The 55590-nt window shown below is 68.5% G+C and carries 60 protein-coding genes and 1 tRNA gene (1 of these 61 running past the window's edge); 49 read left to right on the top strand and 12 right to left on the bottom strand.

Annotated elements, in window-relative coordinates; genetic code table 11:
- Positions 1-146 precede the first annotated feature (146 nt).
- The 5 genes from AC25YV_RS08435 (at position 147) to AC25YV_RS08415 (ending at position 5515) form a co-directional block, all read left to right on the top strand.
- Positions 147-1301, top strand: coding sequence for a calcium:cation antiporter (locus AC25YV_RS08435; RefSeq protein WP_488123379.1), 1155 nt, complete (start codon positions 147-149; stop codon positions 1299-1301).
- Positions 1302-1380: 79 nt separating this feature from the next.
- Complete coding sequence (locus tag AC25YV_RS08430; RefSeq protein WP_488123378.1) at positions 1381-2160, top strand: DeoR/GlpR family DNA-binding transcription regulator; 780 nt, start codon at positions 1381-1383, stop codon at positions 2158-2160.
- On the top strand, positions 2157-3101 hold the full coding sequence (gene pfkB / locus AC25YV_RS08425) for a 1-phosphofructokinase (protein ID WP_488123377.1): 945 nt from the start codon (positions 2157-2159) through the stop codon (positions 3099-3101). The genes AC25YV_RS08430 and pfkB overlap by 4 nt, the downstream gene beginning before the upstream one ends.
- 24 nt (positions 3102-3125) lie before the next feature.
- Entirely contained in the window at positions 3126-5225 is a 2100-nt protein-coding gene (locus tag AC25YV_RS08420) for a PTS fructose transporter subunit IIABC (protein WP_488123376.1), read from the top strand.
- 20 nt (positions 5226-5245) lie between these two features.
- On the top strand, positions 5246-5515 hold the full coding sequence (locus AC25YV_RS08415; RefSeq protein ID WP_488123440.1) for an HPr family phosphocarrier protein: 270 nt from the start codon (positions 5246-5248) through the stop codon (positions 5513-5515).
- Between the two features lie 91 nt (positions 5516-5606).
- Here the strand turns inward: AC25YV_RS08415 and AC25YV_RS08410 are convergent, their stop codons facing one another.
- Positions 5607-6245 carry an MBL fold metallo-hydrolase gene (locus AC25YV_RS08410; RefSeq protein ID WP_488123375.1) on the bottom strand — a complete coding sequence of 213 codons (639 nt, stop codon included), beginning with the start codon at positions 6243-6245 and terminating at the stop codon, positions 5607-5609.
- A 108-nt stretch (positions 6246-6353) separates the two neighbouring features.
- On the opposite strand from AC25YV_RS08410, the gene AC25YV_RS08405 reads away from it, so the two are divergent.
- A tRNA-Glu gene (locus AC25YV_RS08405) sits at positions 6354-6426 on the top strand.
- Positions 6427-6510: 84 nt separating this feature from the next.
- On the opposite strand, the gene AC25YV_RS08400 is transcribed toward AC25YV_RS08405, so the two are convergent.
- Positions 6511-7623 carry a DUF4349 domain-containing protein gene (locus tag AC25YV_RS08400; RefSeq protein ID WP_488123374.1) on the bottom strand — a complete coding sequence of 371 codons (1113 nt, stop codon included), beginning with the start codon at positions 7621-7623 and terminating at the stop codon, positions 6511-6513.
- The gene (locus tag AC25YV_RS08395) at positions 7620-8216 is read right to left on the bottom strand and encodes an RNA polymerase sigma factor (RefSeq protein WP_488123373.1); all 597 of its coding nucleotides are present in this window, start codon (positions 8214-8216) and stop codon (positions 7620-7622) included. The genes AC25YV_RS08400 and AC25YV_RS08395 overlap by 4 nt, the downstream gene beginning before the upstream one ends.
- 213 nt (positions 8217-8429) lie before the next feature.
- On the opposite strand from AC25YV_RS08395, the gene AC25YV_RS08390 reads away from it, so the two are divergent.
- From AC25YV_RS08390 to AC25YV_RS08360, 7 genes are all read left to right on the top strand, one after another.
- Positions 8430-9515 carry a TerC family protein gene (locus AC25YV_RS08390; protein ID WP_488123372.1) on the top strand — a complete coding sequence of 362 codons (1086 nt, stop codon included), beginning with the start codon at positions 8430-8432 and terminating at the stop codon, positions 9513-9515.
- Between the two features lie 160 nt (positions 9516-9675).
- A complete protein-coding gene (leuC, locus tag AC25YV_RS08385; protein WP_488123371.1) occupies positions 9676-11136 on the top strand; it encodes a 3-isopropylmalate dehydratase large subunit in 1461 nt (486 codons plus the stop codon).
- Between the two features lies 1 nt (position 11137).
- Positions 11138-11734 (top strand): 3-isopropylmalate dehydratase small subunit, encoded by a 597-nt coding sequence (gene leuD / locus AC25YV_RS08380; protein WP_488123370.1) that lies wholly within the window; start codon positions 11138-11140, stop codon positions 11732-11734.
- A 78-nt stretch (positions 11735-11812) separates the two neighbouring features.
- The gene (gene murA / locus AC25YV_RS08375; RefSeq protein WP_488123369.1) at positions 11813-13177 is read left to right on the top strand and encodes a UDP-N-acetylglucosamine 1-carboxyvinyltransferase; all 1365 of its coding nucleotides are present in this window, start codon (positions 11813-11815) and stop codon (positions 13175-13177) included.
- Entirely contained in the window at positions 13143-13946 is an 804-nt protein-coding gene (locus tag AC25YV_RS08370) for a lysophospholipid acyltransferase family protein (RefSeq protein WP_488123368.1), read from the top strand. The genes murA and AC25YV_RS08370 overlap by 35 nt, the downstream gene beginning before the upstream one ends.
- Positions 13947-13974: 28 nt before the next feature.
- The gene (locus tag AC25YV_RS08365) at positions 13975-15072 is read left to right on the top strand and encodes an NAD(P)H-dependent glycerol-3-phosphate dehydrogenase (protein WP_488123367.1); all 1098 of its coding nucleotides are present in this window, start codon (positions 13975-13977) and stop codon (positions 15070-15072) included.
- The gene (locus tag AC25YV_RS08360; protein ID WP_488123366.1) at positions 14972-16060 is read left to right on the top strand and encodes a D-alanine--D-alanine ligase family protein; all 1089 of its coding nucleotides are present in this window, start codon (positions 14972-14974) and stop codon (positions 16058-16060) included. The genes AC25YV_RS08365 and AC25YV_RS08360 overlap by 101 nt, the downstream gene beginning before the upstream one ends.
- On the opposite strand, the gene AC25YV_RS08355 is transcribed toward AC25YV_RS08360, so the two are convergent.
- A complete protein-coding gene (locus AC25YV_RS08355) occupies positions 16057-16548 on the bottom strand; it encodes a DUF3515 family protein (protein ID WP_488123365.1) in 492 nt (163 codons plus the stop codon). The genes AC25YV_RS08360 and AC25YV_RS08355 overlap by 4 nt on opposite strands.
- A 58-nt stretch (positions 16549-16606) precedes the next feature.
- Between AC25YV_RS08355 and thiL the strand changes: the two genes are divergently transcribed.
- Positions 16607-17590: a thiamine-phosphate kinase gene (thiL, locus tag AC25YV_RS08350; RefSeq protein WP_488123364.1), complete on the top strand. Its 984-nt coding sequence runs from the start codon at positions 16607-16609 to the stop codon at positions 17588-17590.
- Here thiL and rsmD read toward each other — a convergent pair.
- On the bottom strand, positions 17576-18145 hold the full coding sequence (gene rsmD, locus AC25YV_RS08345) for a 16S rRNA (guanine(966)-N(2))-methyltransferase RsmD (protein ID WP_488123363.1): 570 nt from the start codon (positions 18143-18145) through the stop codon (positions 17576-17578). The two genes, thiL and rsmD, sit on opposite strands and share 15 nt — an antisense overlap.
- Positions 18146-18194: 49 nt before the next feature.
- Here rsmD and AC25YV_RS08340 point away from each other — a divergent pair, with 49 nt between their 5' ends.
- The 6 genes from AC25YV_RS08340 (at position 18195) to mutM (ending at position 23290) form a co-directional block, all read left to right on the top strand.
- A complete protein-coding gene (locus AC25YV_RS08340) occupies positions 18195-20357 on the top strand; it encodes an ATP-dependent DNA helicase RecG (RefSeq protein WP_488123362.1) in 2163 nt (720 codons plus the stop codon).
- A 34-nt stretch (positions 20358-20391) separates the two neighbouring features.
- Positions 20392-20889, top strand: a complete 498-nt coding sequence (gene coaD, locus AC25YV_RS08335; protein WP_488123361.1) for a pantetheine-phosphate adenylyltransferase — start codon at positions 20392-20394, stop codon at positions 20887-20889.
- A 95-nt stretch (positions 20890-20984) separates the two neighbouring features.
- Positions 20985-21485 (top strand): YceD family protein, encoded by a 501-nt coding sequence (locus AC25YV_RS08330; protein WP_488123439.1) that lies wholly within the window; start codon positions 20985-20987, stop codon positions 21483-21485.
- Positions 21486-21487: 2 nt separating this feature from the next.
- A complete protein-coding gene (gene rpmF / locus AC25YV_RS08325; RefSeq protein ID WP_488123360.1) occupies positions 21488-21697 on the top strand; it encodes a 50S ribosomal protein L32 in 210 nt (69 codons plus the stop codon).
- A gap of 14 nt (positions 21698-21711) precedes the next feature.
- The gene (gene rnc, locus AC25YV_RS08320) at positions 21712-22404 is read left to right on the top strand and encodes a ribonuclease III (RefSeq protein WP_488123359.1); all 693 of its coding nucleotides are present in this window, start codon (positions 21712-21714) and stop codon (positions 22402-22404) included.
- Positions 22397-23290: a bifunctional DNA-formamidopyrimidine glycosylase/DNA-(apurinic or apyrimidinic site) lyase gene (gene mutM / locus AC25YV_RS08315; RefSeq protein WP_488123358.1), complete on the top strand. Its 894-nt coding sequence runs from the start codon at positions 22397-22399 to the stop codon at positions 23288-23290. The genes rnc and mutM overlap by 8 nt, the downstream gene beginning before the upstream one ends.
- A 13-nt stretch (positions 23291-23303) precedes the next feature.
- Here the strand turns inward: mutM and AC25YV_RS08310 are convergent, their stop codons facing one another.
- The 3 genes from AC25YV_RS08310 to AC25YV_RS08300 form a co-directional block, all read right to left on the bottom strand.
- Positions 23304-23825, bottom strand: coding sequence for a GNAT family N-acetyltransferase (locus AC25YV_RS08310; RefSeq protein WP_488123357.1), 522 nt, complete (start codon positions 23823-23825; stop codon positions 23304-23306).
- An 18-nt stretch (positions 23826-23843) separates the two neighbouring features.
- Positions 23844-24932, bottom strand: coding sequence for a GNAT family N-acetyltransferase (locus AC25YV_RS08305; RefSeq protein WP_488123356.1), 1089 nt, complete (start codon positions 24930-24932; stop codon positions 23844-23846).
- Positions 24933-25005: 73 nt separating this feature from the next.
- Positions 25006-25257, bottom strand: coding sequence for a hypothetical protein (locus AC25YV_RS08300; protein ID WP_488123355.1), 252 nt, complete (start codon positions 25255-25257; stop codon positions 25006-25008).
- A gap of 437 nt (positions 25258-25694) precedes the next feature.
- Here AC25YV_RS08300 and smc point away from each other — a divergent pair, with 437 nt between their 5' ends.
- The 5 genes from smc (at position 25695) to ffh (ending at position 33379) form a co-directional block, all read left to right on the top strand.
- Entirely contained in the window at positions 25695-29213 is a 3519-nt protein-coding gene (gene smc / locus AC25YV_RS08295; protein WP_488123354.1) for a chromosome segregation protein SMC, read from the top strand.
- 24 nt (positions 29214-29237) lie between these two features.
- A complete protein-coding gene (gene ftsY / locus AC25YV_RS08290) occupies positions 29238-30110 on the top strand; it encodes a signal recognition particle-docking protein FtsY (RefSeq protein WP_488123353.1) in 873 nt (290 codons plus the stop codon).
- A 73-nt stretch (positions 30111-30183) separates the two neighbouring features.
- Positions 30184-30684, top strand: coding sequence for a DUF2004 domain-containing protein (locus AC25YV_RS08285; protein ID WP_488123352.1), 501 nt, complete (start codon positions 30184-30186; stop codon positions 30682-30684).
- Between the two features lie 80 nt (positions 30685-30764).
- Positions 30765-31736, top strand: coding sequence for a TetR family transcriptional regulator (locus AC25YV_RS08280; protein ID WP_488123351.1), 972 nt, complete (start codon positions 30765-30767; stop codon positions 31734-31736).
- Between the two features lie 86 nt (positions 31737-31822).
- Positions 31823-33379, top strand: a complete 1557-nt coding sequence (gene ffh, locus AC25YV_RS08275) for a signal recognition particle protein (protein ID WP_488123350.1) — start codon at positions 31823-31825, stop codon at positions 33377-33379.
- Between the two features lie 26 nt (positions 33380-33405).
- Here the strand turns inward: ffh and AC25YV_RS08270 are convergent, their stop codons facing one another.
- Positions 33406-34563, bottom strand: a complete 1158-nt coding sequence (locus tag AC25YV_RS08270; RefSeq protein WP_488123349.1) for a glutamate--cysteine ligase — start codon at positions 34561-34563, stop codon at positions 33406-33408.
- A gap of 190 nt (positions 34564-34753) precedes the next feature.
- On the opposite strand from AC25YV_RS08270, the gene rpsP reads away from it, so the two are divergent.
- The 5 genes from rpsP (at position 34754) to AC25YV_RS08245 (ending at position 37828) form a co-directional block, all read left to right on the top strand.
- Positions 34754-35176, top strand: a complete 423-nt coding sequence (rpsP, locus tag AC25YV_RS08265) for a 30S ribosomal protein S16 (RefSeq protein WP_488123348.1) — start codon at positions 34754-34756, stop codon at positions 35174-35176.
- Between the two features lie 4 nt (positions 35177-35180).
- Positions 35181-35411, top strand: a complete 231-nt coding sequence (locus tag AC25YV_RS08260; protein WP_376127620.1) for an RNA-binding protein — start codon at positions 35181-35183, stop codon at positions 35409-35411.
- Positions 35411-36058 (top strand): ribosome maturation factor RimM, encoded by a 648-nt coding sequence (rimM, locus tag AC25YV_RS08255; protein ID WP_488123347.1) that lies wholly within the window; start codon positions 35411-35413, stop codon positions 36056-36058. The genes AC25YV_RS08260 and rimM overlap by 1 nt, the downstream gene beginning before the upstream one ends.
- A gap of 1 nt (position 36059) precedes the next feature.
- A complete protein-coding gene (gene trmD, locus AC25YV_RS08250) occupies positions 36060-36764 on the top strand; it encodes a tRNA (guanosine(37)-N1)-methyltransferase TrmD (RefSeq protein WP_488123346.1) in 705 nt (234 codons plus the stop codon).
- 395 nt (positions 36765-37159) lie between these two features.
- Positions 37160-37828 carry a hypothetical protein gene (locus AC25YV_RS08245; protein ID WP_488123345.1) on the top strand — a complete coding sequence of 223 codons (669 nt, stop codon included), beginning with the start codon at positions 37160-37162 and terminating at the stop codon, positions 37826-37828.
- A gap of 49 nt (positions 37829-37877) precedes the next feature.
- Here the strand turns inward: AC25YV_RS08245 and map are convergent, their stop codons facing one another.
- Positions 37878-38660, bottom strand: coding sequence for a type I methionyl aminopeptidase (gene map, locus AC25YV_RS08240; RefSeq protein WP_488123344.1), 783 nt, complete (start codon positions 38658-38660; stop codon positions 37878-37880).
- Between the two features lie 112 nt (positions 38661-38772).
- On the opposite strand from map, the gene AC25YV_RS08235 reads away from it, so the two are divergent.
- The 9 genes from AC25YV_RS08235 to AC25YV_RS08195 all read left to right on the top strand — a co-directional run bounded on the left by AC25YV_RS08235 (position 38773) and on the right by AC25YV_RS08195 (position 45918).
- Positions 38773-39267: an MFS transporter permease gene (locus tag AC25YV_RS08235; RefSeq protein WP_488123343.1), complete on the top strand. Its 495-nt coding sequence runs from the start codon at positions 38773-38775 to the stop codon at positions 39265-39267.
- A 177-nt stretch (positions 39268-39444) separates the two neighbouring features.
- On the top strand, positions 39445-39792 hold the full coding sequence (gene rplS / locus AC25YV_RS08230; protein ID WP_488123342.1) for a 50S ribosomal protein L19: 348 nt from the start codon (positions 39445-39447) through the stop codon (positions 39790-39792).
- Positions 39793-39956: 164 nt separating this feature from the next.
- A complete protein-coding gene (gene lepB, locus AC25YV_RS08225) occupies positions 39957-40724 on the top strand; it encodes a signal peptidase I (RefSeq protein ID WP_488123341.1) in 768 nt (255 codons plus the stop codon).
- Positions 40721-41380 (top strand): ribonuclease HII, encoded by a 660-nt coding sequence (gene rnhB, locus AC25YV_RS08220; protein ID WP_488123340.1) that lies wholly within the window; start codon positions 40721-40723, stop codon positions 41378-41380. The genes lepB and rnhB overlap by 4 nt, the downstream gene beginning before the upstream one ends.
- Positions 41381-41428: 48 nt before the next feature.
- Complete coding sequence (locus AC25YV_RS08215; protein WP_488123339.1) at positions 41429-41752, top strand: DUF2469 family protein; 324 nt, start codon at positions 41429-41431, stop codon at positions 41750-41752.
- A gap of 96 nt (positions 41753-41848) precedes the next feature.
- On the top strand, positions 41849-42217 hold the full coding sequence (locus AC25YV_RS08210; RefSeq protein ID WP_488123338.1) for a YraN family protein: 369 nt from the start codon (positions 41849-41851) through the stop codon (positions 42215-42217).
- Positions 42214-43740 (top strand): YifB family Mg chelatase-like AAA ATPase, encoded by a 1527-nt coding sequence (locus AC25YV_RS08205; protein WP_488123337.1) that lies wholly within the window; start codon positions 42214-42216, stop codon positions 43738-43740. The genes AC25YV_RS08210 and AC25YV_RS08205 overlap by 4 nt, the downstream gene beginning before the upstream one ends.
- Positions 43737-44933, top strand: a complete 1197-nt coding sequence (gene dprA / locus AC25YV_RS08200) for a DNA-processing protein DprA (RefSeq protein WP_488123336.1) — start codon at positions 43737-43739, stop codon at positions 44931-44933. The genes AC25YV_RS08205 and dprA overlap by 4 nt, the downstream gene beginning before the upstream one ends.
- An 82-nt stretch (positions 44934-45015) precedes the next feature.
- Positions 45016-45918 (top strand): tyrosine recombinase XerC, encoded by a 903-nt coding sequence (locus AC25YV_RS08195; protein WP_488123335.1) that lies wholly within the window; start codon positions 45016-45018, stop codon positions 45916-45918.
- Between the two features lie 5 nt (positions 45919-45923).
- Here AC25YV_RS08195 and AC25YV_RS08190 read toward each other — a convergent pair whose 3' ends face one another.
- Positions 45924-46448 (bottom strand): murein hydrolase activator EnvC family protein, encoded by a 525-nt coding sequence (locus AC25YV_RS08190; RefSeq protein ID WP_488123334.1) that lies wholly within the window; start codon positions 46446-46448, stop codon positions 45924-45926.
- A 298-nt stretch (positions 46449-46746) separates the two neighbouring features.
- Between AC25YV_RS08190 and rpsB the strand changes: the two genes are divergently transcribed.
- From rpsB to AC25YV_RS08145, 9 genes are all read left to right on the top strand, one after another.
- Positions 46747-47727 (top strand): 30S ribosomal protein S2, encoded by a 981-nt coding sequence (gene rpsB / locus AC25YV_RS08185; RefSeq protein ID WP_488123333.1) that lies wholly within the window; start codon positions 46747-46749, stop codon positions 47725-47727.
- Positions 47728-47819: 92 nt separating this feature from the next.
- Positions 47820-48647 (top strand): translation elongation factor Ts, encoded by an 828-nt coding sequence (gene tsf, locus AC25YV_RS08180; RefSeq protein WP_488123332.1) that lies wholly within the window; start codon positions 47820-47822, stop codon positions 48645-48647.
- Between the two features lie 91 nt (positions 48648-48738).
- Positions 48739-49458, top strand: a complete 720-nt coding sequence (gene pyrH / locus AC25YV_RS08175) for a UMP kinase (protein WP_488123331.1) — start codon at positions 48739-48741, stop codon at positions 49456-49458.
- Between the two features lie 49 nt (positions 49459-49507).
- The gene (frr, locus tag AC25YV_RS08170) at positions 49508-50062 is read left to right on the top strand and encodes a ribosome recycling factor (protein WP_488123330.1); all 555 of its coding nucleotides are present in this window, start codon (positions 49508-49510) and stop codon (positions 50060-50062) included.
- A 7-nt stretch (positions 50063-50069) separates the two neighbouring features.
- A complete protein-coding gene (locus AC25YV_RS08165; RefSeq protein WP_488123329.1) occupies positions 50070-51119 on the top strand; it encodes a phosphatidate cytidylyltransferase in 1050 nt (349 codons plus the stop codon).
- Positions 51119-51682, top strand: a complete 564-nt coding sequence (locus tag AC25YV_RS08160) for a DivIVA domain-containing protein (RefSeq protein ID WP_488123328.1) — start codon at positions 51119-51121, stop codon at positions 51680-51682. Before AC25YV_RS08165 ends, AC25YV_RS08160 begins: the two co-directional genes overlap by 1 nt.
- Before the next feature lie 71 nt (positions 51683-51753).
- Complete coding sequence (locus AC25YV_RS08155) at positions 51754-52467, top strand: aggregation-promoting factor C-terminal-like domain-containing protein (protein WP_488123327.1); 714 nt, start codon at positions 51754-51756, stop codon at positions 52465-52467.
- Between the two features lie 10 nt (positions 52468-52477).
- The gene (locus AC25YV_RS08150) at positions 52478-52762 is read left to right on the top strand and encodes a hypothetical protein (protein WP_488123326.1); all 285 of its coding nucleotides are present in this window, start codon (positions 52478-52480) and stop codon (positions 52760-52762) included.
- A 1-nt stretch (position 52763) separates the two neighbouring features.
- Positions 52764-53495, top strand: coding sequence for an alpha/beta hydrolase (locus AC25YV_RS08145; protein ID WP_488123325.1), 732 nt, complete (start codon positions 52764-52766; stop codon positions 53493-53495).
- On the opposite strand, the gene AC25YV_RS08140 is transcribed toward AC25YV_RS08145, so the two are convergent.
- Positions 53492-54559, bottom strand: a complete 1068-nt coding sequence (locus tag AC25YV_RS08140; protein ID WP_488123324.1) for an AI-2E family transporter — start codon at positions 54557-54559, stop codon at positions 53492-53494. The two genes, AC25YV_RS08145 and AC25YV_RS08140, sit on opposite strands and share 4 nt — an antisense overlap.
- A gap of 168 nt (positions 54560-54727) precedes the next feature.
- Here AC25YV_RS08140 and AC25YV_RS08135 point away from each other — a divergent pair, with 168 nt between their 5' ends.
- Positions 54728-55590, top strand: partial view of a DUF8094 domain-containing protein gene (locus AC25YV_RS08135; protein ID WP_488123323.1) — the start only. Its footprint extends 955 nt past the window's final position; only the first 863 of its 1818 coding nucleotides appear in the window; it begins with the start codon at positions 54728-54730; its stop codon lies beyond the right edge, outside the window.

Here is a 55590-nt window from a genome sequence, read left to right as displayed (position 1 = left end):
ACCTCAGGTGTGCGCATGTTCCGATCTTGGTCGATCGGGGCCGCGGCGAGAAGGGGGACAGCGATAGGATTCCTCGCAGAGACCGGACGGGACGACCCGTTCGTCAGGACTTTCGTCGGGACGGCCCGCAGACGAGGCAGTGGACCATGCAGGTCATCTCCCTATTCCGCGCGATCCTCACCCCGCCCGCGGTCATCCCGCTCCTGCTCGGCTGGGCGGCATTCGCGACACTGTGCGCCCTACGCCCGATGCTGCAGGGGCACCTCTCGACGCCCGCCCTGTTCGCGCTCCTCGCGGCGATCATCGCGGTCATCGTCGTGTGCGCGTTCGGGGTCGTCGCGCAGGCGGAGCACCTCGCGCGCAGGCTCGGTGACCCGTACGGCACGCTCGTGCTGACGCTGTCGATCGTCGTCATCGAGGTCATCCTGATCTCGGCGGTCATGCTCGGGCCGGGGGAGCACCGCACGATCGCCCGCGACTCGGTGATGGCGGTGTCGATGATCATCCTCAACCTCGTCGTCGGCGCCGCGCTTCTGGTGGGCGGTATCCGTCATGGCGGGTTGCGTCCGAACAGGACAGGGGTCTCGGCGTATCTCGCGCTGCTCGTCGTGCTGCTCGCGACGGCCTTCGCGCTGCCGGCTCTCATCGGCGTCGATGGCGCGTATACGCCTGGCCAGGCAGTCTTGATCCTGTTGCTCACCGTCGTGCTGTACGTGTTCTTCCTGTGGCGACAGATGGGGGCGCAGCGCGATGACTTCCGCGAAGTGCTCGTGGCCCGTGACCCGGCGGAGCCCCTGGCCGCGCCGGACCTGCCGCGCGCCGATATCCGCGCGATCCTGGCAGCGCACCGCGCCGAGGTTCTCGCGCGAATGCTCGTTCTCGTTCTCACCGTCGCGCCCATCGTGCTGCTGTCGCATGACATGGCCTCGCTGCTTGACGAAGGACTGCATCGCCTGGGGGCGCCCGTCGCGCTTTCGGGCATCCTGATCGCGCTGATCGTCTTCCTTCCCGAGACCATCACGACGATCCGGGCGGCATTCATCGGCGGGATCCAGCGCGTGAGCAACCTCTGTCACGGTGCTCTCGTCTCCACCGTGGGCCTCACGATCCCCGCGGTGCTCACGATCGGGCTCCTGACGGGACAGACCGTCGTCCTCGGGGAGAGCCCCGTCAACCTGGCGCTCCTCGCGATCACGATGCTGCTGTCGGTCACGTCGTTCCTCGGCAGGAGGACGACGGCGCTCCACGGCGGTGCGCACCTCATGGTGTTCGTGCTCTACGCTCTCGCCGTCTTCTCCTAGCCGCAAACCCGATCGCCTTCGGATCTTGTTCTCTGTGGGATTGCGTTGTACCGTGTGGGAACCCCGTCGAGGAGGCCCCGTGTACGCGACCGAACGCCATGCGCTGATCGAGCGGCTCATCGCGCAGGAGGGCCGCGTCCGCGTCGTCGAGCTGGCGCGTCGATTCGACGTCACGACCGAGACGGTAAGACGCGACCTCGGAGTGCTCGAGGACGCCGGGGCGCTGCGGCGCGTGCACGGGGGCGCCGTGCACACCGACCGCGCGAGCACGGCCGAGCCGTCCCTCAGTGACCGGCTGCGGCGCCGTGCGGCCGACAAAGCCGCGATCGCGGAGCGCGCGCTCGGGGCCATTGCGCCCGGCTTTCGAGGCTCGCTCTTCATCGACGCCGGCACCACCACAGCGGCTGTCGCGACGCAGCTCGCCCCGCGTCTGTCCGGTGCCCCGATCGATGTCGTGACGCACGCCCTGCCCATCGCCCACGCGATCGCGGGTGTGCAGAACGTCTCGCTCACTCTGATCGGCGGACGCGTGCGCGGTCCGACGGCGGCTGCCGTGGGGGCCGCGACCGTGCGCACGATCGACAGCCTGCGGCCCGATGTCGCCTTCGTCGGCACGAACGGGGTCTCGCCGACGTTCGGTCTGAGCACGCCGGACTCCGAAGAAGCAGCCGTGAAGGCCGCGATCATCCGCGCCGCGCGCCGGGTCGTCGTCGTCGCGGATTCCGAGAAGTTCGACCGCGACCTGCTCGTGTCGTTCGCGGGCCTGTCCGAGATCGATGTGCTCGTGACCGACGTCGCGCCGCAGGAACCACTTGCGACCGCTCTCGCCGGCGCCGACGTAGAGGTGTGGTGCGCATGATCGTGACCCTGACGCTCAACCCCGCGCTCGATCGCACGATCACCCTGGGTGCCCCCCTGCAGCCGGGCGAGGTGCAGCAGGCGCTGGGCGAGCGAGAGGATGCCGGAGGCAAGGGCATCAACGTCGCTCGAGTGCTCAAAGGTGCCGGCCTAGCGACACTCGCCGTACTCCCGCTCGCCGACGGCGACCCGTTCGGCGCCGTGCTGCGCTCGGCGGGCGTTCCGGTGCGGACGGTGCCGATCGAGGGCGCCGCACGCGCCAATCTGACGATCACCGATCCTTCGGGGCGCACGACCAAGCTCAATCTCGCCGGCGCCGCTCTGAGCGAAGCCGAGGCGCGGGCGATCATCGACGCGACCGTCGAGGCGACTGCGGACGCGCGCTGGCTCGTCCTCGCGGGATCGCTGCCGCCCGGTGTCGGCGATGACTTCTACGTCGACGTCATCCGAGCCGTCCGTGACGCGCTGGGCGAACGAGCACCGCGCATCGCGGTCGATACGTCGGGGGCCGCCCTGCACGCCGCCGTCGCGTCAGGGCATCCTGATCTGATCAAGCCCAACGATGACGAACTCGCCGAGCTGGCATCGGCGCCCCTGTCAGACCGTGACCTCGTTGCGAGCGTCGTCGACGTCGCCCGGGCGATCGTGCCGAGGCGCGCGCGGGCAGCCCTCGTCACCCTCGGCGGGGCCGGGGCCGTGTACATCGACGCCCACGGAGCCTGGGCTGCGGCGGCGCCGCGGATCCATGTGCAGAGCACGGTCGGCGCCGGGGACAGCTCGCTCGCCGGTTTCCTTCTCGCCGAGAGCGCCGACGCGGTCCCTGCGGACGCTCTGGCGAACGCCGTTCGCTATGGCTCGGCAGCCGCCCGCCTGCCAGGAACCCAGGTGCCGACGCCCGGCGACCTGGGCGACGACGACATCCCCATCACACGCATCGCATAAGCAGCATCCATCCAGGAGGTCACCGTGTCCGACACCATCACTGCTGACCTGGTCAGTCTCGATATCGACCTGGGACCAGACAAGGCCGCCGTCATCCGTGCACTGGCGGCCCGTGTGGCCCGCGAGGGCAGAGCCACCGATGCCGACGCGCTCTTCGCCGCCGCGTGGGCTCGCGAAGAGAAGGACGAGACGGGCCTTCCCGGCGGCATCGCGATCCCGCACGCCAAGAGTGCCGCCGTGACGACCCCGTCGCTCGCCTTCGCCCGGTTGAACCCCGGCGTCGACTTCGGTGCGCCGGACGGACCCGCCGACCTCGTCTTCCTCATCGCCGCTCCCGACGGGGCAGCCGAAGCGCACCTCGCGATGCTGTCGAAGCTCGCCCGCAGTCTCATGCAGGAGGACTTCACGGGGAGCCTGCGCGCCGCCACGTCGAACGAGGAGATCGTTCAGATCGTGCGCGCCGCGATCGGCGAGTCGGATTCCGCCTCAGCGCCCGCCGCGAGGCCTCCTGCCGCCGACGCAGGCGCCGCCACCGCCACCGCCACCGGGGCCGGGGCAGGTGCGGCTCCCGTCGATGACGCACTCCTCATCGACGGACACCCCGCGCGCATCGTCGCCGTCACATCGTGCGCCACGGGTATCGCGCACACCTTCATGGCAGCCGACGCGCTCACCGCCGCGGGCAAGAAGGCGGGGGTGGATCTCGTCGTCGAGCCGCAGGGCTCGAGCGGCTACAAAGCGCTCGACCCGAAGATCATCGACAACGCCGACGCCGTCATCTTCGCGAACGACGTCGATGTCCGCGAGGTGCAGCGCTTCGCCGGAAAGCCTGTCGTCCGCTCCGGTGTGAAGCGCGGCATCGAGCAGCCCGCGGAGATGATCGCCGAGGCGGTCGCCGCGGCCAAGGATCCCTCCAGTCCCCGGGTTCCCGCCGCGGCATCCACGTCGACGACGAGCACGTCGAACTCGAATCTGTCGTGGGGGGCGAATCTGCAGCGTGTCCTGCTCACGGGCGTGAGCTACATGATCCCGTTCGTCGCGGGCGGCGGCCTGTTGATCGCGCTCGGCTTCGCGATCGGGGGATTCGAGGTGACGGCGAACGCCGCGACCGTCATCACCGAGAACGCGTTGTGGAACCTTCCGACCGACGACATCACCTCGCCCTTCGGACCACTCGGGCAGTATCTCGGTTCGGTCGCGTTCATGATAGGCAACGTATCGATGGGCTTCCTGGTGTCCGCCCTCGCGGGTTACATCGCCTTCGCGATCGCTGACCGCCCCGGCATCGCGCCCGGCTTCGTCGCGGGTGCCGTCGCGGTTCTCATGAGCGCGGGCTTCATCGGCGGCATCATCGGCGGACTGCTCGCCGGTGCGGTCGCCTGGTGGCTGGGGCGCCTCGACGCGCCTCGCTGGCTGCGCGGGCTGATGCCCGTCGTCATCATTCCGCTGCTGGCATCCATCGTGGCATCCGGTCTCATGATCCTGTTGCTGGGCCGTCCGATCGCCTCGCTCATGGAGCTCATGAACGACGGCCTCACCAATCTCGCCGGCGGCGCGGGCATCATCGTCGTCGGCGTGATCCTCGGGCTCATGATGTGCTTCGACCTGGGCGGGCCGGTGAACAAGGTGGCGTACGCCTTCGCCGTCGCGGGCCTGGGAGCGGGCTCGCAGGACAACCCGACGCCGTACCTCATCATGGCGGCCGTCATGACGGCCGGCATGGTGCCGCCGCTCGCGATGGCCCTCGCCTCGACGGTGCTTGCACGGTCGTCCTTCACTCCGGTCGAGCGCGAGAACGGCGTCGCCGCCTGGCTGCTGGGCGCCTCGTTCATCAGCGAAGGGGCGATCCCGTTCGCCGCTGCCGACCCGTTGCGCGTCATTCCCGCCTCGATGGTGGGCGGCGCCGTGACGGGAGCCCTGTCGATGGCGTTCGGGGTTCAATCGCTCGCGCCGCACGGCGGGGTGTGGGTTCTCTTCGCGATCAGCCCCGTCTGGGGATTCCTGGTCGCGCTTGTTGCCGGTACCGTCGTGAGTGCGCTCCTGGTGGTCGCCCTCAAGAAGTGGGTCGGCCGAAGGAGCCTCGAACAGGCCGAGACCTCGGCTGCCGCGGCTGTGGCCGCGTGAGTTCCGACGAGAGGGAGACCATGGCAGAACGTCAGGCGACCATCGCGAGCAGCTCCGGCCTGCACGCTCGTCCCGCAAAGCTCTTCGTGCAGGCGGTGCAGGAGAAGAAGATCCCCGTCACCATCGCTGTCGAAGGCGGCGCGGATCTTAACGCCGGCAGCATCCTCTCCCTCATGGGTCTTGGCGCCTCGCACGGCACGGTTGTGACGCTGAAGGCCCAGGGCGACGGTGCCGAGCAGGCGCTGGAGGAACTCGTCGCACTGCTCGAAACAGATCTCGACGCGGAGTAGGAGACGCGGAGTAGTCTCTACGACAGTGAACGACGGATGCCGCGGGTCGAAGCCGCCGCGGCATCCGTCGTTGTCGTTCGGGGAGAGCGCTTCACACGTCGGTTGACTCGCCGGGGTTGAGGGTGAGGAAGGTTCCGCCGTTCTGCTCGGTCGCCCACGCGAGTCGCGCGCGGTGCATGTCGCGGCCGACAACCGACAGCGTCATGTCGTGCGTGCCGAACGCGCGGCGGGGTGCGACGGAGAGCACGAAGTCCATCGCGTCGCCGATCTTCAGCCAGGGTGCGCCGAGGGGCGCCGCCAGAAGCTCGACATCGACGCCCTTCGGCACGGCGTACGAGTCACCGGGGTAATAGAAGACGTCATCGACCAGCACGCCGACATTGTCGACGACGGGGATCGACTTGTGGATGACACTGTGCGTACCACCGAAGAACCTCAGGACGAACGGATCGACCGTCACGGTGTCACCCGGTGCGACGACGGTGATCCCGTAACCGGGTGCCGCGTGCGCGACGCCCTCAGGTCCGTAGATCGGCACATCGGGGACGGCGGACCGCACCCGGTCGAGATGGTCGCTCGTCCAGTGGTCGGGGTGCTCATGGGTCAGCACGACGGCCACGACTTTCGACAGGTTGTCGAGGGGGAGCGTGAACGACCCCGGGTCGATGAGGAGCGTGCCCTCGGCCTTGTCGATCCGCAGCGCGGCGTGCTCGAATTTGGTCACTCGCATGCGTCGAGTCAATCGCGCGGGGCCCCGCGCGGCAAGGCCCGAGCCCCCTCCCGCCTCGATTTGGAACAGAGCCGACGCCGTGGCACAATTGAACGGTTGTCGCGAAACGGCCCCATCGTATAGCGGCCTAGTACGCCGCCCTCTCACGGCGGTAACGCGGGTTCGAATCCCGCTGGGGTCACAACATGAAGAAGGGCTCGTCCGAAGGGACGGGCCCTTCTTCATTGACGGCGGCGGGACACCCCCGGCGAGGTGCCGCCCTCGCTCAGTCCGCGGGCGTCTTCGCGCCGGCCCGGCTGCGCCGCACGCGCGTGACCCACCGGACGACGGCCCACACGATCCACCCCGCGACGCCGAGCACGGCGAGCCAGGGGAGGAGGAAGCCAAGCGCGATGACGATGGCGTTGAGCGTCGCAACGAGCCCGTTCCAGCCGGCGGCGAACCCGTCACCGAATCCAGTGGGATCAGCCTCGACAACGGGGGTCACCGGAGACAGCGACACCGTGAGCGTCGACAGCGCGACCTGGTCCTGCAGCAGCTCGAGCTGCTGCTCGATGGATTCCACCTCGGCCTGACGCTCAGCCAGAGCCGACTCGGCGGTGATGAGGTCGGACAGATCGCCGGCTTGCGCCATGAGTTCGGTGAGTCGCTCGACCGAGGCGCGCGCGGCGTCCCGCCGGGCTTCCAGGTCGACCGACTGCTCGGTGACGTCCTGTCTCTGCACGGAGGACGACGTCACGTCGCCGATCTCCGCCAGCTCGTCGAGGAGCCCTGTCAGCTGGTCTGCGGGCACGCGCACCGTCACCCAGGCGCCTTCGACCGGCATCGAGGGGTAGGGCTGCTGCGCGAAACCCGTGGCCGGATCGACGATCAGCGCCCGAGCGGTCGTGCCCACGTTCATGGACTCGACATGGCCGCCGCGGCCGACGGCGGCGTCGCCGATCGACCGCGCGGCGTCGCCGACGTCAGCGGCTATGACCGAGGCCGACGCCGTCGTGATGACGTCGCGGGTGTCCACGGCGTCGCCTCGCAGGTTGGTCTCGGGTGCCAGCTCGATACCGGCGAGCTGCTCACGCGAGAAGCTCGACTCGCCCTCGGCCCACCCTCCGCCATCGGTCGCCGGGGCGATGACCGGCCCGGCGACGTCGGGCCGGCTGGATGCGGTGAACATGTTGCCGACGGCGGGGGAGATCAGGGCGGCGACCACGACGACGGCAGCCGCGGCGGCACCGGCGCCCCCGAGACGACTCCGGCGCCCACGGCGCGCCTGTGCAGCGGCGCGGTCGCGCGCGATGTCGGCGAAGACGGCATCCTCGATCTCGTCGATGCGGGCCTCGCTGAGTTCGGGCAGCGCGGCGTCGATGCGTGACGTGTTCATGTGCTCTCCTTGACGACGGTCCGAAGGCGCGTCCGGATGCGGGAGAGACGATTGCGGACGACCCCGTGCGCGACGCCGAGCTCATCGGCGGCCGCCTGATAGGCGTAGCCCTCGGTGGCGCAGAGCCGGAAGATGTCCTGATCGAGCGGCGCGAGGCCTTCGACCTCGCGCAGGATCCGATCCGCGAGCTCGGTGGCGATCACCTGCTGCTCGACATCGACGGTGGACGGCAGCGTGTCCTCGACCGCGGCCGACGTGCGTTCGCGGTCCCGGCGCTGAATCCGCATGCGATTCGCCGACTGGAACCGGCAGATCGTCGCCAGCCAGGGCAACAGCGAATCGCTCGCGAGCTGCATGTCCGGCAGCTTCCGCCAGGCGACGAGGAAGGTCTCCTGCGTCACGTCCTCGGCATCGGCCGGGTTGCCCAGCAGACCGTGCGCCAGCCAGTAGACCGGGCGGACGTACGTCCGGTACAGCGTGCGGAAGGCGCGCTCGCTCCCGTTCGCGGCCTGCGCCACGAGCGTCGCGTCACTGCGGGATGGGTCGATCGTCGTGCCCGTCGTTAGTCCGCACGCCTGAAGCGCGCGAAGCATCCGTCATCTCTCAGCATGTCAGTGTCACCCGCGGGCAGTTCGTCTCACGTTGCCGTGTGTGGCGGTATCGTTGTCCCCGCGAGAGGGAGTATCCCGTCAATGCGCACCCGTCATCACGGGCCCCTATGAGAGTGGCCCCGGGTGTGCACGCGAGCATCAGCTCGCGGGGAGAGACTTTCGGTCCTCCGCCGCACCCTCCCTCGAAAGGCCCGCATGGACCTCGTCCTCCCGCTCTGGTTCGAAATCGGCTCGCTCGTCGTGCTGACTCTCATCCTCATCGGCGATCTGCTGCTGATCATCAAGCGTCCGCACATCCCCTCGACGAAGGAGTCGAGCCTGTGGGTCGTCTTCTATGTCACCCTCGCGCTCATCTTCGCGCTGTTGATGTGGGTCTTCGCCGGCGGTGAGTACGCAGGGCAGTTCATCGCGGGATGGCTGACCGAGTACAGCCTCTCGATCGACAACCTCTTCGTCTTCGTGCTGATCATGACGCAGTTCTCGGTCCCTCGCCGGTATCAGCAGAAGGTGCTCATGGTGGGCATCATCATCGCGCTCATCCTGCGCGGACTGTTCATCCTCGTCGGCGCCGCCGTCATCGAGAACTTCAGCCCGATCTTCTATGTCTTCGGCGCGTTCCTGATCTGGACGGCGTGGCGGCAGGCCTTCCCCGGCGGCGACCACGACGACGAGGCGAAGCGCGAGAACTTCATCGTGCGCATCCTGCGCCGCACGATCGACATCTCCGACGAATACGACGGCGACAAGGTGCGCACCGTCATCGACGGCAAGAAGGTCTGGACCCCCATGATCATCGTCTTCGCGGCGATCGGCGTGACGGACCTGCTCTTCGCCGTCGATTCGATTCCCGCGATCTTCGGGATCACCCAGAGCGCTTTCATCGTCTTCACGGCGAACATCTTCGCCCTCATGGGCCTTCGCCAGCTGTACTTCCTGCTCGGCGACCTGCTCGATCGCCTGCGGTACCTGCACTACGGCATCGCGTTCATCCTCGCCTTCATCGGCATCAAGCTCATCCTGCACGCGATGCATGTCAACGAGCTTCCCTTCATCAACGGCGGCGAGCACATCGAATGGGCGCCCGAGATCTCGACGTGGGTGTCGCTGGGCGTCATCATCGCGGCGATGGCCGTCGCGACGATCGCGAGCCTGTACGCATCGGCGCGCGACCGTCACGCACCGACCCCGGGTGCCGCAGCCGCGGCCGTCGCCGACGAGAAGGGCACTCCGCCTACCGTCGAGCAGCCCGACGCCGACGGCCGCCGCACCGACGACCGCTGAGGCCGCACCGGCGCCTTCCGGCGCAGGCGCCGGTGCTAAGCTTCAGCGATGCGGATCGCTCGACTTCTCCTTAGCGGCCGCGACGAGTCCTAGTCTCCAGGCCTCCCTCGTCGCGGAGTTCCTCACGGGCTTGATCCCCATCTCAAGGAGCACGACCAGCATGACCACCACTGTTCCGGGTATTCCCGATCGCCCGCGCACCCTGGCCGAGAAGGTCTGGGACGATCACCTCGTCGTCAAAGGCGAGAACGGCGAGCCCGACCTCATCTACATCGACCTGCACCTCGTCCATGAGGTCACCAGCCCCCAGGCCTTCGACGGCCTGCGCGCCGAGAACCGGCCCGTCCGGCGCCTCGACCTGACGATCGCGACCGAAGACCACAACACTCCGACGCTCAACATCGACAAGCCCATCGCCGACCCGACGAGCCGCACGCAGATCGAGACGCTGCGTCGAAACGCCGCCGAGTTCGGCGTGCGTCTGCACTCACTCGGCGATGCGGAGCAGGGCATCGTCCACGTCGTCGGTCCCCAGCTCGGGCTGACGATGCCCGGCGTCACGGTCGTCTGCGGTGACTCGCACACCTCGACCCACGGCGCGTTCGGGGCGATGGCCTTCGGCATCGGCACGAGCGAGGTCGAGCATGTGCTCGCCACCCAGACGCTGTCGCTCAAGCCTTTCAAGACGATGGCGATCACGGTCGAGGGCGAGCTCAAGCCCGGCGTCACGGCGAAGGACATCATCCTCGCGGTCATCGCGAAGATCGGCACCAACGGTGGTCAGGGCTACGTGCTCGAGTTCCGCGGCAGCGCCGTGCGCTCCCTCTCGATGGAGGGGCGCATGACGATGTGCAACATGTCGATCGAGGCCGGCGCCCGAGCGGGCATGGTTGCTCCCGACGAGACGACGTTCGCATACGTCAAAGACAAGCCGCACGCGCCCCAGGGCCAGGATTGGGAGGACGCCGTCGAGTACTGGCGCACCCTGCCCTCGGATGAAGGCGCCGTCTACGACGCCGAGGTGTACCTCGACGCCGGCGAGCTCGAACCCTTCGTGACGTGGGGGACGAACCCCGGTCAGGGCGTGTCCCTCAGCGACGTCGTCCCCTCGCCCGAGGACTTCGCCGACCCCAACGAGCGCGCCGCCGCAGAGCGCGCCCTGGAGTACATGGACCTCGCGGCGGGCACGCCTCTCAAAGAGGTGCCGGTCGACGCCGTGTTCATGGGGTCGTGCACGAACAGCCGCATCGAAGACCTGCGGCAGTTCGCCTCGGTCGTCGAGGGGCGCAAGAAGGCTGACGGCGTGCGGGTCATGGTCGTGCCCGGCTCGGCGCGGGTGCGCCTCCAAGCCGAGGCAGAGGGCCTCGACAAGATCTTCACCGACTTCGGTGCCGAATGGCGGTTCGCCGGCTGCTCGATGTGCCTCGGCATGAACCCCGACCAGCTTTCCCCGGGCGAGCGCTGCGCGTCGACGAGCAACCGCAACTTCGAGGGCCGTCAGGGCAAGGGCGGTCGCACGCACCTCGTCTCGCCGCTCGTCGCGGCGGCGACTGCCGTGCGCGGCACGCTGTCCAGCCCCGCCGACCTCGACGCGCCGGCGCTCATCGGAACGGGGGTCTGACGTGGAGAAGTTCAGCACGCACACCGGCATCGCGGTGCCGTTCAAGCGCTCGTCCGTCGACACCGACCAGATCATTCCGGCCGTGTACCTCAAGCGCGTCACGAAGACCGGCTTCGAGGACGCCCTCTTCGCCAACTGGCGCCGTGACCCCGAGTTCATCCTCAACCAGTCCGTGTACCAGGGTGCGTCGATCCTCGTCGCCGGTCAGGACTTCGGCACGGGATCGAGCCGCGAGCATGCCGTGTGGGCGCTGCGCGACTTCGGGTTCGGCGTCGTGCTCTCGACGCGCTTCGGCGACATCTTCCGCGGCAACGCGGGCAAGCAGGGACTCGTCACGGGCGTCGTCTCCGAAGACGACCTCGAAGCGATCTGGGCGGCGCTCGAGGCGCAGCCCGGCATCCGGATGACGGTCGACCTCAACACCCGTACAGCGTCCGTGGGTGAGATGTCGGTCGCTTTCGACATCGATGATTACACTAGGTGGCGGCTTCTCGAAGGGCTCGATGACATCGGGCTCACGCTGCGCAACGAAGACAAGATCGCGCAGTTCGAGGCCCGCCGCGAGGCATGGCGGCCGCGGACGCTCCCCGTCCCGTAAGCCAGGAGATGCACCCCACAAGGGTGCAGATCCGCACCACATTGCCGTTCCTCGTCAAACACAAGTGAGGTCCCCTGGATGAAGATCCTTCTCAACGACTCCGCCCCGGCGGGCGACAAGGAAGCATCCGGAGAGGTCCTCGCGATCCGAGGCGGGCGACCGCTTTCGGGTCGGGTCGAAGTCAAGGGTGCGAAGAACCTCGTCACGAAGGCGATGGTCGCCGCCCTTCTGGGCGAGACCACGAGCACGCTGCGCGACGTGCCGGACATCAGCGATGTCCAGGTCGTCCGCTCGCTGCTCGAGGTGCACGGAGTCCGCGTCGAGGACGGTGACGAAGAGGGCACGATCCGCCTCGACCCCTCGGGTGCCGTCACGGCGCACTTCGAAGAGATCGACGCCCACGCCGGGGCCTCGCGCATCCCGATCCTGTTCTGCGGGCCGCTGCTGCACCTGCTCGGTGAGGCGCTCATCCCGGACTTGGGCGGATGCCGCATCGGTGACCGGCCGATCAACTTCCACATGGACGCCCTGCGGGCCTTCGGTGCCGTCGTCGACAAGAGCTACGAGGGCATTCGGATCACCGCTCCGGACGGCCTGCACGGAGCGAACATCGTGCTGCCGTACCCGAGCGTCGGTGCGACCGAGCAGGTGCTCCTTACGGCCGTCCGCGCGAAGGGCACCACGGAGCTCCGCAACGCCGCGATCGAGCCCGAGATCATGGACCTGATCGCCGTGCTGCAGAAGATGGGCGCGATCATCTCGTACGAGCCCAACCGCGTCATCTTCATCGAAGGCGTGGACCGTCTCGACGGCTACGACCACCGAGCGATCTTCGATCGCAACGAAGCCGCATCCTGGGCGTGTGCCGCTCTCGCGACCGACGGCGACATCTTCGTCGGCGGAGCGAAGCAGCAGGAGATGCTGACGTTCCTCAACGTCTTCCGCAAGGTGGGCGGCTGGTTCGACGTCCGCGAGGACGGGATCCGCTTCCGCCGCGGCGGTGACCTCAAGCCCGTCGTGGTCGAAACCGACGTGCACCCGGGGTTCATGACGGACTGGCAGCAGCCGCTCGTCGTCGCCCTGACCCAGGCGCACGGCACCTCGACCGTGCACGAGACGGTCTATGAGAACCGGCTCGGCTTCACGGATGCGCTCAACAAGATGGGCGCCGACATCGTGGTGCACCCGAACGGCATCGAGAGTTCTGAACGGCGCGTGCCGCGACGCGCGCTCGAGCAGGCCGCCGTCATCCAGGGGCCCTCAGCCCTGCACGGGGCCGACGTCGAGGTGCCCGACCTGCGTGGCGGGTACAGCTACGTCATCGCTGCTCTCGCGGCCGAAGGCGAGTCGATCGTGCGCAACGTCGGCATCATCCGCCGAGGCTACGAGAAGTTCTTCGCCAAGCTCGATGCACTGGGCGCCGACTTCGACGTCGTGGGATAAGACGGTGGCATCGACACGACTCCGTGCGTCGGCTGAGAAGCGCCGCCCGAGTGTTTTCTGGCCGCTCGCGGGGGTCGTCGTGCCGCTGGCGGGGCTGCTCATGAAGATCGAGATCCGCAACCCCGAGAAGCTCCCGCGCGAGGGCGCGTACGTGCTCGCCCCCAACCACTACTCCGAGCTGGATCCCGTGGCGGTCGCGGTCGCGGTCTGGAAGATGGGCCGCGCGCCGCGTTTCATGGCGAAGGAGAGCCTGTTCCGCGTGCCCGTCCTCGGGGCGGCGTTGCGCGCCACAGGTATGATCCCGGTGGCCCGTCAGGCCTCCGCCGCGACGGCGCGCCAGACCCTCGCGGCATCCGAGCAGCTCGTCGAGCACGGTCGCGGTGTCGTCGTGTACCCCGAGGGCTCGCTCACCCGCGACCCCGACATGTGGCCCATGCGCGGCAAGACCGGCGCAGTGCGTCTCGCCCTCGAGGGCGGCATCCCGCTCATCCCCATGGCCCAGTGGGGCGTGCAGCAGATCATGCCGCGCTACGGCAAGCCGCGCTTGTGGCCGCTGCGCCGCCGCGTGCTGGTCTCGGTCGGCGACCCCATCGACCTGTCGGCGTTCGACGGCCGCGCGCACCAGCCCGCAGCGCTCGTCGAGGCCACGGACATCCTGATGGGCGAGATCGCCCGGCTACTGGCCGAGCTGCGCGATGAGCCCGCTCCCGCAGAGCGATGGAATCCGTCCGCTCACGGTCAGAGGGAGACGGGCCGCCTTGAGCCGTAGACAAGGTGCAGCACGACCCCGCGTCGCCGTGATCGGCGCCGGAAGCTGGGGCACGACCTTCGGAAAGATCCTCGCCGACGGCGGAGCGGACGTCACGATGTGGGCACGTCGCCCCGAACTGGCGCACGAGATCCAGGAGGGCAAGCGCAACAGCGAGTACCTCCCCGGCGTCAACCTGCCCCGGTCGATGTCGGCGACCCACCACCTCTCCGAAGCGCTCGACGGTGCCGAACAGGTCTACCTCTCGATCCCCAGCCAGGCGCTGCGGCAGAACCTCAAAGCCGTGCGACCGCTCGTCGCGCAGTCCGAGGCACCGATCGTCTCGCTCATGAAGGGCGTCGAACGACGCTCGGGCCTGCGCATGAGTCAGGTCATCGAGCAGGAGCTGCACATCGACGCGTACCGGATCGCGGTCGCGTCCGGCCCCAATCTCGCGCTCGAGATCGCGCGCGAGCAGCCGACGGCCGCGGTCATCTCGTCGACGAGCCAGGACACCGCCGAGGCCGTCGCCCGGTGCGCGCGCAACCCGTATTTCCGCACGTTCGTGAACACCGATGTGATCGGGACCGAGTTCGGAGGCGTGCTCAAGAACCTGATCGCCGTCGCGATCGGCATCGTCGACGGCGTCGGCTACGGCGAGAACACCAAGGCCGCCATCATCACGCGGGGACTCGTCGAGATGACCGACTTCGCCGTCGCCTTCGGCGCGCAGGCTGACACGCTGCAGGGACTCGCGGGCCTCGGAGACCTCATCGCGACATGCCAGTCACCGCTCAGCCGCAACAACACGGCGGGGCGACTGCTGGGGCAGGGCTACCGCTTCGACGACGTCGTCAAGCAGATGAACCAGACGGCCGAAGGGCTCGCATCGGTCGCGCCCATCCTGCAGCTGGCCCGTGAAGTGGGCGTTGAGATGCCCATCGTCGAGCAGGTCAAACGCGTGCTCGACGGCACCATGAACCCCCGCGACATCGCGCCGCACCTGACGACGGACGACGACACACCCCAAGGGGAGAGGACCAAGAATGGACAGGCCGGCGGTGGCGGTGCTCTTTGGCGGTCGCTCCAGCGAGCATTCGATCAGTTCCGCGACGGCGGGGGGCGTCCTACGCGCGATCGACCGTGAACGCTTCCGCGTCGTGCCGATCGGCATCACGCGTGACGGGGCGTTCGTGCTCGAAGACGACGACCCCGACAAGTTCGCCCTCGACGCCGAGCACCTTCCCGAGGTCGTCGACAACGGCACGCGCATCCTGTGGCCGGATTCGACACGGACGCGCGAACTGAAGGTCACCGACGCCTCGGGCACGAGGTCGCTCGGCGACATCGACGTCGTCTTCCCGATCCTGCACGGCCGGTTCGGCGAGGACGGCGCCATGCAGGGCATGCTCGAGATGCTCGGTCTGCCCTACGTGGGAGCCGGCGTCCTGATGTCAGCGATCGGCATGGACAAGCGCGCCACGAAGTCCGCTCTCAAGGCGTCAGGCGTGCCGGTCGTGCCCTGGGTATCGGTGACCCGCGCCGACCTCGCCCGCGCGCGCGACCGGTGGGAACGCCGCATCCGTTCACTCGGCCTGCCCGTCTTCGTCAAGCCCGCGCGGGCCGGTTCGAGCGTGGGCGTGTCGAAGGTGTCCGATTGGGACGAGCTCGACGCTGCGCTCGAGGTCGCCTTCGCCGAGGATCGGACCGTGCTCGTCGAGCAGGCCGTGTCCGGTCGCGAGATCGAGTGCGGCGTGCTGCCGGGGCGCGACGGCGCCGAGCCACGCGTCAGCGTGCCCGGCGAGATCGTCATCACGGGTCGGGACTTCTACGACTTCGAAGCGAAGTACCTCGGTGCGGCGGGCGTGGAGCTCGTGTGCCCCGCTGTGATGAACCCGGGGGAGCAGGCCGAGATGCAGCGGATCGCCGCGCAGGCGTTCGAAGCCCTCGGCGGCGAAGGGCTTGCGCGCGTGGACTTCTTCTTCACCGGCACCGAGTTCTTCGTCAACGAGGTCAACACGATGCCCGGCTTCACGCCGATCTCGATGTTCCCGCGCTGCTGGATCGAATCCGGGATGACGTATCCCGAACTCATCGGCGAGCTCATCGACGCGGCGCTCGCACCGAGCGCCTAACCCTCGGCGCCCGGCAGGGCGTCACTCGTGTCGATGCACGCGCGTTCGGCCGGGATGGCCGCCGAGATGATGGGGCCGAGTCGATCCAGCACAGCGTTGGAGGACACGACCTCGTTGTCGATGAAGACCTCGACCGCGGGGGTGCGGCCGTAGGTCGTCACGAGATAGCTGGGGGCCCGTGATTCGTCGACGACCCAGTCGATGCCCCCGAGCGTGATGCAGCGGGCCTCTGTCGGACCGGGTGGGGTGACGCCGCAGGACAGGATCACCGACGTGTCGGCCGAGCCCCACGCGCCCGTCGCCTGCGCGTCGGTCCAGCGTCGCTGCTCACCGTCGATCGAGCCCGGCAGACGCACGGAGATCTCGGCGCAGAGCGGATCGTTCGCATCGGGCGCGGGCTGCAGGGCGACGGTCGTCGAGCACCCCGCTAGGACGGCGACGAGAGCCGTCGTGAGGAAGAGGGGGGAGAGGACGCGGGATGCACGCACCCCTTTAGGCTAACCGTCCCCGAGACGCGCCGGCGCCGGGCGACGCTAGCGTGGACGGGTGACCACTGCCGCGAACGACCCTCGTATCGGAGACCTCAGCGAGGGCGCCATCCTGCGCCGAATCCTGGATCGACTGAGCCCCTCTGAGGCGCTCGTCGGGCCCGGCGACGACGCCGCCGTGCTGGCGATGCCCGACGGGCGCGTCGTGGCGAGCGTAGACACCCTCGTGCACGGACCGGACTTCCGTCTCGCCTGGTCGAGCGCTTTCGACCTCGGGTGGAAATCTGCCGCGGTCAATCTGTCGGACATCGCGGCGATGGGGGCGCGGCCGACGGCGCTGCTGGTCGCTCTCGCGATGCCCGACGACACCCGCGCGTCCTTCGTCGACGGACTCGCCGAGGGGCTGCGGGCGGCCTGCGACGCGCTCGCGCCCGGGTGCGCCGTCGAAGGCGGTGACCTGACGGTGTCGGACACCCTGACGGTGGCCGTGACGGCCCTCGGATCGCTCGGCGGCCGCGCGCCCCTCCTGCGCTCGGGGGCGCGTGTCGGTGACACGGTCGCCGTCGCGGGCGAGCTCGGACTTGCTGGGCGGGGTCTGCATCTGCTGTTCTCGCGGTTCCGGGATGCCGCCGGTCAGCCGGTCCCCGTCGACCCGACGGTGCTGACGGCCGACGAAGCGCGCGATCTCGCCGCGCAGCTGCGTCCGTCGCCGCCTGTCGCCCTGGGCGCCGTGGCCGCCGAAGCCGGAGCGACGGCGCTGATGGACGTGTCGGACGGTCTCGTGCTCGATGCGACCCGCATGGCGGAGGCCTCGGGCGTCACGATCGACCTCGACGGCGCGCTCGATGAGGCAGAGCTGAGCGGCGGTGAAGACCATGCGCTCCTCGCCGCGTTCCCCGGCGACCTCGCGGTCCCCGAGGGGTTCCGGGCGATCGGTCGCGTCACCGCGGCAGGCGACTCGCCCGTGCTCGTGGGCGGGCGCCCGTATGCCGGCCGCGGAGGCTGGGACCCGTATCAGGACTGGGACTCACACGTCGGCTGATGTGCCGGACCACCACAGGGTCGTGTCGCCGTAGCGCTTGTCCCGGATCGCCTCCAGGCCGTTCGGGAGCTCCGGCGCGCCCGAGCGTGTCGCGCGTTCGACGATGACGGTCGCGCCCGGGGCGAGAAGGAGCACGAGAAGGTCGAGCACGACGGAGAGCTCATCGGCCGGAAGGTCGTACGGCGGATCGATGAAGACGAGGTCGAACGGCCCCCGCGCCGAGCGCAGGTAGCTGACCACGGCGGTGCGGTGCACGCGCACGGTGCCGTCCACACCGTCGACGGCGGCGACGCGGTCCGCGTTCTTCTGCACCACGGTCGCCGCGCGCGGGCTCTTCTCGACGAGGTCGACCGACCTCGCCCCCCGGCTGAGCGCTTCGAGGCCGAGAGCGCCCGACCCCGCATAGAGGTCGAGCACGCGTGCGCCCTCCACCTCGTCGGCTGACTCGAGGGCGCTGAAGAGGGATTCGCGCACACGATCGCTCGTCGGCCGTGTTCCGGCATCCGGCACGGTCAGAGCGAAGGAACCTGCACGGCCCGCGATGATCCTGGTCACAAGCAACAGCCTACGAGGCGACGTCCGAGCGCCTGCATAGACTCGATGCATGCCCGGCCTGACGCTCGAATCCCGTCTCGACGGCGTCGTGGGCGGCAAGACGGCGACGGCGCTCGCGAAGGCCTTCGACATGCGCACGGTGGGCGACCTGCTGTCGCACTACCCGCGCCGCTATGCGCGCCGCGGCGAACTCACACCGATCGACTCGCTGCCGCTGGGTGAACCCGTCACGATCGTCGCCGAGGTCGTGCGGGTCAACGAGCGACGCATGCAGAACCGCAAGGGCACGCTACTCGAAGTGGTGATCAGTGACGGTCAGGGGCAGCTGAGCCTGACGTTCTTCAATCAAGCCTGGCGCGCGAAAGACCTTCAGCCCGGCCGTCGCGGAATCTTCGCCGGCAAGGTGGGGGAGTACCGGCGTACGACGCAGCTGACGCACCCCGACTACGAGCTCTTCGACGACGAAGACGCGGCGCGCCAGAACGCGCAGGCCTACGCGACGATCCCGATCCCGATCTACCCCGCGACGAGCACGCTGGCCAGCTGGCAATTCACCAAGATCGTCGAACTCGTTCTCGACGGCCTCGGTGAAGTGCCGGATCCGCTGCCCGACGAACTGCGCATCCGCCACGGCCTCGTGACGGTGCGTGAGGCGATCGAATGGATCCACCGTCCGGCCGATGAAGTGCAGTACGCCGCCGCGCGCCAGACGCTGCGCATGCACGAGGCGTTCGTGCTGCAGGCTGCCCTGCTGCAGCAGCGCAACCTCGTGCGCGCTCTGTCGGCGACGCGGCGTGAGGGCGGTTCGCTGCTCGAGCGCTTCGACGCCGCGCTGCCGTTCGAGCGCACGCCCGACCAGATCACGGTCGGTGACCAGATCGAGCGTGACCTCGTCGGCGGCTGGCCCATGAACCGGCTCGTCCAGGGCGAAGTGGGATCGGGCAAGACGCTCGTCGCGCTGCGCGCGATGCTGCAGGTCGCCGAGAGCGGCGGGCAGTCTGCGCTCATCGCTCCGACCGAGGTGCTCGCGGGCCAGCATCTTCGCTCGATCGCCCGGATGCTCGGACCCGACCTCGCCCCGGAACTCATGCCGACCCTCCTCACGGGCCAGCTCACCGCTGCCGAGCGGCGCAAGGCGGCCCTGCGCACGGCATCGGGGCAAGCGCGGATCGTCGTGGGCACGCACGCGCTCTTGAGCGATTCGACGACGTTCGCCGACCTCGGGCTCGTCGTCGTCGACGAGCAGCACCGCTTCGGCGTCGAGCAGCGCGAGGCCCTGCGTGCGAAGGGCTCAGCGCCACACGCGCTCGTGCTGACGGCGACGCCCATCCCGCGCACGGTCGCGATGACGGTGTTCGGCGACCTCGACGTCTCGACGATCCGCACGATGCCCGCCGGTCGCGCGGGGATCGAGTCATTCGTCGCGCCGCTGGCCGAACGCCCCGCGTGGTTCGGTCGAGTGTGGGACCGCATCGCCGAAGAGGTCGCGCTCGGGCGCCAGGCGTTCGTCGTGTGCGCCGCGATCGACGCTGAGGCGCTCACGAAAGACGAGAAGACCGACCCCCTCGTCGAACCGCTCGACGCCGAGACTGCGCGGACGCGCTGGGGGGTGGTGCAGGTCCGCGACCTGTTGTCGCGGCATCCGTCCTTCGCCGGTATCCGGGTCGAGATCCTGCACGGCAAGATGCCGTCCGAGACGAAGGACGCCGTGATGCAGGCGTTCGCGCGCGGCGAGGTCGACGTGCTCGTGGCCACGACCGTCGTCGAGGTCGGTGTCGACGTGCCCAACGCTTCGACGATGGCGATCCTCGAGGCCGATCGGTTCGGTGTCTCTCAGCTGCACCAGTTGCGAGGGCGGGTCGGCCGAGGCGGGGTGCCGGGGCTCTGTCTGCTCGTGACCGAGGCGCCGGCGGGCAGCGCCGCTCGGCGTCGTGTCGAAGCCGTCGCGGCGACGCTCGACGGATTCGAGCTCGCCGAGGTCGACCTCGAACTCCGCGGTGAGGGCGACGTGCTCGGCGATGCGCAGTCCGGTGCGCGTTCCTCGCTGCGCCTTCTGCGGGTCGTGAAAGACGCGGATCTCATCGCAGAGGCTCGGATCGCCGCCGAACGCGTCTTGGCCGAAGACCCTGCCCTGGAGCGTCATCCTGGACTCGAAGCGGCCATCGAACGCCGCGTCGGGCACGAAGAGCGAGCGGCCCTGGCCCGCACGTGAGGCGGCCGGTCGCACCCGGCGATACGCTGGACGAGTGAATCCCAGGATCGCCGTCGTCCCCGGCTCGTTCGACCCCCCGACGCTCGGGCATCTCGATGTCATCCGGCGTGCGGCTTCTCTGTATGACCAGCTGCACGTGCTCGTCGTTCACAACCCCGACAAAGAGGCGATGCTGCCCATCGCGCAGCGACTGGCCCTGCTCGAGCAGTCGATCAGCGAAGCAGGGATCGCATCCGAGGTCGTCGTGGCGTCGTGGAGCATGGGTCTTCTCGTCGACTACGCCGTCGACGTCGACGCCGGCGTGCTCGTCAAGGGCATCCGCTCGCAGGTCGATGTCGCCTACGAGACGCCGATGGCGATCGTGAACCGCCACCTCGCGCATGTCGAGACGGTGTTCCTGCTGCCCGATCCGTCGCACGCGCTCGTCTCGAGCTCACTCGTGCGCCAGGTCGCTGCGCTGGGCGGCGATGTGTCGCCGTACGTCCCCGCTCCTGTGGCGCGGTTCCTCGACACGGGCGCGCGCGGCCTCTGAGGCGCGCAGCGCGGGTAGGATCGACGACCGTGAGTAGGTACAGACCCGGCGCTTTCGCCATCCCGGTACGAGACATCGTCCGCCGAGCCGGCGAGATGCGCGAGCACGTGCTCGACGTCACCGCTCCTGAGAAGTGGGGCGAGGGTCTCGTCGCCGTCGAGGCGGGCGAACCCATCACGATCGACGTCCGACTGGAATCGGTGCACGAAGGCATCCTGGTCTCGGCGACGATCGACACCGAGTACCGCGGCGTGTGCGGACGGTGCCTCACCGACATCGTCGCGCCTGTCGAAGTCGAGTTTCAGGATCTTTTCGCGTATCCTGGGGATGAAACATCTGACTTCGAGCTTCAAGACGACCACGTGGATCTTGAAACTCCGGTCAGGGATGCGATCGTCCTGTCGCTTCCGTTTCAGCCGGTGTGTCAGCCGGATTGCCCCGGCCTCGATCCGGCCACGGGTGAGCGGATGGCCCGAGACACCGACGAAGAGCAGCGCGAACCCCTCGATCCACGCTGGGCCGCGCTCCAGGACTTCACCACAGACCCCGACACCGACGCCCCGCGTGCGGGTGCCGAGAACACAGAAGAGAGCTAGTCATGGCAGGTAACCCCCCGAAGCGGAAGGTCTCCCGCTCCAACACTCGTTCGCGTCGCGCGCAGTGGAAGGCCGAGGTCCCCACGCTCGTCAAGACGATCGAGAACGGCAAGGTCGTCTACAGCCGGCCGCACCAGGCGAAGGTCGTCACCGACTCGCAGGGCACCGAGCTGTTCATGGAGTACAAGGGCCGCAAGGTCTCTGACGTCTGATCGCGGCTGACGCCGTGACGACTGTCACGTCGGGCTCTGCCCGTCTCACCGACAAGCTCGGGGTCGACATCGACCCCGAGCTTCTGTCGCTTGCCCTCACGCATCGCTCGTGGGCGTATGAGAACGGCCAGGGTCCGCACAACGAACGTCTCGAGTTCCTCGGGGACGCCGTGCTCGGCCAGGCCGTCACGGTTCGCCTGTACATGCGGCATCCCGATCTCGACGAGGGCGCGCTCGCCAAGCGTCGCGCTGCCGTTGTATCGACCATCGCCCTCGCCGAGGTCGCACGCACGATCGGCCTCGGCGACTATGTGAAGCTCGGTCGCGGCGAGATGCTGACGGGCGGGCGCGACAAGGACTCGATCCTCGCCGACACGACCGAGGCGATCATCGGCGCCGCCTATCTCTCGGCGGGTCCGGATGCGGCGACCGACCTCGTGCTGCGGCTCGTCGGCCCTCTGCTCGAAGACCCTGAGCGCTACGGCGCGGCGATGGACCCCAAGACGGCGCTGCAGGAACTCGCGGCACGTCTGGGCACCGCGGCGCCCACGTACGAGGTCACGTCGACGGGTCCCGACCACGACCGGCGCTTCACGGCCACCGTGAACGTCGCAGGAGTCACACACGACGGCGTGGGAACGAGTAAGAAGCACGCTGAGATGGCTGCCGCACTCACCGCGTGGCGCGAGCTCAGCGGCCGTGCCTGAGCTGCCCGAAGTCGAAGTGGTGCGTGCGGGCCTGGCGCCCGCGGTCTCGGGTTCCACCGTTGCCGCCGTGACGGTGCTCGACGAACGGGCGCTGACCCGGCACTCGGGCGACCGCGCGCACTTCGAGCAGGCCCTGACGGGGCGCAGGATCGGCACGGCGGCGCGCCGGGGCAAGTTCCTGTGGCTTCCGCTGGACGCGTCGTCCGAAGCGCTCGTGGGACACCTGGGCATGAGCGGCCAGCTGCTGCTGCGCGCCGCGGGTGCCCCGACGGAGCGACACGAACGCGTACGTCTCGACATCACGCACCCCGAGCACGGCGACCTCGCCGTCGTGTTCGCCGATCAGCGCACCTTCGGCTCGCTCGCCCTGGATGAGCTCGTCGCGACGGCGGACGGAGCGCCCGGCGGGTTCGGCACACCCGACGCCCTCGTGCCGACGCAGGTCGCGCACATCGCGCGCGATCCACTGGATCCCGCGTTCGACGACGTCGGGTTCCGGCGCAGCCTCGCACGCAAGAACTCGGCCATCAAGCGCGTTCTGCTGGACCAGACGGTGGTGAGCGGCATCGGCAACATCTACGCCGACGAAGCGCTCTGGGGCGCGCGCATCCACCCCGAGTCGCCGGCATCCGCTCTTTCGTCCCGCGCCGTCACCTCATTGCTGGCGCACGTGCGCGCGGTCCTCGACAAGGCCCTCGCCGAAGGCGGCACGAGCTTCGACGCCCAGTACGTCAACGTCAACGGCGAGGCGGGCTACTTCGCGCACTCTCTGCACGCTTACGGCCGCACGGGCCAGCCCTGCCATCGCTGCGGTGGACCGATCGTGCGCGTGTCGTTCATGAACCGCTCGTCGCATCTCTGTCCGCGCTGTCAGCGCCGACGATGACCGGCTCCCCGGCTCAGGCCGGGGAAGGGCGGTCGATCGCGAACGCGAGATGCGGCATGTCCACGCCGCGGTACTGTTTCACGAAGCGACCCCGAACCGTCATGCCCAGGCGGATCGCGACGTTCATGGACGCGATATTCGTGTCGCGCACCTGCGCGTAGAGACGTCCGACGCCGAGGGTGTCGAACGCATCATCGCGGCACGCGGAGGCTGCCTCGGTCGCGTAGCCGCGGTGCCAGTGCGACCGGTTGAACAGGTACCCGACTTCGACGACGTCCTGATCCAGGATGAGCTGACGCGTGAGCCCGCACTGGCCGATCATCTCGCCTGTTTCCCGCAGCTCCACCGCCCACAGCCCGAACCCGTCCACTCGGTAGCGCTCCAGTGTGCGATCGAGCCACCCCCGAACCTGATCGTTCGAGAACGGTCCCTCGTAGGCCGTCATCGTCTCGGCATCCTGAAGGATCGCACGCAGCGCCGGCAGATCGGCCGCCGACATCTCGCGCAGCGACAAGCGCGGTGTCTGGAGAACCATTCGGCCAGTGTGCCAGCATCACGACACGAGCACCTTCTTCCACGCACCGCCGTACGCGATGGGCACGAAACCGAGCGTCTCGTTGATGTCGAGCATCGGCCGATTCTCTTCTGCGTTGTATGTGATGACGCGAGGAGACCGCGGTGCGAGCTCGTGCCAGCGCATGAGGCCCGCGCACTTGACGAGCATGCCCAGCCGATGGCCGCGGTGCTCCCGCAGGACGAGCGTGTCCTCCTGGTGCGAGGCCTCCGTGCGATCGACACCGACTTCGAGCTCGTTGAAGGCGCACAGCTCGCCCGTCGTGATGTGCTGCGCCGCGGTCACGAGCAGCAGGCGTCCGGTATCGGCGTACGTGCGGTCGTGACGACTCAGGCGAGCGGCATCCCACGTCTCTTCGTCGATCTCCATCCCCGCTGCCGGCGCGTCGGTCGACATGCGGGACTTCATCCACGCGTAGCCCCCGCGATACTCGTCGGGCGTGGGCGGGGACCACTGCACGACGCGGTAGTCCGTGGCCACCGCGGCCGCCTCGCGCCACAGCCTCTCGACGTCGTCGAACGGCCGCGTCAGGTCGAAGGCGCTGCTGCGCTCGACCTGCTCGAGCGTGTACCCGTGTCGCAGGTAGAAGCGCGCCGCGTGGTCACGGGGAATCGACCCGACCCCCGTCGGGGCATCGAGGTGCGGTGCATCGGCGGACGGGTGCGTCGCCCAGGACTGCAGCACGGTGCGCCCGTGCTCGCGGGCGACGCGTTCGACGAGGTCGTAGGCCGCCGAGCCGATGCCGTGGGCCCACACGTCGCGCAGCAGCTCGATGAGCCAGTACGCGGTGCGTGATCCCGATTCCTGCGGAATGTCTACGCCGACCCGGCCGACGAAGACGCCGTCGACGATGACGGCCCACAGCAGGCGGATCTCGTGGGGATCGGCCTGGTAGTGGGGGAGCAGCTCAGCGGCGGTCATGCTCTCGTCGCTGTGTCCCGAGATCTCTTCGTACACGCGGTTGCGGACACGGACGAGCTCGATGAAGTCGGCGGCGTCCGGGTCGCCGATGCGGTCGGGGCAGGTGATGGGGCGCAGCTCGAGGCCCGCGAGGGTTGTTCCGGTCATGGTGACTCCATGGTGAGCAGAGGGGTGGGTAAGGGGGCGGTGAGGTGGTGCGACGCCGTGGCGCCGCACCACCTCACGCACGCGGGGAAAGCAGTTGCTGTCGCAGAAAGGCGGATTCGCGTGCGGCGCGGCTGCGCTCGTTCGTCAGAGTGCGGGCGTGCAGGTCGCGGTCCTGCTGGCGCCCTGCATGGCGCGTGCTGTGCAGCAGCAGCCAGAGACCGATGCGCAACGCGAGCCGGTCGGCGAGGCGCACCGGCCGTGCAACCGGAGTGAGAGTGGGCACGAGGACGGGCGCGGTGCGCACATCGACGAGGTACTTGGACATGATCGACTTTCGAGTCGGAAGGATAGGAGATGGATCGGAACGATCCGGGATGCGCGGGTGACGCGCGGCGGCACAGAAAGCCGCGACGAGCCGAAGCCCGATGTGCGGGCGGGCGCCCGCCCGAAGGCAGAGCGATCCCCTGGGCGGTTCAGCCGAAGGTGGGGAAGGCGGCGCAGAAGGAGGCGGTCGCCGGTGCAGAGGCGACTGCTCCTGTGAGCACACGGGCAGCGGGGACCTTGCCGGCTGCGATCATGCGAATCATCATGGCGACCTCCTTTCGACTTCTCACGCGGTCGATCACGCTAGCGCAGGGATACAATGCACGCAAGCATTCTCGGCGTGTCGAGGCGAGATGTCTCTCGGATGCGGCTCGCCGCCCGCGGTATCCGGGGCCTTTCGACTACTTTTGACGCAATGTCCATCCCGGAGCCGCGCGCATGCACCTGAAGAGCGTCACGATCAAGGGCTTCAAGTCCTTCGCGCAGCCGACGACTTTCGCCTTCGAGCCGGGTGTCACGTGCATCGTCGGTCCGAACGGCAGTGGCAAATCCAACGTCGTCGACGCTCTCGCGTGGGTCATGGGCGAGCAGGGCGCCAAGACCCTGCGCGGCGGCAAGATGGAGGACGTCATCTTCGCCGGCACCGCGACTCGCGGACCCCTCGGTCGGGCCGAGGTGCAGCTGACGATCGACAACAGTGATGGTGCCCTGCCGATCGAGTACGCCGAAGTGAGCATCAGTCGCACGCTGTTCCGCAATGGGGCGAGTGAGTACGCCATCAACGGTGACGCGTGTCGGCTGCTCGACGTGCAGGAGTTGCTGAGCGACTCTGGTCTCGGCCGCGAGATGCACGTGATCGTCGGGCAGGGTCGGCTCGACAACGTGCTGCAGGCCACCCCCGAAGACCGCCGAGGCTTCATCGAAGAGGCCGCGGGGATCCTCAAGCATCGGCGTCGCAAAGAGAAGACGCTGCGAAAGCTTGCGGCCATGGAAGCCAATCTGACGCGCCTCAGCGACCTGGCGGGCGAACTGCGCCGGCAGCTGAAGCCGCTCGGGCGACAGGCCGAGATCGCCCGCGAAGCGGCCACGATCGCTGCTGTCGTGCGTGACGCGAAGGCGCGCCTCTTCGCCGACGACCTCGCGACACTGCGGACGCAGCTGGCCGACCATGCGCGCAACGAGCAGGAGCGTCACGCCGAGCGGCTCGTGCTTCAGGACCAGCTCGACAATGTGCGCGCCCGCATCCGCGAGCTCGAGTCCGATCAGCGCTCCGAGGCGGTCGACGTGGCTCGGCGGGTCGCCTTCGACCTCGAAAGAGTGCAGGAGCGTGTCCGAGGTCTGTACACGCTCGCGGGTCAGCGGCTTGCGCTGCTCGGCGACGCCGAGGATGAGCGCATCGAACTCACGACGGTCTCGCAAGAGATGATCGACGACGCTCGTGCCGAGATCGACGACATCGGCGCAGGCCTCGGACAGGCGCAGGATGCCGCGGCCGCCGCCTCGCGCGACGTGATCCGCGCACGGGCCGAGCTCGATGCCCTCGACGTCGACATCGCGGCGCAGAGCGCCCTCGTCTCCGAGCACGACATGCGCTTGACGGCACTGCGCGGCACAGCCGAGGCAGCGGCGTCCGCGCTGACCGCGGTCCGCGCGGCCGTCGAACGCCAGCAGAAGGCGCTCGATGCCGCCCTGATCCGCCGTGCCGAGGCAGAGCAGGAGCTCGCCGGTGTGCAGCCCGATCTGGCGCCCGAAGGCACCGCCGTCGAGCACGCCGCTGCATACGAGCGGGCCCAGCGCGATGCGACGGACGCCGAGGCAGAAGTCGCGGGACTGCGCGATCGCCTGCACGCCACCGAGCGCGAAGTCGAAGCCCTCACGGCGCAGACGACGGCGCTCGGGCGGGCGCTCGAGATCAAGAGTGCGTCGGCGACCGTGCTCGCCGATGCACGCGCCGGGCTGCGCGGGCTCGTCGGCGACGCGATCCAGGTGCAGTCCGGCTTCGAGGCGGCCATCGCCGCAGTGCTCGGGCCGGTCGCCGAGGGAGTCCTGGTCGACGACGCAGACACCGCGTTCCAGCTCGCCGACGAGCTGCGCGGCGCCGATCTGGGCGTCGTCGACATCGTCATCGCCGACGCCTCCGCGCCGGTCGCCGACGTGCCCCGCGCACCCGGGCTCACCCCGGCACGCGATGTCGTGAGCGGGCCCGAGGGACTGCTCGGCATCCTGTCGTTCGTGATGATCGCCGATGACCTCGCTGCCGCCCGCGATGCCGCGATCGACCCGGCCGTGCCGGTGACGATCGTGACCCGTTCGGGGGAGCTCTGCACGCGGCACTCGCTGCGCGCCGGGGCCGGTGCTTCGCGGTCGCGCATCGAGCTCGGAGCCGAGCGGGACGCTGCGGCCGAGCGCCGCGACGAATTGACGGTCGTGGCCCATTCGCTGCGCGAAGCGCTCGGCGACGCGACACACCGCCTCGACGTCGCGCGACAGCATACGCGGACAGCACTCACGACGCTGCGCGAGCACGACGCGGCATTGGCTGCTCACGCCGAACAGGTCAACCGTGCGACCGTGCGGTACGAGTCCGCCGTCGCGGAGTGCGAACGGCTCGCGGCGGGACTCGCCCAGGCGCAGGCGGCTGTCGCCGAGGCCGAGGATTCCGCCCGGATCACCGATGACCGGCTGACGGCGGCGCTCGAGGCCCCCCGGCCGATCCTCGACGCCTCCGCGCGCGACGGCATGCTCGCCGCGCTCGAAGCGGCGCGCGACGGCGAGATGCGCGCACGACTCGACGTCGAAACGCTGCGCGAGCGCATCCGCGCGAGCGAAGCCCGCGTCGCCCAGCTCGTGCGTCAGCGCGAGCGCGAACGCGCGGCCGCCGCCGAGGCAGCGAGGCGGGCGGTCATCCGCCGCGCGCAGCGCGATGTCGCCGAGCGCGTCGTCGCGCAGCTGCCTGCCGTCCTCGATTCGGTCGATCGCTCGATGGCGCAGGCGCGTGTCGAGCTCGCCGCCGCGGAGTCTGCCCGGACCGCCCTCACGGCTGAGCTCGTGCAGCTGCGCGAGCGCGAGTCAGGCTTGCGCGAACGCCTCGCGGGCCTCACCGAGAGTGTGCACAGCCTGGAGCTCCAGATCCACGAGAAGCGCCTGCACGTGACGGGCGTGGTCGAGCGCGTTGCCTCTGAACTCGGCCTGGACGAAGATATTCTTCTTTCCGAATATGGTCCTGATCAGCCCGTGCCGGTCGACGGTGGGGCAGAGGTCCCGGCCGGGGAGGACGCCCAGACGGTTCCGTACGATCGGGCGCAGCAGCGCAAGCGCCTGCAGGACGCCGAGCGGAAGCTCGGACAACTCGGGCGGGTGAATCCGCTCGCCCTCGAGGAGTTCGCGGCCCTCGAACAGCGACACCTGTTCCTCACCGAACAGCTCGCCGATCTCTCGCAGACCCGCAAAGACCTGCTGACGATCATCGACGAGCTGGACGAACGGATGCAGACGATCTTCCTCGCGGCCTTCGAAGACACCCGCGTCGCATTCGGCGAAGTGTTCCCGATCCTCTTCCCCGGCGGCACGGGCAGCATCTCGCTGACCAACCCGGACGACCCGCTGACTACGGGCATCGAGGTGTCGGTGCGACCTGTCGGAAAGAAGATCGAGAGGCTGTCGCTGCTCTCGGGCGGGGAGCGCTCGCTCGCGGCGGTCGCGTTGCTGACGGCGATCTTCAAGGCGCGCCCGAGCCCGTTCTACATCCTCGACGAGGTCGAAGCCGCCCTCGATGACGCCAACCTCGGGCGTCTGCTCGGCGTCTTCGAGCAGCTGCGGGAATCGAGTCAGCTCATCGTCATCACCCACCAGAAGCGCACGATGGAGATCGCCGACGCTCTTTACGGGGTCTCCATGCGGCAGGACGGCGTCTCGGCGGTCGTCGGGCAACGGATCCAGGAGCGCGCGGCGTCGTAGGGCTGGGCCTCGTAGAGTTGAGGCATGGCACAGAGCTCCTGGTCGCTCGGTCGAGCGCTGCGCGGCATGTTCGTCAAGCCCACGATCGACGAGAACACGTGGGAAGACCTCGAAACAGCGTTGCTGACGGCTGACTTCGGCCCCGACATCACTGAGACGATCGTCGACGAACTGCGCGAGAAGGTCGAACGTTTCCGCACGACGGATCCCGCCGACCTGCAGCGCATGCTGCGCGAGACGTTGGAAGAGCACTTCTCCAAGTTCGACACGACGCTGCGGCTCACCGAGCGCCCCGCGGTCGTGCTCGTCGTCGGCGTCAACGGTGTGGGAAAGACCACGACGATCGGCAAGTTCGCGAAGTTCCTGCAGCGGTACGGACGCTCCGTCGTCGTCGGCGCGGCGGACACGTTCCGCGCGGCGGCCGTCGACCAGCTCGCCACCTGGGCTGAGCGGGGCGGCGCCGCGATCGTTCGACCCGAGCAGGAGGGGCAGGACCCGGCATCCGTCGCCTTTCAGACGATCGAGTACGCCAAGCGCACCGGCACCGAGATCGTGCTGGTCGACACGGCCGGCCGCCTGCACACCAAGGGCGGGCTCATGGACGAGCTCTCGAAGATCCGACGGGTCATCGAGAAGCAGGCGCCGATCAGCGAAGTGCTTCTCGTGCTGGATGCCACCACGGGCCAGAACGGCGTCATGCAGGCGCAGGCGTTCCTCGAGCACGCCGGGGTCACGGGCCTCGTGCTGACAAAGCTCGATGGGTCGGCCAAGGGAGGATTCGTGCTGGCCGTGCAAGAGAAGACGGGGATCCCCGTCAAGTTGCTCGGTCAGGGCGAGAACATCGGCGACCTCACGGGCTTCACCCCGCACGTCTTCGCCGCGTCGCTCGTGGAGTGACCTGCGGCATCCGACATGCTCGACTCGCCGTGCAGGACTATCGCGCCGCGCATCGTGCTGGTTTCATGGAGAGATGGCGATCGAACACGACTATTTCGGGCTTCTCGAATCAGGGCCTGACGGTTCGATCTTCTGGTCGGAGACCGTCGAACTCGGCGATCAGGCCGTGACGATCGATCTCACCGCCCCCGACCAGGCCGACGTCTCACCGGCGGCGCTCGATGTGGCTGCAGGGCTCATCTCGGGGCTGGAGACGATCGACCTCAGCGCTCGCAACGCGATGGTGGCAGAGCTCGACGACCGCACGAGCGAAGTGATCGAGTACATCCTGCAGCAGCAGCAAGAGCTCGGCGACGATCTCGAAGACATGCTCGTCGACATTTCCGGCGACGTGCAGATCGATGTGATCCGTTCGCTGCAGTTCATGAGCATGACGATCCTCGCCGACGAGCACGGGGGAGCGGACCCGTTCGCGGTGCTCGAGTACGCGCTGGACCCGGACGCGACCGACGACGTGCTCCTGGTCAACCTCGGAACCGACGGCGATGTGCTCTCGGTCACCAGCGCTGACTGACGTCTCCCACCACGGCCGCTCCAGCGGTCTTGATGTGCGGAGATACGACACCACCCCTTCGCGGGCCGTAGCCTGAACGCATGGCAGCGGGTTCTGGCAGACCGAAGGCTTCGTCGCGAGACACTCTCGCCGAGGCGGCGTGCGAGCTCTTCCTCGAGCAGGGGTTCGAGGCGACGTCGATCGTCGAGATCGCGACGCGCGCCGGTGTCAGCCGGTCGAGCTTCTTCAACTACTTCTCCTCGAAGTCCGACGTCCTGTGGGCGGGGCTCGACGAATGGATCGGCGAGCTCGAGAGGACGCTCGAGACGTGCTCGCGCGATGAGCTCGCGGCTGCCGTGCTTTCGCTCGCCGACGGATTCACGCCCGACGCGTTCGCGCTGGCGGTCACGAACGCGTCGGCGATGGGGCTCGACGACGAGCTCCCGCGCGAAGCCGCGCTGCGCAGCGCGCGGATCGCGCGAGCCGTCGCGACGCACCTGCACTCTCACGGCGCCGACAGGGTGACCGCCGAGGTCGCCGGTGCCGCGTGGGGAGGGGCCGTGCTCGCGGCCCTCGAGACCTGGGCGCTCGATGGCGCGGGACGCACGTCGCTCGCACGATTCCTCGCGCTCGCGAGCGACGTCGCGGCGCGCACGATGCCGCCGGCTCCGGGGGGTTCCGTGCAGCAGCTTCGGCTCGTCGTGCACGCGACCGACTTCGACGAGGCGCTGGCGTTCTACCGCGACGTCGCGGGGATGCCGCAGCTCGAGGCCTATGAGGCCGACGGCGGCGCACGGGTCGCGATCCTCGGGGCCGGGCGCGCCACGCTCGAACTCGCGAACTCGGCGCAGGTCGCCTTCATCGACCGCGTCGAAGCCGACGACGGCACGAGCGATCGTCTGCGCGTCGCCCTCGAAGTCGAGGACGCCGCCGCGATGACCGACCGGCTGGCCGCAGCGGGCGCGGCGGTGGAGGCCCCCGCCCGCGACACGCCGTGGCGTTCCCGAAACGCACGCGTCCGTGGCCCGGCCGATCTGCAGCTCACGCTCTTCCAAGAGCTCGGGCCGGCCTGAGGGCGCAAATCACGGCACGCCGAAGACGCGCGCGCTGAGATCGCCTGGCACTCGCTCGGGCGCTGAACCCGTAGAATCGGGGCATCATGGCGACTTTCGGCACACTCTCCGACCGGCTGACCGAGACCTTCCGGAATCTCCGGAAGAAGGGACAGCTCACACCGGCTGACGTCGACGGCACCGTCCGCGAGATCCGGCGCGCGCTCCTCGACGCCGACGTGGCACTCGTCGTCGTCAAGGAGTTCACGGGCAAGGTGCGCGAGCGCGCCCTCGGCGACGAAGTCAATCGGGCGCTCAACCCCGCACAGCAGGTCGTGCAGATCGTCAACGAAGAGCTCGTGGCGATCCTCGGCGGTGAGCAGCGTCGACTGCAGTTCGCCAAGAACCCGCCGACGGTCATCATGCTCGCCGGTCTGCAGGGCTCGGGTAAGACGACGTTCGCGGGCAAGCTCGCGCACCGTCTCGAGAAGGACGGCCACACCCCGCTTCTCGTCGCCGCCGACCTGCAGCGCCCCAACGCCGTCAACCAGCTTCAGGTCGTCGCTGAGCGCGCAGGCGCCGCGATCTACGCGCCCGAGCCGGGCAACGGCGTCGGCGACCCCGTGAAGGTCGCCAAGGACGGTGTCGAGGTCGCACGTCGCCAGCAGCACGACGTCGTCATCATCGACACGGCCGGTCGCCTCGGTGTGGACGCCGAGCTCATGAAGCAGGCCGCCAACATCCGCAAGGCGACCGACCCCGACGAAGTCCTGTTCGTCATCGACGCCATGATCGGCCAGGACGCCGTCAACACCGCCAAGGCCTTCCAGGACGGCGTCGATTTCACCGGTGTCGTGCTGTCCAAGCTCGACGGCGACGCACGCGGTGGTGCCGCGCTGTCGGTCGCATCGGTCACCGGCCGCCCCATCATCTATGCCTCGACGGGCGAAGGACTCGACGACCTCGAAGCCTTCCACCCTGATCGCATGGCGAGCCGCATCCTCGACCTCGGCGACATCCTTACCCTCATCGAGCAGGCCCAGCATGCCTTCGATGAGGAGGAGGCCATGAAGGTGGCCGAGAAGCTCGCGACAGAGAGCTTCACGCTCGAGGACTTCCTCGAGCAGATGCAGCAGATCAAGAAGATGGGCTCGATGAAGAAGATGCTCGGGATGCTCCCGGGTATGGGCCAGATGAAGCAGCAGATCGAGGACTTCGACGAGCGGGAGATCGACCGCACCGAGGCCATCATCCGCTCCATGACGCCCGGTGAGCGTCGCAACCCGAAGGTGCTCAACGGATCACGTCGTCTGCGTATCGCTCGGGGTTCCGGTGTCACGGTGACCGAGGTCAACCAGCTCGTTCAGCGGTTCGACCAGGCCGCCAAGATGATGAAGACCGTCGCGCGCGGCGGCGTGCCGAACATCCCCGGAATGGGCCCCGTTCCCGGTGGTGCCCGCCCGGGCGCCTCGGCGAAGCGCGGCAAGAAGCAGAAGTCGAAGGGCTCGCGTTCGGGCAACCCGGCCAAGCGCGCTGCCGAGAACGCCGGCATCCAGGCGGAGACGTCTGCGCCGACCGGCTCGGGTTTCGGCCTGGGCGGCGCCAAGGGCGCTCCGAGTGTCGAGGATCTGGCCGAGCTGCAGAAGATGCTCGGACGCGGCTGACGACCAGCATTCTGGCGCTGGCCACCTCAGCGTCGCGACAGGTGCTCCCGCAGTGTGGGGCCGGTCCGGAACTCGCGGATGAGGTGCTGTACGACGGCGCGCAGGTCGCCGTCTGAGGCGTCGGCGACGAGTCTTTGACGTGTCGCGCTGGATCCTTCGGTGAGGATCGACTCGATGCCGGCGAATTCGCGCGCGCACTTCAGCTCGACCGCGACGTCGTCGAGGCGTTCGAGCGTCTCGCGGATGTGGTCCGTGACAGGGCGCTGCGTGCCCTCGCGATCGATGATCACCTCGGCGTCCAGGCCGTAGCGCGCGGCGCGCCACTTGTTCTCGCGCGTGAACCACGGCGGCAGCGTCGTGAGCTCACGGCCCTCGTCGAGCTCGCGCGAGAAATGCTCGACGAGCGTCTGCACGAGTGCTGCGAGGGCGGCCAGCTCGGGCAGGGTCGACATCCCGTCGCACGCGCGCACCTCGATGGTTCCCCACCGCGGTGCCGGGCGGATGTCCCAGCGCACTTCGGTCGGGTCAGCGATGACGTCGGTGGCGATCATGCCGCGCAGATACTCCTCGAACTCGGCCCAATCCTGGAGCGGCCACGGCAGTCCGGCGGTCGGCAGCTGCTGGAAGACGAGGCTGCGGTTGGAGGCGTATCCCGTGCGTTCGCCCGCCCAGTACGGACTCGACGCGGACAGTGCCTGGAGGTGCGGCAGATAGGCCGACAGGGCATTGATGATGGGGAACACCTTGGTGACGTCTTCGACTCCCACGTGGATGTGGATGCCCCAGATCATCATGTTGCGTCCCCACCACTGCGTGCGCTCGATGAGCGACTGGTACCGGGTCTTCTCGGTCACCTCCTGGTCGTACCACTGCGCGAACGGGTGGCTCCCCGCGCACAGCAGCTCGATGTCCAGCGGATCGGTGACCGCGCGGATCGCGGCGATCGCATCGGCGATGTCGTCGACGGCGGCGGCGACGGTGTTGCCGATGCCGCTCGTGACCTCGACGGTGTTCGTCAGCAGCTCGCCCGTCACGGTGTGACGCTCGTGCTCCGTCGAGTCGCCGAGAGCTTCGAGAACGGCGGGGGCGCGCGGCACGAGATCGCCCGTCTCCCGGTCGGCGAGCATGATTTCCCATTCGAGCCCGACCGAAGAGCGGGCGGATGTCGCGAAAGCCACCGTCATCCGCTCAGTTTCGCACGCGCCGACACGCGACTCCGAGGTTTCGCGGCATCCCGTATCATCTGGCAGAATAGAGGGCTGGACGCCCCACTCGACCCTCTATCCGGTGTGGCGATCCCCTTCCGAGCTCCCGCCGGGTGTGCACCCCACGCTCCAGGCGACGTTCATCCGCTTCCACACATTCAGGAGAATCGTGGCTGTCAAGATCCGTCTCAAGCGTTTCGGCAAGATTCGTGCCCCGTACTACCGCATCGTCGTCGCAGACTCGCGCACCAAGCGCGATGGCCGCGTCATCGAAGAAATCGGCAAGTACCACCCGACCGAGGAGCCCTCGGTCATCGAGGTCGACTCGGAGCGCGCCCAGCACTGGCTGAGTGTCGGCGCCCAGCCGACCGAGCAGGTGCGTGCCCTCCTCAAGCTCACGGGCGACTGGGGCAAGTTCAAGGGTGACCCCAACGCCGTCTCGACCGTGCGCGTGGCCCCCGAGAAGGTGCCGTTCGAGGTCGACGCATCCAAGAAGTCCGTCGTCAAGCCCAAGGCTGAGAAGAAGGCCGACGAGCCCGCCGCTGAGGCTGAGGCTGCCGCGCCCGCCGCCGACGCGACCGACGCAGAGTAAGACATTGCTCGCCGCCGCGCTCGAACACGTTGTCAAGGGCATCGTCGATCATCCCGACGATGTCCGCATCCAGTCGTCCACGTCGCCCCGTGGTGACGTCCTCGAGGTGCGCGTGCACCCGGACGACCGGGGCCGCGTGATCGGGCGCGGCGGCCGCACAGCCAAGGCGCTGCGCACGCTCATCTCCTCGCTCGCGGACGGACGCCGCGTGCGAGTCGACGTCGCGGACGATTGATGACTGACGAACCCACGCCGAATCCGGCGCACGACACACCCTCGCCCAGTCCCGCTTCACCCCTCGGACGCACGCAGCTCCGGGTCGGACGCCTCGTGAAGGCTCACGGGCTGAAGGGCGCGCTCAAGGTCGAGCTCTACACCGACGACCCCGACGGCCGGTTCTCACCGGGGTCGACCTTCACTCTGCAGGTGCCGGATTCGTCCCCCTGGCACGGCAAGCAGCTCACGGTGCGCGAGTTCCGGTGGATGAACTCCCACGCCGTCGCGTTCTTCGAGGGCGTCGAGGACCGTTCGGGAGCCGAAGAGCTCATCCGCGCGATCCTCTGGGTGGATCAGGACGCCGACGCGGTCTCGGCCGAAGACGACGCCTGGTACCACCATCAGCTCATCGGTCTCGACGTCGTGCGTGACGGCGCCGTCGTCGGCCGCGTCGTGCGCGTGGACCACATGCCCGCGCAGGATCTTCTCGTGATCAACCTCCGGGATGGTCACGAAGTGCTCGTGCCGTTCGTCTCGGCGATCGTGCCCGACGTGGACATCGAGGCCGGCCGCATCACGGTCACCCCGCCCGCGGGACTCTTCGAAGAGCTCACGACGGAGGAGCCCGCGACCCCCGCCGCCGAGGACGAGTCCGCGGAGGACTGACGTGCGCATCGACGTCGTCTCGATCTTCCCGTCGTTCTTCGACGTGCTGGAGGTCTCGCTTCTCGGCCGAGCCCGTGGCAACGGACTGCTCGACATCCGCGTGCACGATCTGCGCGATCACACGCACGATCGTCATCGCACGGTCGATGACACGCCATACGGCGGCGGTGCCGGCATGGTCATGAAGCCCGAGCCGTGGGGCGAAGCGCTCGATTCGATCGTCTCGGATGCCGCATCCCCACCCGTGTTCGTCTTCCCCTCGCCCGCGGGGGAGCGATTCACCCAGGCCACCGCCCGCGAGCTGTCCACCGCGCCGCACCTCGTGTTCGGCTGCGGACGCTACGAGGGCATCGACGAGCGTGTGTTCTCGTACGCCGCGACGCTCGGCGACGTGCGGCTCGTGAGCCTCGGGGACTATGTCCTCAACGGGGGAGAGGTCGCCGCGATGGCGATGATCGAGGCGATCGGCCGGCTCATCCCCGGCGTCGTCGGAAACCCCGAGAGTCTCGTCGAGGAATCCCATGAGGACGGCCTGCTCGAGTACCCGTCGTACACGAAGCCCGCGTCCTGGCGCGGGTACGACGTGCCCGAGCTGCTTCTGAGCGGTCACCACGGCAAAGTCGCCGCGTGGCGCCGGGAGCAGCAGATCGAGCGCACGCGTGAACGCCGGCCCGACCTTCTGCCGGACGAGTCGCTCTCCCCGTGAGAACGGTCTGGCCGACAGTGACGGTGACAGTCCGTGTCCTAGGACTCAACCCATCGGGGAGCTGCCGTCAGGTCATATACCTAGCCGAGCCGTAGGTTCGAGACTCCTCGCAGAGGTCGTCGATCCTCCTCCTCCTCTTCCTCCTGATTCTGGTCCGTGTCGTGGTCGGGATTATTGGGCCTGGCACGCATCGTTGCCTCCTTGTAGAACGCCGTGGATCTCAGCGCGGATTTCCTGAATCGATGGCGATAGGCCCACGAGCCAACGCGCCATCGCCGCCCGTTCGAATGCCCGTGCCCGTCTCTTTTCCCTGGTCATCCGAGGATACGCTCGGGACGATTCGCACACTAGCGGTGTCGTAGACAGCTCAGGCTGTGGCGGGCTAGCTTTCTCACATGCAGCAGTGGGTGCTGGCGCAGGAGACACCCCTCGGCGAGCGGTTGCTCGTGGCGGCTATCGGCCCGCTTATCACAGTTCTCATCGGCGGCCTCCTCGTCTGGGCGATCACGTCGATGGTCACGCGTCGCCGCGAAGCCGCGGACAAGGCACAGCAACACGCCCGAGAGGATGCGCTGCGCCGCCACGAAGAGCTCCGTGCCGATATGGTCCGGGACCAGGAAAGAGCGCGCGCGGACGACGAGTTGCGGCAGGAGCTGATCTCTGCGATGACCGACGCCGCGGGCACGTTGTACCTCAGTGCGCAGAATTACTGGCGCGCCAAGAGGTATGACCACGACACAGCGGCTGCTCGATCAGCACTGGACGCGCAGTACCTCAAGAGTCGGGCGACGGGGGAGATACTGGAGAATCGCCTCGAAGGCTACTTCGCCGACGATCAGCCGCGGCAATTATGGCACCGAGTCATGGACTTGCTCACCGTCAGGTTCTTCCAGCTGCATGACCGGGACACCGAAGCGCTCTACAGGGCTAATCAGGGTGACGCGCATTCCGGGCTCAGCGCGGAGGATCTCCGACACACCAAGCTGCTCCTCACCAGCTACCACCGAGCGCTCAAGGACTCGGTTCGCGCCGTGCTTGAGACCCCTCTCCGGGACCGCTCGTAAGCAGGCGACGGTTGAGACGCCCTCGACGCAGCACCTCCGGGAAGAACGACTAGTCGACGCCGAGGAACGAGCGGTCGGTCAGGATGACGGGACCGTCCTCGGTGATGGCGATCGTGTGCTCAGAGTGGGCGCCGCGCGAGCCGTCGGCGGACCGCAGCGTCCAGCCATCCGGGTCGGTGACGAGCTCATCGGTCGTCTGCAGGAACCACGGTTCGAGAGCCAGCACCAGGCCCGCGCGCAGCGGATAGCCCCGCGAGGGCTTGCCGTCGTTCGGCACGTGCGGATCGCCGTGCATCTCGCGGCCGACGCCGTGGCCGCCGAAATCGGTGTTGATCGAGTAGCCGTCGGCGTGCGCGATCTCGGCGATCGCGTGCGAGATATCGCCCACCCGGTGTCCTACGGTGGCGGTGGCGATGGCCGCGCTCAAGGCTCGTTCGGTCGTGTCGATGAGGGCGAGGTCTTCGTCGCGGGGTGTGCCCACGACGAACGACACGGCGCTGTCTGCCACCCAGCCGTCGATCGACACGGCGAAGTCCAGGGACACGAGGTCGCCGTCGCGCAGCGCATAGTCGTGGGGGAGTCCGTGCAGCACAGCGTCGTTGACCGATGTGCAGATCACCTTGCCGAACGGGCTGGCCCCGAAGGAGGGGTGATAGTCGATGTAGCACGAGGTGGCACCGGCTCGGCGGATGAGCTCGTGGGCGCGACGATCGATCGCGAGGAGGTTCGTGCCCACCTTGGTCTCGTCGCGCAGCGTTGCGAGGGTCTCGGCGACAAATCGTCCTGCCGGGCGCATCGCTTCGATCTCGGCGGGGGTGCGCAGTTCGATCATGGGAGTCCTCTCATCGACTTCGTCCATTCTGGCGGACCCGACGCGGGGAATCTGCTGTGTCCTTCTCTGCGCGCCCTGCTGCCCTCCGCCGGGGCGGCGTAGCATCAGAGCCATGTGGTTGCGACGTGCATTCTTCGGCTGGCTCATCCCGGCCGCATTCGTGCTGCCGTTGTGGCTGCTCATCGGCTGGAGCGTCTTCAACGCGGGCGCCTGGGGGTTCCTCTGGGTGCTCTTCCTCGCGATCCCGGGCGTGTTCATCTGGCAGCTCGTGCTCACCCTGCTCATTCGCGCGCGTGGCACTGTCCGTGCGCATCGCGCCGTGTCCTGGGCCGACGTCGCCGGCCTGACGGTATGGCACCTGCTCGTCATCGCGCTCGGCTTCTTCGACCCCACCTGGTGGGCCCCGACGGTCGTCACCGCCATCATCGCGGGCCTTGCACTCTTCTGGCTCGAACTGGCTCAGCTGTGGAATCAGGCGAAGCCCTCGACCTTCCTGCTGCGCACGAGCAGCGGGGTCGGTTACATCGCGCCGGCGGCGCCCCGTTCCGAGCCCGTGGCAGAGGACGTCATCGTCATCACCGAGAAGCCCGGGTCACCTCTGGGCTGATCCGCGGCCCCATTTTGGTGGCATCCGTCATCCGTGGCAGAATGGCTGTTTGTGTCCTGACCCGACTCTGCCTCAGGGGAGTCTGCCCTTCGGATCCATGCCGATGGCTTCGGACACACGACATCCTTTCCATTCCTTCCCGCGATCGACCTGTGGCGGTCGCAGAGAGAAACGATCATGCAGATCCTCGATTCGGTCGACGCAGCATCGCTGCGTTCCGACATTCCCGCTTTCGGCCCCGGTGACACCGTCAAGGTGCACGTCAACATCACGGAGGGCACCCGCTCGCGTATCCAGGTCTTCCAGGGGGTCGTCATCGGCCGCCAGGGTGACGGCGTCCGCGAGACCTTCACGGTCCGCAAGATCAGCTTCCAGGTCGGCGTGGAGCGCACCTTCCCGGTGCACAGCCCCGTGATCGACCACATTGAGATCGTGAGCCGCGGCGACGTGCGTCGCGCGAAGCTCTACTACCTGCGCAACCTCCGTGGCAAGAAGGCCAAGATCAAGGAGAAGCGCGAGAACTGACCTCGTGTTGCGATGCCCCGGACCACGTGTCCGGGGCATCGTCGTACCATGCCCGGGACAGCTCGGCAGAATCGGCTGTGCCCGGGCGTCCTGTCGCCTCCGAATGTGCGAACCTTGGAGGACGGTTCCGCCGCCGCCCGGCGTTCTCCCCGCGAAGGATCTCCATGACCACCGAGCAGACGGCGTCGGCTGAACCAGCTCGGTCTTCGGACACCTCTGATGACAGCAGCGGTCGTCGCAGCTGGCTCATCTTCCTGCGCGACGTCATCGTGATCGTGCTGGTCGCGGTGCTCGTGTCCTTCCTCGTCAAGACCTTCGTCGTGCGGTCCTTCTACATCCCGTCCGGCTCGATGGAGGACACCCTCGTCGTCAACGACCGGATCTTCGTCGACGAGCTCACACCGCGGTTCACGGGCTACGAGCGGGGCGACATCGTCGTGTTCCGCGATCCCGGAGGCTGGCTGCCACCCAGCACGCGACCCGAGCGCGCGCCGTTCATCGAGGCGATCGACGGGGTCCTCGGCTTCGTGGGACTCACCGCGCCCGACAGCGACGACCATCTCGTGAAGCGCATCATCGGACTGCCGGGCGATCACGTCGTCTGCTGCAATGCGCTCGGCCAGCTCACCGTCAATGGGGTGCCGATCGACGAGACGCCGTACACGAAGCTGCCCGGAGGCAGCCCTGCGTCGGCCGACACGTTCGATGTCGTCGTGCCCGAAGGCAGCCTGTGGGTCTTGGGCGACAACCGCAACCGGTCGAAGGACTCGCGCTACAACACGAACCAGCCGGGGAAGGGATTCGTCCCCGTCGACAACGTCGTGGGCCGCGCATTCGTCATCACGTGGCCCTTCGACCGCTTCTCACTTCTCGACTTCCACCATGAGGTGTTCTCGGGCGTACCCGACCCGGAGGGGGCCGACGCGCCATGACGGTGACGGCGCCGCGTCTCACGCTCGAGCGACGGCTGCTCAAGGAGCACGCGATCGTCATCGCGTGCGACGAGGTGGGCCGCGGCGCGCTGGCGGGTCCTGTCGCGGTCGGCGCGGCGGTCATCGACGCGCGGCGCTCGCGCCAAAGGGTGCCTGAGGGTCTGCGCGACTCCAAGCTCGTACCCGAGCTGCGCCGCCCTGCGGTGGCAGCTCGCGCGGTGCAGTGGGTGTCCGCCAGCGCGGTCGGGTGGGCCAGTTCCGCCGAGATCGACGAGGTCGGCATCATGCGGGCGTTGGGTCTCGCGACGATCCGCGCCCTCGCTGACCTGCGCGCCCACGGGATCGTGCCCGAAGATGCGATCGTCCTGCTGGACGGCAACCACGACTACATCACGCCGGCGGGGGCTGTGGGCCTGCAGGTGCGACCTGTCGTCAAGGCGGACCGCGACTGCGCCAGCGCGGCGGCGGCATCCGTCATCGCGAAGGTCGCTCGTGACACCCTGATGACCCGACTGCACGACGATCTGCCGCAGTATGACTGGGGGCGTAACAAGGGTTACGCGAGCCCGACGCATCGCGAAGCCATCCGCGCGCATGGCATCAGCGCGCATCACCGCGCCTCGTGGGCGATCACCGACGCGCCGACGCTGTTCTGACGGACGGATGCCGTCCCCTCAGCGCGGCCCGTCTAAGCTGGAGGCACCATGGATGACGACGTTTTCGAGGACTACGATCGCGAGCTCGAGCTCGCGCTCTACAAGGAGTATCGCGACGTCGTATCGCAGTTCCAGTATGTGATCGAAACCGAGCGCCGGTTCTATCTGGCCAACGACGTCAATGTCGTGCGCCGCGACACCGAGCACGACTTCTATTTCGAGATCTCGATGAGCGATGTGTGGGTGTGGGATATCTACCGAGCCGATCGGTTCGTGAAGAGCGTGCGGGTGCTGACGTTCAAAGACGTCAACATCGAAGAGCTCACACGGCGGGACTTCCAGCTTCCCGACGAGCTGTCCCTCGACAGCTGACCGAAAAGGCTCCTCCCGAAGAGGGATTCCCGGTCGTCGATCCACGGATGCCGCCCGCGTGATCCGCGGTGATGTCGCAGCGCCGATGCTGGGGCGATGGCAGCCAAAGACGAATTCGGACGCGCGGGCGAGACGCGCGCGGCAGAGCACCTCGAGAAGCTCGGGTACGCGATCGTCGATCGCAACTGGCGGTGTCGCGCAGGAGAACTCGATCTCGTCGCCGTGACTTCTCGCGACCTCCTGATCGTCGAGGTCAAGACGCGGCGCAGCGAGGAGTTCGGGCATCCCTTCGAGGCGATCGACGCCCGAAAGCGTTCCCGCCTGTGGCGACTCGCGATGGCGTGGATCGCCGAGCATCGCGAGGCGGTTCAGGGCCGGCGGCTGCGCTTCGCCGCCGTCGGGATCGTGGGAGACGACCCCGCGTGCGGCCGGATCGAGCTCATCGACGATCTCGAGGTGACGTGAGCGTCGCACGCACGTGGTCGGTCGCGTTGACAGGCCTCGATGGCCATCTCATCGAGGTCGAGGCCGACCTCACGAACCAGACCCCTGACTTCCGGATCATCGGGCTCGGCGACAAGGCGCTGGGAGAAGCCGTGCTGCGTGTGCGCAATGCGACCGCCAACAGCGGCCTTGAGCTGCCTCGCCGCCGACTCACCGTGAACCTCTCACCCGCAGCGCTGCCCAAACAGGGTTCGGGCTTCGACGTGGCGATCGCCGTCGCCGCGCTCGCGACAGAGGGCGGGCTTGATCCGGCCTCGGTGGCCTCCACGGTGCACGTCGGCGAGCTCGGCCTCGACGGGCGTCTGCGTCCCGTGCCCGGAGTCCTTCCGGCGGTGGTCGCGGCAGCCCGCGCGGGCATGCGTCGCGTCGTCGTGCCGCACGCGAATCTCTCCGAGGCACGGCTCGTCGACGACATCGACGTACACGGTGCTGTGAACCTCGCGTCCGTCGCCGCGCGCCACGGAGCCGACATCGAGGTGCACGACGAGAGTCCCGTCGCGCTGGGGGTATCGCCGGCACCCGCGTCGCAGCCGCTCGATCTCGCCGACGTCGTCGGCCAGGCAGATGCGGTCGAGGCGATCGTCGTCGCGGCAGCCGGCGGGCACCACATGCTCATGTCCGGACCGCCTGGCGCGGGAAAGACGATGCTGGCGCGACGGCTGGCGGGCATCCTTCCCGACCTCGGCGATCGCGACGCGCTCGCGTGTGCGTCGATCCTCTCGCTCTCGGGCCGACCCATCGCCAAGCTCTCCCGCACGCCCCCGTTCGAAGCGCCGCACCACAGCGCCAGCATCGCCGCGCTCGTCGGCGGCGGGTCGCGGGTCGTGCGCCCGGGAGCGATCGCCCGCGCGAGCGGCGGCATTCTCTTTCTCGACGAGGCGGGCGAGTTCCCGGCCTCGGCGCTCGACGCGCTGCGCCAGCCTCTGGAGCAAGGCGCGATCGAGATCCACCGCGCGGGGGTGACGGCCGCATTTCCGGCCCGCTTCCAGTTGATCCTCGCCACGAACCCGTGCCCGTGCGGTCAATACGGCGTGCGGGGTGGGGCGTGCATCTGCACGCCGATGGCGATCAGGCGCTACCTCGGGCGTCTGTCGGGTCCGTTGCTGGACCGCATCGACATCGAGCTGCACCTCGAGCGCGTCGCGGTCGCGACCCGCGAGACACGCAGTCCCCGGCTGACCACAGCTCGGGCGCGCGAGCGTGTCGCAGAGGCGCGGGAGCGGGCGGCTCATCGTCTGCGGGACACGCCCTGGCGCGTCAATGTCGATGTGGCGGGCACGTGGCTGCGTGACGGTCCGCACGCGCCCGCCTCGACGGTGCGTCGACCGCTCGATGCGGCGCTGCACCGCGGGGCGATCACACTGCGCGGCTACGACCGGGTGCTGCGCGTCGCGTGGAGCCTCGCCGACCTTGCCGGACGCTCGCAGCCCGGACTCGACGACGTCGGCAGGGCGCTCTACCTCAAGAAGGGACTCACGCTGTGACGTGGATCGATCTCACACCCGATAACGCCCGCGCGGCCCTCGGCTCGCTCGCGCGGCCCCACGACGACGACGCATCGCTGGTCGAGCGGTACGCGCGCGCCATCTGGTCATGCCTCGTCGAGCCGGGTGATGGTGCGGCCGGACGCCTCGTCGGGGCCGAGGGGGCCTCGGGCGCGCTGTCGCACGCGATAGGACGCGCTGACGCCGGACTCAACGGCGCCGATCTCGCACGGTGGACGCCGCGGCTCGTGCCCGCGACGATCGCGGCGGCGTTGCGCAACGCGACGGCTGCCGACATCGCCCTGGTGATGCCGTCCGACCCGGATTGGCCGACCGCTCTCGCTGACCTCGGCGAGCACGCTCCGCTCGCGCTCTGGGCGCGCGGCGATCCGCGTCTGCTCTCGCTCGGGGCGCCCGTCGTCGCGATCGTCGGCGCGCGCGCCGCGAGCGCGTACGGCGACCACGTCGCGACCGAGCTCGCGGCAGACCTGGCGAGCCATGGCGTGACGATCGTGTCCGGCGCGGCGTATGGCATCGACGGCAGCGCGCACCGGGCGGCCCTCCGCGTCGGGGGCACGACGATCGCATCGCTCGCGGGAGGAGTCGACCAGGCCTACCCGCGCGGTCACAGCGTGCTCATCGACGAGATCGCCCGATCCGGGGTGCTGGTGAGTGAAGTGCCGTGCGGAGCAGCCCCGACCAAGTGGCGCTTTCTGCAGCGGAACAGGGTCATCTCTGCGCTGGCCGACGCGACGGTGGTCGTCGAGGCCGGTGCTCGCAGCGGTTCGCTCAACACGGCGGGACACGCCGCTGCGCTGGGACGGCCGCTCGGTGCCGTTCCCGGAGCGATCACGAGCGCGTCGTCGGTGGGCTGCCACCGTCTGCTGCGCGAGTTCGGCGCGGAGTGCATCACAAGCAGCGCCGACGTGCTCGACATGCTCGGCTACCGCTCGATGCTGCCCGACCCGCCGCCCGATGACCGACGGACACCCGACGACCGTCCACCGACCGACGACATGAGCCGCGTCCGCGATGCGCTCAGCACGCGCTCCTGGCGCGACGTGCCCGACATCGCCCGGCGCAGCGGAATGAGCGGTGGCGACGTCGAGTCCCTCCTCGGCCTCCTGAGGCTGACCGGCGAAGCAGAACGCGACACACGCGGCTGGCGCATGGTGCCCGGCTCCCGGCGGTGAGGCGGTGAGGCGGTGCGGCCGTGAGCCGCGGAGACGGCGAGCCGCCACGACCGCATCGCCGCGGCCACGCATGCTGGGGGGCATGCACGTGCGTGACGCGATCGAGGAGTGGGTGCGGCATCTCGCCGATGTTCGCCGCCTCTCGCCTGCAACCGTGCGGGGGTACCGCTCCGACCTCACCGATCTCGCCCGCGTCGTCGGTGACGTCGAAGTCGACAGCATCGATCTCGAGAAGCTTCGCGAGTGGCTCTGGCAGGCGACCAAACGCGGCGACGCGCGCTCGACGATCGCTCGGCGCACGGCATCCGCCCGCGGGTTCTTCGCGTGGGCGGTCGAGAACGGGGTCCGTGCTGCCGATCCGACCCTGCGGCTGGTCGCCCCCAAACGCGGGCGCACATTGCCTCGCGTCGCCACCGCCGATGCGCTCGCCACGATGCTGGATGCCGCCCGCGCGTCCGCCGCCGACGGTGACCCCCTCGCGCTCCGCGACCACGCCATGCTCGAACTGCTCTACGGCGCGGGGGTGCGCGTCGCCGAACTGTGCGGGCTCGACCTCGATGATGTCGACCGTGAGACCCGAACGGCGCGCGTCGTCGGAAAGGGCGACCGAGAACGCGTCGTGCCGTACGGTGTCCCCGCCGCGGCTGCGCTCGACGCCTACCTGGTCCGCGCCCGCCCCGTACTGGCCGCACGCACCGAGGCCGGTCTGGGGCGCGCTGTCTTTCTCGGGGCCCGTGGCAGCAGGGTCGGGCCCCGCGCCGTCTACGACGTCGTCACACGCGCAGTGTCGCCCGTTGCCGGAGGAACGGTCGGACCTCATGCGCTGCGGCACTCGGCCGCGACCCACCTGCTCGACGGCGGCGCCGATCTGCGTGCTGTGCAGGAGATGCTCGGTCACGCAAGCCTCGGTACGACGCAGATATACACGCACGTGTCGAGCGAACGGCTGACGGCCAGCTACCGTCAGGCGCACCCGCGCGCCTGAACCGGTCAGCAGCAGGGGAGCAGCACGGCGCGGCGGATGCCGCCGAGGAACAACAGGGGATTGACGTACTCGCCGTGCAGCCGCACCCCGAGATGCAGCGTGCCGGAAACCGCGTGCCCGCCCGTCGACACCGTGCCGATCGCCGCGCCCCGCTCGACGACGGCACCGACCTCTACCGTGGGGTCGACCGGTTCGAGGGTCGACACGATCCCCTCGCCGTGATCGATGGTCACCAAGCGGCGATCGACGACCGAGCCCGCGAAGGCGACGATCCCCGCCGCGGGAGTGACGACGGTCGCATCGCCGACCGGCGCGAGATCGATACCGCGATGGCCCGCGGCGTATCGGTGGGGAGGCGCCTCGTAGGGCGCCACGATCCGCGACGCGGCCAACGGCCAGACCCACGCGGGCTGCGCAGGCGACGCAGCGAGAGAGCCTGCGGCCGGCGCCGGGCCCCCGAGACAGCACGCCAGGGCGAGCACGAACACGAGGCTGCGCCTAGCCGGTGAGACATTCGTCTGCGCGTTCACCACCCGATTCTCACCGCGTCACGGCGAGGTGGTGCGGGCCTGCGAAAACCCGTGTGACATCGCCGCCCGGAGCCCGCTGGGGAGGAGCCCCGCCTGTTACACTGGAGGCGCATCTCGTCTGTCGAGATGACTACGCGTGCCCAGAGCGCCGAGGATTCCCCGGAATCGTACGGCGTGGCATCCACTCCCACCGGTCTCTTCGAACAAGAGCGGGCGTGCGCCGGGCACCAGGCTCGCCGACATCGTCGGCGGAAAACAACCGCAAGAGGCGCGCATGCGCCAGAACAGGAGAACGGCCATGGCCGTCGTCACCATTCGCCAGCTGCTCGACAGTGGCGTCCACTTCGGACACCAGACCCGCCGGTGGAACCCGAAGGTCAAGCGCTTCATCCTGACCGAGCGCTCGGGCATCCACATCATCGACCTGCAGCAGTCGCTCGGCTACATCGACAAGGCATACGAGTTCGTCAAGGAGACGGTCGCCCGCGGCGGCACGGTCCTCTTCGTCGGCACGAAGAAGCAGGCGCAGGAGATCATCGCAGAGCAGGCGACGCGTGTCGGCCAGCCCTACGTCAACCAGCGCTGGCTCGGTGGCCTCCTCACCAACTTCCAGACGGTGTCCAAGCGCCTCGCCCGTATGAAGGAGCTCGAAGAGCTCGACTACGACGACCCCGCCTCGAGCCCCTTCACCAAGAAGGAGCTGCTGCTCAAGAAGCGCGAGCTCGACAAGCTGCACAAGTCGCTCGGCGGTATCCGCAACCTGCAGAAGACCCCGTCGGCCATCTGGGTCATCGACGCCAAGCGCGAGCACCTCGCGGTCAACGAAGCCACGAAGCTCGGCATCCCGGTCATCGGCATCCTCGACACGAACGCCGACCCCGACGAGTTCCAGTACCCGATCCCCGGCAACGACGACGCGATCCGCTCGGTGAGCCTGCTCACGCGGGTCATCGCGGATGCCGCCGCTGAGGGCCTCATCCAGCGTCACCAGCCGCAGGGTGAGACCGAGCAGGCCGCAGAGCCCCTGGCCGAGTGGGAGCGCGAGCTGCTCGAGCAGGGTGCGCCCGTTGTGACCGATGTCGCTGAGGTCGAGATCGCCGCGACCGAGTCGGCTGCCGACGTCGCAGGTGCTGCAGCGCACGACGCCGTCGCCGGCGACGTGGCCGCCGCCGAAGCCGCGGACGACGCGAGCCAGGACGCTGAGGCACCTGTCAAGGACGAGGCCGCCGCCAAGGTCGCCGCCGATGAGGCAGAGGCCGCCAAGGAAGCAGCGGAGTAAGACTCCTCACACGACGAGGTCCCGGTCGGGTGCGGCGCACGCCCACCCGACCGGGACATCCACGAGAACTCACACAACCAAGGAGCCGCTACATGGCAAACTTCACGATCGCCGACATCAAGACTCTGCGTGAGCAGCTCGGCACGGGCATGGTCGATACCAAGAAGGCGCTCGAGGAGGCCGACGGCGACCTCGAGAAGGCCGTCGAGATCCTGCGGCTCAAGGGCGCGAAGGGCAACGCGAAGCGTGCCGACCGCTCCACGAGCGAGGGCCTCGTCGCCGCGAAGCAGTCCGGCGACACCGTCACGATCATCGAGCTGAACACCGAGACCGACTTCGTCGCGAAGAACGAGCGTTTCATCGCTCTCGCCGACAAGGTCCTCGACGCGGCGATCGCCGCCGGTGCCGACTCCGCCGAGGCCGCTCTCGCCGCACCCGCCGGCGACAAGACCATCGCGGAGCTCATCTCGGACGAGGCCGCCATCATCGGCGAGAAGGTCGAACTGCGTCGCGTGCGCACCCTGACGGGCGACGCCTTCGAGATCTACCTTCACAAGACCAGCAAGGACCTGCCCCCGCAGGTCGGCGTCGTGCTCGCATACACGGGATCGGACACCGAGACGGCTCGCAGCATCGCGCAGCACATCTCGTTCGCCAACCCGTCGTACCTGTCGCGTGACGAGGTCCCCGCCGCAGACATCGAGCGTGAGCGTGAGATCGTCACCGAGATCTCGCGCAACGAGGGCAAGCCCGAGGCTGCGCTCCCGAAGATCGTCGAAGGCCGTGTCAACGCCTTCGTCAAGCAGGTCTCGCTGCTCGACCAGGACTACGCGAAGGACAACAAGGTCTCCGTCGCGAAGGTTGCGGAAGACGCCGGTCTCACCCTGACCGGCTTCGCCCGCTTCAAGGTCGGCGCGTAAGACGACCGAAGGGCCCGCATCGACTGCGATGCGGGCCCTTCGCATGCCCCCGACCGGGGGAGGTAGTTTGTACAACGGCGAGAGGAACAGAGTGATCGATGAAGCCACGGGGCGCCGGCGCGTCCTTCTGAAGCTGTCGGGAGAAGCATTCGGAGCGGGGCAGCTGGGGGTCAACCCGGACGTCGTGAGCCAGATCGCGCGCGAGATCGCCGCGGCGGTGGATCGGGTCGAGATCGCGATCGTGGTCGGCGGAGGCAACTTCTTCCGCGGTGCCGAACTGAGCCAGCGCGGCATGGACCGCGGCCGGGCCGACTACATGGGCATGCTCGGCACCGTCATGAATGCGCTTGCGCTGCAGGACTTCCTCGAGCAGGCCGGCGCCGCGACGCGCGTGCAGTCGGCGATCTCGATGACGCAGGTCGCGGAGTCCTACATCCCGCTGCGCGCCGAGCGTCACATGGAGAAGGGCCGCGTCGTGATCTTCGGCGCGGGCGCGGGTCTTCCGTACTTCTCCACGGACACCGTCGCAGCCCAGCGCGCGCTCGAGATCGGCGCGCAAGAGGTCCTCGTGGCCAAGAACGGCGTCGACGGCGTTTACACGGCCGATCCGAAGAAGGACGCCTCGGCGACGAAGCTCGACCGGATCACCTACCTCGACGCGCTTCAGCGCGGACTCAAGGTCGTGGACTCCACGGCGTTCAGCCTGTGCATGGACAACAAGATGGACATGCGCGTCTTCGGCATGGAGCCGGCCGGAAACGTCACGCGAGCCCTGATCGGCGAATCGATCGGCACGCTCGTCACGGCATGACCGGGTCTCGCCGATAGACTTGCCTCGCCCCCAACGCGAAGGAGACACTGTGATCGCGGACGTCTTGGCCGAAGCCGGAACGCGCATGGACCGCGCCGTCGAGGCCGCGAAGGAGGACTTCGCAACGGTGCGCACCGGTCGTGCGAACCCTCAGCTCTTCCAGAAGATCCTCGTGGACTACTACGGAACGCCGACGCCGCTTGCGCAGCTCGCTTCGATCAACAACATCGAGGCGCGCACGATCGTCGTCACGCCGTACGACAAGTCGGCGCTGAAGGCCATCGAGCAGGCCATCCGCGACCAGCCGAACCTCGGGGCGAACCCCACCAACGACGGCAATCTCGTGCGTGTCACGATGCCCGAGCTCACCGAGGAGCGTCGCAAGGAGTACGTCAAGCTCGTGCGCAGCAAGGGAGAAGACGCCAAGGTCCACGTGCGCGGGCTGCGGCGCAAGACGAAGGACGAGCTCGACGCGCTCAAGAGCGACATCGGCGAAGACGAGCTCGCTCGGGCAGAGAAAGACCTCGATGCGCTCACGCGTACCCACGTCGACGCGATCGACGAGGCGCTCAAGCGCAAAGAGACAGAGCTGCTCGAGGTCTGAGGAACCCATGACCGAGGCATCCGGATCAGAACCGGGAGGCTCCTCAGCTCCGGTGCCGCCGCAGACGCGGAAAGATGCCGCGCAGTCGCGCCGGCAGCTCGGCGACGAGCCAGACCCCACGGCGGTCTTCCAATCGCACGTGCGGGCTGCGCGCAGCGAGTTCGAGAACCAGATCGCGCACGCGCGCACCGAGTTCGAAGAGGTGAACGAGCGCATCAAGCAGCGTACGGGGCGTGATCTGCTCGTCGCGATCGTCATCGCCGTGGCGATCGGCGGGGTACTCCTGGCGTCGCTGCTGCTGTTCACGTGGGGCTTCGCCGTCTTCGCCCTCGCGGCCGTCCTCCTTGCCGTTTTCGAGTTCTCGCGCGCCCTCATCTCTGCCGGTCGACGCATCGACGTCGCACCACAGCTCATCGCGGCCACCGCGATCATCGCGGCCGGTTACTTCCTCGAGTCGTGGCTGCTGTGGGTCGTCATCTTCGTCGCCGTCGCGGTGGTCGTCATCTGGCGGCTCGTCGCGCAGATGACGGCGAACGATGGGCGCACGTACGGCGACGTTCTCACCGACGTCCTCGTCGGCGCCTTCGTGCAGTTCTACGTGCCGATCCTCGCGAGCCTCGCGCTCGTCCTGCTGCGGCAGGACGGCGGCGAATGGTGGGTCCTCGGATTCATCATCGTCGCTGTCGCCTCGGACACCGGCGCCTACGTTGCCGGCATCAGCTTCGGCCGTCACCCCATGGCGCCTCGTATCAGCCCCAAGAAGACGTGGGAGGGCTTCGCCGGCGCCGTCGTCGCTTCCGTGGTCGCGGGCGTGCTGCTCGCACTGTTCATGATCAACATCGACTGGTGGATGGGCGTCATCTTCGGTCTCGTCATCCTCGCGACCGCGACGATCGGCGATCTCGGTGAATCCATGATCAAGCGCGACCTCGGCATCAAGGACATGAGCTCGTGGCTTCCCGGACACGGGGGAGTGCTCGATCGGCTCGACTCGATCCTGCCGTCCGCCACGGCGGCGCTTGCGCTCTACTACCTCTTCACACCGCTGGTGGCCTGATGACGACGACCGACAAGACGCAGGCCGCTTTCCCGCAGAGCCGCGGCCGCTCGAAGGGCTACGAGAAGCGTGCCGTCGATGCGTTCCTCGCGCGCGCCCGCCGGGCATTCGAAGACGACGACCCGGGCCGGACCACGGCGGCCGAGGTGCGCCAGGTCGCGTTCCCCCTCGTGCGCAAGGGCTACGCCATCGCGGCCGTCGACGCGGCGCTCAGCCGGATCGAAGACGCCTTCGCTGTGCGCGAGCGAGAAGCGGCGCTCGCACGCTTGGGTCCCGAAGCGTGGGTCGAACAGGCGCGCGAGACGGCGCAGGTCGTGCTGGACAGGCTGTCTCGTCCGCGGGGCCAGCGCTTCGCGACGGTGGGGTTTCTGCGGTACGGCTATCGGGTCGACGAGGTGGATCTCGTGGCGGACAAGCTGGCACGCTACCTCGAGCGGGGAGATCCGCTGACGGTCGAGCAGGTGCGCTCGGTCGCGTTCCGCATGCAGCGCGGGGGATACCGCGAAGTGCAGGTCGACGCCGCCCTCGACGCCGTCGTCGAAGTGATGCTCGCTGTTGCGTGAGAGCACCCTCATGAGCGGCATCCGCGGGCGAATGGCATGCCGCAGAACCGGCCGGTAGACTCGGCGGCACTGTGACTGACGGCCATGAGATGATCCGCGCGCGGCGATCCGCCCGCCGGGACGTCGCGACCGTTGCCGACGTGTCGCCGCCGGCACGCACATCTTCCTCCACGACGCCGCGCTGGTCACGGCGACGGGGCGTTCTCGGGGTCTTCGCGGCCTTCGCCGCGGTCGGCTTCGTCGCCGCCTACGCGGGCACGGCCGGTATGGCCATCTCGCAAGCGAACGCGGAGGAGCCGCCGTCATCGCTGTACGCCGCCTCGCTCGAGCACGTGCAGACGTATGAGGGTGTCATGACGGCCAGCGCCGCCGAGGCCGAGGGGCTCATCGATCTGGGCCGCGACGGCTATTCGGTCTATGTCACCCCCAAGCCGACCCCGACCCCGACGACGTCGGCAGGCGAGGGCAGCGCTCCTGCCGCGCCCGCGGCGCCGCCTGTCTACACCGGTGGGGGGTCGCCCGCCGAGTGGATGGCGGCGGCGGGCATCGCCGAGGCCGACTGGGGATACGTCAACTTCATCGTCGGGCGTGAGAGCGGCTGGAACCCCAGCGCGACGAACCGCTCCTCCGGCGCGTGCGGGCTCGTGCAGGTATACCCCTGCAGCAAGCTCGCGAACGCCTACGACCCGGTCGTCAACCTGACGTGGGCCAACGGCTACGCGACGGGGCGTTACGGCAGCTGGGCGGGAGCGCACGACTTCTGGCTCCGCAATCATTGGTGGTAGGTCGCCGACGATGCCCCGATCCAATCGTCGTCGACGCGAACAAGGCGGCGACGAGTCGTTCGAGCGACTCCTGGCCGGGTGGAAGCGCACCGAAACCCGCCGTGGCGCCGAGTGGACCGTCCAGCCCGTCGCGGCAGCGAAGTCGCTGAAGGCGTATACGTGCCCCGGATGCGGCCGCACGATCGACGCCGGCACGGGCCACGTCGTCGCGTGGCGCACGGGCGGAGTCATGGGCGATGCGGCCGATCTGGCCGCACGCCGACATTGGCACGAACACTGCTGGAGGATCAGCTGACATGGAGATCCGCGGACCGATCATGCTCCCCGCACGGCGCGAGGACATCGAACTGCAGACGATCGATGGGCTGACGCTCGTCGGCGAGCTCGCGCTGCCGCCCGAGCACGACCCCGTCGCAACGCTCGTGACGCTTCACCCCTTGCCGACAGCGGGCGGTTTCATGGATTCGCACATCCTGCGCAAGGCCGCCGGGCGTCTTCCGGCCCTCGCCGACCTCGCCGTGCTGCGCTTCAACACGCGCGGCACGACGTCTGCGCGCGGCACGAGCGAAGGATCGTTCGACGGCGGGGCGACCGAAGCGTTCGATGTGGCAGCCGCCATGGCGTTCGTCGCCGAACGCGGGCTTCCCCGGCCGTGGTTCGTCGGCTGGTCCTTCGGCACGGAGCTCGCCCTGAAGTACGGGCGCGATCATGACATCGAGGGTGCTGTGCTGCTGTCGCCTCCGCTGCATCGCGCGACGCCGGACGAGGTCGCGGCGTGGCACGGGGACCTGCGCAAGCTCGTCATCCTCGTGCCGGAGCTCGACGACTATCTGCGACCCGCAGCCGCCGCCGAGAGGTTCGCGAGCGTCCCGGAGGCCGAGCTCATCGCTGTCGAGGGCGGCAAGCACCTCTGGGTCGGCGAAAACCAGACCCGTCGCGTCCTCACCGAGATCGTGGCAGCCGTCAACCCCGACGCGCTGCCGCTTCCGACGACGTGGGACGCCGCCGACGGCGCGCAGAGCAGCTAGCGCTCGTTCATCCGGGGTATGACCACCTGCCGGTAGATGATGAGCAGACTCGCGGCGACGGGGATCGCGATGAGCGCCCCGAGCAGGCCCAGAAGCGAGCCGCCCGCGAGGGCGGCGATGACGACGACGGCGCCAGGCACCGAGACGGCGCGGTTCATGATGCGCGGTGAGAGGATGTACGCCTCCACCTGCATGTAGATGAGGTACCAGATGGCCGCCGTGATGGCGGTGGCGGGGGAGCCGAGTCCCGGGATGAGGCACGTCAGCACGATGATGGTCGAACCCGTCAGGGTGCCCACCAGCGGGATGAGCGAGAAGAAGAACGCGACGACCGCGAGCACGGCCGGGAACGGCGCCTGGATGATCGTCAGGAAGATCGCGCTCAGGATGCCGTTGATGACGCCGAGGCTCAGCTGACCGATGACGTAGAAGCCCACCGAATCGGTGATCTGCTCGCTGAGGTCGATGAATCGCTCACGCTTGGAGGCCGGCACCAGCTGGTACACGGAGCGCTTCAGGCTCGGCGTGGACGCGGTCAGGTAGATCGTGAGGATCAGGACGATGAACGCGCCCATGAGGCCGGCGACGATCGTCATGCCCGCGCCGATGACGCCACCCGTGATCGATCCCCAGTTGTCCATGAGCCAGGATTCGACGTTGTCGAACACGTCCATGATGAACGCGGGGTCCAGCCCAGGGAAGATCGACTGCAGCCAGGCGGTGGTCTCTTGGAGGAATTGGGGGAAGTCGCGGCTGAAGAGGTAGTCCGAAACGACCTCGATGAGCTGCGCGATCTGCCCCAGGATGATCGGGAGCACAAGAAGCACGATGCCGGCGAACAGTGCGAGCACGAGGACGATGGTGATCAGGACGGCCGCCCACCGCGGCATCTTGCGCCGCTCGAACCAGCCCACGACGGGGTCAAGGCCCAGCGACAGGAACAGTGCCGTTCCGACCAAGAGCAGGATCGTCGAGAGGTTCTCGATGCTCCCGATGAGCAGGAGACCGAGGCCGACCCCCAGTGTGGCGACGAACGCCGTGCGGAATGGGTTGTGCACTTTCATCGTCGGCGTCCCACCTTTCGTGCGGTTGCTTTCGTAAGGATACGCAGTGCAGACCCTCAGCCACAGGATTGCTCCCTCTCGGTCGATGTCCAGCCGTGTTTCGCTAGTCTGGGATGTCGGTTCGTGGGTTCGCCAGGCCAGGTGTGGATCCGGAGGAGGGTGTTTTTCGTGCGTTTCGTTTGGGCTGTGGCGGCATTCGTCCTTGCCGCCGTGCTGATCGGTGCGGGCATTGCTCAGCGCACGGTTTTCCAGGGAGCGAAGACGGTCACCACGGCCATCTCGGCCAGCGAAGAGGCCCCGTATCTGCTCGTGGACGGCGAAGTGCTCGGCTCTATGCCGGGGACCCAGACGCTGCGTACACAGGCTCCCGGTGAGATCTTCGCGGCGTACGGACGGACCGCCGACATGGTCGCGTGGCTCGCTGACACGCCGTACAACAGCGTCTCGCTCGACAGCGACGGCACACCGGTCGTCGAGCTTGTCGAGCCCGAAGCGCCCGCGGTCGGCGAGGCCGACGAGGCCGCCACGACCGACGAAGCCGAGAGCGCACCCGCGCGGTCTCCGATCGGTTCTGACCTGTGGCTCGACGAGTTCCTCGAGAGTGACGTGCTCATCGCCCCGCTGCAGCTTCCTGCCGAGATGAGCGTCCTGGTCGCGACTGACGGCACCCAGCCGGCGCCGTCGAGCATCTCGATCTCCTGGCCCATCGACAACAGCACGCCGTGGGCAGGACCCCTCATGACTGTGGGTGGCATCTTCATGGCGGCGGGCATCGTCTTCTACATCCTCGGGATCCTGCACGCGCGACGCGCCCGCGGACCGCGGCGCAAGGGCCTGCCCATGCCTGTGACCGAACCGATCGACCTCACCCTCGACGAGCCCGACAAGGGCGTCATCTCCGCGGGAGAGCCCAAGCCCAAGCCTGTGGCGCGCGGGCGACGCGCTTTCGTGGCCATCCCCGCCGTGGCGATCTCGGCGCTGCTGTTCTCGGGGTGCAGCGCGGACGCGTGGCCGCAGCTGAGTGATTCCCC

This window comes from Microbacterium sp. Y832 (assembly GCF_057669765.1).
This window is presented reverse-complemented; position numbering and strand designations above follow the sequence as displayed.

Excerpts from the sequence above, each read along its gene's own strand:
- AC25YV_RS08435 (WP_488123379.1), top strand. The coding sequence starts at position 147 with ATGCAGGTCATCTCCCTATTCCGCGCGATCCTCACCCCGCCCGCGGTC.
- pfkB (WP_488123377.1), top strand. The coding sequence starts at position 2,157 with ATGATCGTGACCCTGACGCTCAACCCCGCGCTCGATCGCACGATCACC.
- AC25YV_RS08415 (WP_488123440.1), top strand. The coding sequence starts at position 5,246 with ATGGCAGAACGTCAGGCGACCATCGCGAGCAGCTCCGGCCTGCACGCT.
- AC25YV_RS08410 (WP_488123375.1), bottom strand. The coding sequence starts at position 6,245 with ATGCGAGTGACCAAATTCGAGCACGCCGCGCTGCGGATCGACAAGGCC.
- AC25YV_RS08400 (WP_488123374.1), bottom strand. The coding sequence starts at position 7,623 with ATGAACACGTCACGCATCGACGCCGCGCTGCCCGAACTCAGCGAGGCC.
- AC25YV_RS08395 (WP_488123373.1), bottom strand. The coding sequence starts at position 8,216 with ATGCTTCGCGCGCTTCAGGCGTGCGGACTAACGACGGGCACGACGATC.
- AC25YV_RS08390 (WP_488123372.1), top strand. The coding sequence starts at position 8,430 with ATGGACCTCGTCCTCCCGCTCTGGTTCGAAATCGGCTCGCTCGTCGTG.
- leuC (WP_488123371.1), top strand. The coding sequence starts at position 9,676 with ATGACCACCACTGTTCCGGGTATTCCCGATCGCCCGCGCACCCTGGCC.
- murA (WP_488123369.1), top strand. The coding sequence starts at position 11,813 with ATGAAGATCCTTCTCAACGACTCCGCCCCGGCGGGCGACAAGGAAGCA.
- AC25YV_RS08370 (WP_488123368.1), top strand. The coding sequence starts at position 13,143 with ATGCACTGGGCGCCGACTTCGACGTCGTGGGATAAGACGGTGGCATCG.
- AC25YV_RS08360 (WP_488123366.1), top strand. The coding sequence starts at position 14,972 with ATGGACAGGCCGGCGGTGGCGGTGCTCTTTGGCGGTCGCTCCAGCGAG.
- AC25YV_RS08340 (WP_488123362.1), top strand. The coding sequence starts at position 18,195 with ATGCCCGGCCTGACGCTCGAATCCCGTCTCGACGGCGTCGTGGGCGGC.
- AC25YV_RS08330 (WP_488123439.1), top strand. The coding sequence starts at position 20,985 with ATGCGCGAGCACGTGCTCGACGTCACCGCTCCTGAGAAGTGGGGCGAG.
- rpmF (WP_488123360.1), top strand. The coding sequence starts at position 21,488 with ATGGCAGGTAACCCCCCGAAGCGGAAGGTCTCCCGCTCCAACACTCGT.
- AC25YV_RS08310 (WP_488123357.1), bottom strand. The coding sequence starts at position 23,825 with ATGGTTCTCCAGACACCGCGCTTGTCGCTGCGCGAGATGTCGGCGGCC.
- AC25YV_RS08305 (WP_488123356.1), bottom strand. The coding sequence starts at position 24,932 with ATGACCGGAACAACCCTCGCGGGCCTCGAGCTGCGCCCCATCACCTGC.
- AC25YV_RS08300 (WP_488123355.1), bottom strand. The coding sequence starts at position 25,257 with ATGTCCAAGTACCTCGTCGATGTGCGCACCGCGCCCGTCCTCGTGCCC.
- smc (WP_488123354.1), top strand. The coding sequence starts at position 25,695 with ATGCACCTGAAGAGCGTCACGATCAAGGGCTTCAAGTCCTTCGCGCAG.
- ftsY (WP_488123353.1), top strand. The coding sequence starts at position 29,238 with ATGGCACAGAGCTCCTGGTCGCTCGGTCGAGCGCTGCGCGGCATGTTC.
- AC25YV_RS08285 (WP_488123352.1), top strand. The coding sequence starts at position 30,184 with ATGGCGATCGAACACGACTATTTCGGGCTTCTCGAATCAGGGCCTGAC.
- AC25YV_RS08280 (WP_488123351.1), top strand. The coding sequence starts at position 30,765 with ATGGCAGCGGGTTCTGGCAGACCGAAGGCTTCGTCGCGAGACACTCTC.
- ffh (WP_488123350.1), top strand. The coding sequence starts at position 31,823 with ATGGCGACTTTCGGCACACTCTCCGACCGGCTGACCGAGACCTTCCGG.
- AC25YV_RS08270 (WP_488123349.1), bottom strand. The coding sequence starts at position 34,563 with ATGACGGTGGCTTTCGCGACATCCGCCCGCTCTTCGGTCGGGCTCGAA.
- rimM (WP_488123347.1), top strand. The coding sequence starts at position 35,411 with ATGACTGACGAACCCACGCCGAATCCGGCGCACGACACACCCTCGCCC.
- AC25YV_RS08245 (WP_488123345.1), top strand. The coding sequence starts at position 37,160 with ATGCAGCAGTGGGTGCTGGCGCAGGAGACACCCCTCGGCGAGCGGTTG.
- map (WP_488123344.1), bottom strand. The coding sequence starts at position 38,660 with ATGATCGAACTGCGCACCCCCGCCGAGATCGAAGCGATGCGCCCGGCA.
- AC25YV_RS08235 (WP_488123343.1), top strand. The coding sequence starts at position 38,773 with ATGTGGTTGCGACGTGCATTCTTCGGCTGGCTCATCCCGGCCGCATTC.
- rplS (WP_488123342.1), top strand. The coding sequence starts at position 39,445 with ATGCAGATCCTCGATTCGGTCGACGCAGCATCGCTGCGTTCCGACATT.
- lepB (WP_488123341.1), top strand. The coding sequence starts at position 39,957 with ATGACCACCGAGCAGACGGCGTCGGCTGAACCAGCTCGGTCTTCGGAC.
- rnhB (WP_488123340.1), top strand. The coding sequence starts at position 40,721 with ATGACGGTGACGGCGCCGCGTCTCACGCTCGAGCGACGGCTGCTCAAG.
- AC25YV_RS08215 (WP_488123339.1), top strand. The coding sequence starts at position 41,429 with ATGGATGACGACGTTTTCGAGGACTACGATCGCGAGCTCGAGCTCGCG.
- AC25YV_RS08210 (WP_488123338.1), top strand. The coding sequence starts at position 41,849 with ATGGCAGCCAAAGACGAATTCGGACGCGCGGGCGAGACGCGCGCGGCA.
- AC25YV_RS08195 (WP_488123335.1), top strand. The coding sequence starts at position 45,016 with ATGCACGTGCGTGACGCGATCGAGGAGTGGGTGCGGCATCTCGCCGAT.
- rpsB (WP_488123333.1), top strand. The coding sequence starts at position 46,747 with ATGGCCGTCGTCACCATTCGCCAGCTGCTCGACAGTGGCGTCCACTTC.
- tsf (WP_488123332.1), top strand. The coding sequence starts at position 47,820 with ATGGCAAACTTCACGATCGCCGACATCAAGACTCTGCGTGAGCAGCTC.
- AC25YV_RS08165 (WP_488123329.1), top strand. The coding sequence starts at position 50,070 with ATGACCGAGGCATCCGGATCAGAACCGGGAGGCTCCTCAGCTCCGGTG.
- AC25YV_RS08160 (WP_488123328.1), top strand. The coding sequence starts at position 51,119 with ATGACGACGACCGACAAGACGCAGGCCGCTTTCCCGCAGAGCCGCGGC.
- AC25YV_RS08150 (WP_488123326.1), top strand. The coding sequence starts at position 52,478 with ATGCCCCGATCCAATCGTCGTCGACGCGAACAAGGCGGCGACGAGTCG.
- AC25YV_RS08145 (WP_488123325.1), top strand. The coding sequence starts at position 52,764 with ATGGAGATCCGCGGACCGATCATGCTCCCCGCACGGCGCGAGGACATC.
- AC25YV_RS08140 (WP_488123324.1), bottom strand. The coding sequence starts at position 54,559 with ATGAAAGTGCACAACCCATTCCGCACGGCGTTCGTCGCCACACTGGGG.